The organism is Paraburkholderia gardini (genome assembly GCF_907164575.1).
In the GTDB taxonomy this organism is placed as follows: Bacteria; Pseudomonadota; Gammaproteobacteria; order Burkholderiales; family Burkholderiaceae; genus Paraburkholderia; species Paraburkholderia gardini.
Window position 1 is genome coordinate 172349 of the sequence record NZ_CAJQYY010000002.1, and the last position, 56773, is coordinate 229121.

The following is a 56773-nucleotide window of genomic DNA, read 5'->3' on the forward strand; positions in this document are numbered from 1 at the left end:
GAGTGTCTTCGTCGGCCTGCGTGGCAGGATTCGCCGAAGCAGGGACCGCAACACCACTCTGCTCGTATTCCCGCGCGGCTGGCGCCGCTGATGCGGCATCGGCAGACGCTTCGCCTGCAAGCGGCTCAGACTCAAGGGAGACGCTTCTGGCGGCAGCTTCGGTCGCAGCCGGCACGGACTCCGGCGCATTCGCATTCGCGGAAACGGCCGCGTCAACCTTGTCCGGTGCGTCACGTGTCGCGGCACCCGCAGCCACAACCGCGACGTCACCCGTCGCGGACCCTGCCGCAACCGACGCCGGTCGCGATCCGATATCCGACTGGGCACTCACCGGTTGAAGACTCGCTGGCACCGTTGCGTCCGCAGCCGTTCCCATATCACTCGCCGCGACATCCTGCCGGGCGGCAGTCATGGACGCGACCGTTCGCGAGGTCGCCGCAGCACCGGTTCCAGCCGGTCGCGTAGCAGGCGCGACTCCACCGCCGCCGCCATTCGGCGCCAGTTCGAACGCGAGCATCCGCAGGAGCGTCATCGTGAAACCGGCATATTCGTCAGGCGCGAGACCGAGTTCGCTGCGCCCGACCGTCGCGATCTGATAGAAAAGCTGGACCTGCTCCGGGCTCAGCGTCCCGGCGAACCGGCGGATATCACCCGCTTCCGGCCATTCGTCCAGCACGGACGAAGGCGCGAATTGCGCCCAGCCGACCCGGTGCAGCAGGCTCGCGAGATCCTGCAGCGCCGTCGAAAACGACAGGCTGCGCAGCGCCATTTCGTCGGCGACCGCCAGCACACCCGCGCCGTCGCCAGCGGCGAGCGCGTCAAGCAGGCGAATCAGATAACTCTGGTCGAGCGCGCCGAGCATGCCGCGCACGGCTTCCTCGGTGACCTGATTGGCCGAATAGGCGATCGCCTGATCGGCCAGTGAAAGCGCATCGCGCATCGAGCCGTCGGCCGCGCGCGCGAGCAGGCGCAGCGCCTGCGCCTCCGACGGGATTTTTTCCTCGCCGAGAATCCGTTCGAGATGCGAGACGATGTGCCCGGCGGGCATCTGCTTCAGATTGAACTGCAGGCAGCGCGACAGCACCGTCACGGGAATCTTTTGCGGATCGGTCGTCGCGAGGATGAACTTGACGTGCGAAGGCGGCTCTTCCAGCGTCTTTAACATCGCGTTGAAGGCGTGGTTCGTGAGCATGTGCACCTCGTCGATCATGTAGACCTTGAAGCGCGCGTCGACCGGCGCGTAGACCGCGCGCTCGAGCAGCGCCGCCATTTCGTCGACGCCGCGATTGCTCGCCGCGTCCATCTCGACATAGTCGACGAAACGGCCTTCATCGATCTCGCGGCACGCGCGGCACACGCCGCACGGCGTCGCCGTTACGCCGGTTTCGCAGTTGAGCGCCTTGGCGAAAATACGCGACAGCGTCGTCTTGCCGACGCCCCGGGTTCCGGTAAACAGATAGGCGTGGTGCAGACGCCCGCCGTCGAGCGCGTGCGTGAGCGCGCGCACCACGTGCTCCTGTCCGACGAGCGACGCGAAATCCTTCGGCCGCCACTTGCGTGCGAGAACTTGATAGGTCATCTGGAAATTGTATCAGCAACGATGATGCGCAAAGACGAATCGGAACGACGCGACGACACGCTGCCGCTTCATTGTATTTTGCTAACGAAGCGATAGAGGAAAACAGGGGCGACAGCAGATAGCAACGCGAAGCGCGAAAGCAAAAACGCGGGAGCGGACAGAACCAGCAGGGAGGAAAAACGCGGACAGCAGAAAAAGAGGAAGGTGACGAGCCTGACCCTCGGCACTGGCGGAAAACGGCTGTGGCTGCTTCGTTCCCGACCTGACCAGGTTGACCATCCCTCCATGCGAGGAGGCCCGTCACGAAGCATTCTATCACCGGTCGTCGCATAACGCGACTCCTGAAGGCGACGAAACGCGCGACAGCCGGATCGACGCGCCGCGCAAAGCAGCCCTGCTGCCGCGCTTTCGTTGCTCTTGAGTTTACCGTGCACGTCACCAGATACGCGTCGAAGCAGCACACCTTGTCAACGCAGGGCAGATTTTACGAGCGCCATCGATGCACATATTACGCTGCCGGCATCACTACTATCACCACCGGCAACGCATAGCGATTTAGGCTAAACTGGCGTACGAATGACCCGTAATGTCATGGTCCGCGGCGCGTCCATCGGGTAGTGCCGAAGGGTGTTCCGCCGGGCGATGAGTGCGGCGAGGCGAACAGAAGTTTTCCTGATTTGATGTATCGTGGCGAGCCATCAGGGCGACCGCGATCCGAAAGAGGTATTCATACAATGAGCGAACAAATCAAGCATATCAGCGACGCATCGTTCGAACAGGACGTCGTCAAATCCGACAAACCCGTGCTGCTCGACTTCTGGGCTGAATGGTGCGGACCGTGCAAGATGATCGCGCCGATCCTCGACGAGGTCGCGAAGGACTACGCGGATCGCCTGCAGATCGCCAAGATCAATGTCGACGAGCATCAATCCACGCCGGTCAAGTTTGGCGTGCGCGGCATTCCCACGCTGATCCTCTTCAAGAACGGCGCGGTTGCCGCCCAGAAGGTCGGCGCGCTGTCAAAGTCGCAACTCACCGCGTTCCTCGACGGAAATATTTACGCGGGTCTTGGGCTGCGCCCGGGGCGGGTTGTTGTCCGGTCAAAACAACGCGCCCTGTGAACATGCTTTTCCGCTGCGGTGGCGGAATCCGGCATGTGCTATGCTAGAATCAATTAAACGTCGAAAAGACGTGTAAGTCCCTGAGCGGTTCCGCTCACTTCTCCTCCCAGATTCCATTTCGTCGCACCTTCTCCTCCCCGGCGGGTTCTCCGTATGCATTTATCCGAGCTTAAGACTCAGCACGTGTCCGAATTGATCGAGATGGCCAATGGCCTCGAGATCGAAAGTGCCAATCGCCTGCGCAAGCAGGAACTGATGTTCGCCATTCTTAAAAAGCGCGCCAAGGCAGGCGACACGATCTTCGGCGACGGCACGCTCGAAGTGCTGCCGGACGGTTTCGGCTTCCTCCGCTCGCCGGAAACGTCGTATCTCGCCAGCACGGACGACATCTATATCAGCCCGTCGCAGATCCGCCGCTTCAATCTGCACACCGGCGACACGATCGAAGGCGAAGTCCGCACGCCGAAAGACGGCGAGCGCTACTTCGCGCTGGTGAAGGTCGACAAGGTCAACGGCCAGCCGCCGGAAGCCTCGAAGCACAAGATCATGTTTGAAAACCTGACGCCGCTTCACCCGAACAAGGTGATGCTGCTCGAGCGCGAAATGCGCGGCGAGGAAAACGTCACGGGCCGCATCATCGACATGATCTCGCCGATCGGCAAGGGCCAGCGCGGTCTGCTCGTCGCCTCGCCGAAGTCGGGCAAGACCGTGATGCTGCAGCACATCGCACACGCGATCAAACAGAACCATCCGGATATCGTGCTGTTCGTGCTGCTGATCGACGAACGCCCGGAAGAAGTGACCGAAATGCAGCGTTCGGTGGCGGGCGAAGTGATCGCCTCCACGTTCGATGAACCGGCAGCACGCCACGTGCAGGTCGCCGAAATGGTGATCGAAAAGGCCAAGCGCCTCGTCGAAATGAAGAACGACGTCGTGATTCTGCTCGACTCGATCACGCGTCTCGCGCGGGCGTACAACACGGTGGTGCCGGCCTCGGGCAAGGTGCTGACCGGCGGCGTCGATGCCAACGCGCTGCAACGTCCGAAGCGCTTCTTCGGCGCAGCCCGTAACATCGAGGAAGGTGGTTCGCTCACCATCATCGGCACGGCGCTGATCGAAACCGGCAGCCGCATGGACGACGTGATCTACGAAGAATTCAAGGGCACCGGCAACATGGAAGTGCACCTGGAGCGTCGCCTTGCTGAAAAACGTGTCTACCCTTCGATCAACCTGAACAAGTCGGGCACGCGTCGCGAAGAGCTGCTGATCAAGCCCGAAGTGCTGCAGAAGATCTGGGTGCTGCGCAAGTTCATCCACGACATGGACGAAGTCGAATCGATGGAATTCCTGCTCGACAAGATTCGCCAGACGAAGAGCAATTCCGAGTTCTTCGACATGATGCGCCGCGGCAGTTAAATCCAGCCGTCCCGCAGCAAGCTTCAGAAAAACCGTCCGCCTTCTCGCGGGCGGTTTTTTTTCGCCTGTACGCCGCACCGGATCACAACCTGTACGTGAACGTTCACGTTGAACTATAATGCGACGCAAACTTCGAATTTCCGCGCCGCCATGTCGAGTGAAGAAAGCCCCAATCTGCTGACCGTCCGCGATGCGGCGGAACGCCTGAACGTGACTCCGCGCACGCTCAAATACTACGAAGAGCGCGGGCTTGTCACGCCGACCCGGAGCGAAGGCCGCTATCGTCTCTACGACGAAAACGACCTCGAACGTTTTGCCCGCATCCTGCGTTTTCGAGCCCTGGGTTTCTCCCTGCAAGGCATCACCGAAATGCTCAAGCGCCCGCTCGAACCCGTCGAAGGCGGACGCAATCGCTACTCCACGCAATCCCTGCTGGAAATCCGCGACGCGCTCGCGCAACAGGTCGACGCGCTTGACGCGCGCATCGATTCGGCACGTCGCGAACTGAAGGAAGTGCAAAACCTCAAAGCCGAACTCAGCGACGATCTCGATTACGTGCAACGCCGGCTTGCCGGCGAAAGCGCCGATGCGCTTCTCGAGCAGCGCAACACCGCCCGCCTGAAAAAGAAAGCGCGGACACCGTCGAGTGCTGCAGCGAGGCTCAGCAAGAAAGCCCTTCCCGGAGACGATGCCGCATGAGCGCGGCCTCCTCGCGCGTACCGCTTTTCAGCGTCGCGAAGCTGCGTGGCGATTTCTTCCCGTGGGTGCTGGCACTCGTCACCGGTCTCGACTATTTCGACAACGCGATCTTCTCGTTCTTCGCGAGTTATATCGCAGGCGGGATCAACGCTTCGCCGGATGAACTCGTGTGGTCGTCGAGTGCGTACGCGGTCGCGGCCGTGCTCGGCATCCTGCAGCAGCAATGGTGGGTCGAGCGCTTCGGCTACAGGCGCTACGTGGCCGGCTGCATGCTGCTGTTTTCGGCGGGAGCGGTCGCCGCGGCGTTGTGCGAAACATCGTTCGAACTGGCGTTCGCGCGCGGCTTCCAGGGTTACTTCATCGGCCCGATGATGGGCACCTGCCGCATCCTGATCCAGAGCAGCTTCACGCCGCAGCGGCGTGCCGGCGCGACGCGCGCCTTTCTTGTCCTGATCGTGCTGGGCAGCGCGCTTGCACCACTCGCCGGCGGGCAGCTCGTCGCGCATTTCGACTGGCGCGCGCTCTTCATGTGCAGTGCGCCGGCAGGTATCCTGTTCGCAGGTTTTGCGCTACTTGCGTTGCCGGACTCGGGCAACCTCCTGCCGGAAGAACGCGGCGCGTCGCATTTCTGGCCGTACATCATCTTTGCCTTCGCTCAAGGCGCGCTGCAAGTCGTCATGCAGCAGGTGCGCTACCAGCTCTTTAGCGCGTCGCCGGGTCTGATCATGCTGACGGTAGCGGGAATCGTCGGGCTCGTGTGGTTTGCGTACCAGCAGTGGCATCATCCCTCGCCCCTGATGCGGCTGAATGCACTGCGCGAAAAAACCTTCCAGGTCGGCCTCGTGCTGTACATGTTCTATTACTACGAGTCCACTGGCTTCAGTTACCTGGTGTCGCGTTTTCTCGAACAGGGGCTCGGCTATCCGGTCGAAAATGCGGGACGGCTGGTCGGTGTCACTTCGCTGATTTCATCGACGGCGCTCTTCGTCTACCTGCGCTATGCAAAGCTGCTGCCGCGCAAGAAGTGGATCATCGTGCCGGGCTTCGCCATTGCGGCGCTGGCCGCGGCGTGGATGGCACATATGCCGCCCGACGTCGATCAGCGCGCGCTGATCGGTCCGCTGCTGCTGCGCGGGCTGCTGCTGCTTTTCATCGTTCTGCCGGTGGCCAATCTGACGTTCAGCATCTTCGCGATCGAAGAGTTCACGCACGGCTACCGGCTGAAGAACGTCGTCCGGCAACTGACGATTTCATTTGCCACGGCATCGGTCATCATCGTCGAGCAGCATCGGCGGGCATTGCATCAGTCGCGGCTCGCCGAATTCGCGAATCCGTACAATCCAGTGTTCCAGAGCACGATCGCGACATTGACGAACGGTTTCGCCGCCGCGGGACGTTCAATCAGCGAAGCGCATGCGCTGGCGGTAGCCCAGGTGAGCCGGACGGTGGTGCAGCAGGCAAGTTTCCTTGCGTCGCTGGACGGCTTCTATTTTCTGATCGGCGTGGCCGTCTGCGGCGGAATCTTTGCCGCGTGGCAAAAACAGATCGACTGACCCATGCTCTCGAAACTCACGCACTGGTTCGACTCCCGCCGCCGCGACCGCGCGTTGCGTGCGCACGCGATCCCCGATGCGCTATGGGAATCCACGCTCGCGGGCCTGCCCTTTCTGGCGCATCTCGATGCCGCCGACCTTGTTCGCCTGCGCGAACTGACGAGCCTTTTCATTGCGCGGAAATCGTTTTCGACCGCGCACGAACTCGAACTGACGGACGCAATGACCGTCGCCATCGCGGCGCAGGCGTCGCTGCCGGTGCTGAACCTGAGCCTCGATCTTTATCGAGGCTGGGTCGGCGTGATCGTCTACCCCGGCGAGTTCGTGATCCGCAAAACGGTGGAAGACGAAGACGGCGTGGTCCATGAGATCGAGCAGGACGCAAGCGGCGAGGCGTGGGAAGGCGGCCCGGTCGTGCTGTCGTGGGAAGACGCGCAGATGACCGACGGCACGGATGCCTACAACGTCGTCATTCACGAATTCGCCCACAAGATCGACATGCTGACCGGCGAAGCCGATGGCCACCCGCCGCTCTTTCGCCGCTGGCACGCACCGCTCGACGCGACCGCATGGGCCGACGTGTTCGACGCAGCCTACGACCAGTTCTGCGTAAAGGTTGACGCCGTGCCCGAGCGGCGCTGGGCGCGCTTCGAGCGCGATTCGCTGATCGACCCGTACGCGGCCGATCATCCGTCGGAGTTTTTTGCTGTGTGCAGTGAGGCGCTGTTCGTGCAGCCGCAGGCATTCGAAGCCGGATATCCCGAGCTTTATCGCCTTCTGGCCCGCTTTTATCGTCAGGATCCGGCTCGCGTGGGCGCGTTATTGCCGGAAGCCAGCCCTGCTCCCGCAAAATAGCCCGGGAAATTCGTCAAGCGACTGATTTTCTGGCATAATCGCCGTTTTTCGACCTTAGGCAAGTGGCTCGCCGAAGTCCGCTGCGTCGGTTCGCAACGGCACGCGGGTTGGCTACCGCCAGACTAAAGGAAAGACCATGAAAGAAGGCATTCACCCCGATTACCGCGAAGTCCTGTTCGTCGATATGTCGATCGACTTCAAGTTTGTGACCCGCTCGACCATCCAGACGCGCGAAACGGCCGAATTCGAAGGCAAGACGTACCCGCTCGCCAAGATCGAAGTGTCGTCGGAATCCCACCCGTTCTACACCGGTCAGCAAAAGATCATGGACACGGCCGGCCGCGTCGAGAAGTTCAACAAGAAGTTCGGCGCGCGTGCCACGGGCAAGGCGACTACGTAATACCTGTTCGATCCCGGCGATGTTTCACGAGCCGGTCGATGCAAAAAAGGGCAGCATTCGCTGCCCTTTTTTTGTCTCCGTATTTTACGCAGCAACCGGGCAACGCCCCGTCGCCGGCTGACTTGCCGTCGTGGCCGTTGCCAACTGTTGCAATCTCGCTGTTGCCGCCTGCCATCCACCGTGACGCGCGCCATGCCGCCCGTCTACAATGCCGGATGCTCAGGGCCGGCCACGCCCGGACACACCGTCTACCGTTTGCCAGCCCGTTTATCCGATACCGCCCAACTGCATGAGATCCGTCGTCCGTCTGACTGCCTCCGCCACCAGTGCGCTACCGCGCTGGCTGCTGCTTACCATCTGTATCGTCTACGCGTCGTTCGGGCTCTTCGGCCGCGATCCGTGGAAGAACGAAGATGCCGCCGGCTTCGGCGTCATGTGGACGATGGCGAAAGGCACCGCGCACGACTGGATGCTGCCGAACATCGTCGGCAAATACATCACATCGGATGGTCCGCTGGGTTACTGGCTTGGCGCCGTCGCGATCCGTGTGCTGTCGCCGTGGGTCGATGCAAGCAATGCGTCGCGCGTGTTCACCGGCTTGCTGTTCTGCGCGGCCTGCGCGTTCGTCTGGTACGCCGCGTATCTGCTCGGCCGCCGGCCCGAAGTACAGCCATTCAAGTATGCGTTCGGCGGCGAGCCCGAGCCGCGCGACTACGGCCGCACACTCGCCGACGGCGCACTGCTGATTCTGCTCGCCTGCTTCGGTCTCGCCGAGCGCGGCCACGAAACCACGCCGCAACTCGCGCAGTTCGTCTGCATCGCAATGCTCGTGTACGGGCTCGTACGGATGATCGACAAGCCGGTGCAAGGCTCGCTGCTTTGGGGTCTGGCGCTCGGGCTCGTCGCGTTGACGGCCAATCCCGTGCTGGTGAGCGCGCTGCTGGTCGGCACGCTGGTGATGACGCTTATCGTGCGCGAGGCGCAATTGCGCTGGCTGTTGCTGGCGGGTCTGCCGGTCGCGCTGGTCGTGTCGATCGCGTGGCCGGTGGCCGCCCTGATCACATTTCCCGACGATGCCGTCTGGTTCCTTCACCAGTGGGTGCATGTCAGCATCAACACGTTCGGGGGGCCGCCCGGGTCGGTGCTGCGTTATGCGCTGAAAAACCTGCCGCTCTTCACATGGCCTGCGTGGCCGCTCGCCATCTGGGCATGGTTCAGCTGGTCGGGATTGCGTCGCGCGCCGCACATTGCAATTCCGATGTCGGTCATCGCGCCGCTGCTGATTCTCGTCGTGCTGCAAAGCATGTCGACGAACCGTTTCTACATGCTGCTGCTGCCCGCGCTCGCGGTGCTCGCCACGTTCGCGCTGCCCACGCTCAAGCGCGGCGCGATCAACGCGATCGACTGGTTCGCGGTGCTCAGCTTCACGATTCTCGGCAGTTTTGTGTGGCTCGTGTGGCTGGCCGGCATGACAGGTTTTCCGCATCCGCTCGCGCGCAATCTCGCGCGTCTCGCACCCGGCTTCACGCCGCAGTTCAAGATCCTGTCGTTCGTGTGCGCCGTGGCCGTCACAGTCTGCTGGTTCGCGCTCGTGCAATGGCGTATTGCCCGGCATCCGAAGGTGCTCTGGCGCAGCGTGGTGCTCTCTAGCGCCGGCACGACGCTCATGTGGGTGCTGCTGATGACGCTCTGGCTGCCGGTGGTGAACTACAGCCGGACGTACAAGGACGTCGCGCAGCAGATCGCAAGCCATCTGCCGGATGACTACACGTGCATCTCGCCGGTCCGTCTCGGCGATGCACAGATCGCCACCTTCGCCTATTTCGGCAACATGCATTTTTCGTTCGACGAAGACTGCGACGTGATCCTGCGCCAGGACACGCAGGATTTCGGCGAACCCAGCTCGATGTCGAACTTCGTCTGGAAGCTGGTCTGGGAAGGCCGCCGCGTTGCCGACCGCGACGAACGGTTCCGTCTGTACGTTCGCATCGACCGCCCGAAACCGCCGGTCAAACGTCGCGGCCCGCGTCAGAAACCGGGTTGACCATGTTCGCCGACGTGCGGAAAATCGCCGCGCTCGCGTGGCCTGTACTGATCGGACAACTCGCGATCATCGCATTCGGCGTGATCGATACGGCAATGGTCGGGCGCTATTCCGCGATCGATCTCGCGGCACTCGGGCTCGGCTCGTCGATCTATATCTCAGTGTACATCGGCCTTACCGGCATTCTCACCGCGCTGCAGCCGATCACCGGACAGCTCTACGGCGCGCGGCGCTACAGCGAGATCGGCGAGGAAGTGCGTCAGGCGCTGTGGCTCGCGCTGGTTCTGATGGCGCTAGGCTTTTTGATTCTGTATTTTCCCGGACCGCTGCTGCGTATCGCACATGCGCCCGAAGCGCTGCGTGAGCGTACCGTCGCGTACCTGCAGATTCTCTCATTCGGGTTGCCCGCGAGCCTCGCGTTTCGTGTGTACAGTTCGCTGACCAATGCAGTGGGGCAGCCGCGACTCGTCATGATCCTGCAAGTCGGCGCGCTGCTGCTCAAGATTCCGCTCAACCTGTGGTTCATCTTCGGCGGTGCAGGCGTGCCCGCGCTCGGCGGCCCCGGCTGCGCGCTCGCAAGTACCGCCATCAACTGGACGCTCGCGATCGTCGGCATGACGCTGCTGGTGCGCCTGGACATCTTCCGCCCGTTCGCCACCTTCTCGCGCTTCTGCTGGCCTGTATGGAAGCGTCAGACCGCGCTGCTGAAGCTCGGCATTCCGATGGGACTGTCGTACCTGATCGAGGTCACGTCCTATACGTTCATGGCGCTCTTCATCGCGCGCTTCGGGACCACGACGCTCGCCGGTCACCAGATCGCGGGCAATCTCGGCGCGGTGCTGTACATGACACCGCTGTCCATCGGCATCGCCTCCTCGACGCTCGTCGCGCAGGCACTCGGCGCGCAACGTCCCGCCGACGCCCACACGCTCGCGCGACACGGCATCCTGATGGCGTGCGCGATCGCGTGCTGCTACGGCATGATCGTGCTCGCACTGCGGCCTTTCATCGTCGTGGGCTATACGTCGAATGCACAGGTCGCGGCGGCCGCGATGCCGCTCGTGCTGATCGTGATCGTCTACCACCTCTTCGACGCGCTCCAGATCACCACCGCGTTCGTGCTGCGCGCGTATCGCGTCGCCGTTGTGCCGACCGTGATCTATGCCGTCGCGTTGTGGGGCGTCGGCCTTGGCGGCGGCTATCTGCTCGGCTTCAACGTCAGCGGACGGGTTCCCGAATGGTTCACCGGTGCGCGCGGTTTCTGGGTCGCCAATGCGGCGAGCCTCGCTATCGCCGGCATCGGCCTCATGCTCTACTGGCGCACGGTCAGCGCGCGCCATCTGCGTGCCGGCGCACGTTCCCCGCACGTCGACCCCGCCGTATAGCCGTATTGCGCCTGGCTTCGGAGTGACGCAAAACGCATCAACTCGATAACGCGCGGATCTGCCGTGCCGGTCTTCCTTCCCGCTCGCGCACCTTATCCACGGTGTTAGTTGTCAAAAAATGCCCGTATTGATTTACTTGTCACGAATCGATGGGTATAAATCGGGCACTTTTCATAAAAAGGGCGCGCAATGTATCCTATGCTTGAATGCAGCGCCTGCTGACTGGATGCGTCGTCCGTTCCCGGCTTTTTTTTGCCCTCAATGGAGTGCCTGCCATGCTGAAGAAGCTGTTAATGCTCTGCGTCGCGCTTGTCCTGTCTTTGTCCGCTGGTTTCGCGGCGGCCGTCGAAGTCAATTCGGCCGATCAGGCCGCGCTTGAATCGGTGAAGGGCATTGGCCCGGCCCATGCGAAAGCGATCATCGACGAGCGGACCAAAAACGGCCCGTTCAAGGACGCCGACGATCTCGCGACACGCGTCAAGGGAATCGGCACCAAGTCGGTAGTCAATCTTGAAGCAGCCGGTTTGACGATCAACGGTTCGACGGCGCCGCCGAGTGGTGCGAAAGCCACCGCGCCAGCAGCAGCGAAACCAGTGAGCAAGCCCGCTACACCTGCCGCCACGATGACGATGGCACCCGCCAGCACACCGGCGGCAGCGTCGACGAAGAAGTCGAAAAAGAGCAAGACGGCCGCGGCGGCTTCGGCGCCAGCGACAACCGTAGCGGCATCCGCCAGTGCGCCGGCGAGCGCATCGGACACGAAAGCATCGAAGAAAAAGTCGAAGAAGGCCAAGGCCGCATCGGCAGCATCGGGCGCCTGAGGCTCGACATCTGAGGATCGCGCTGGCGACCTGGTCCGTGCGATCCGCGTAATCCCCGCCGCGCCCCCGCGCGGCGCATTTCACCCGCTGGCGCATGTGTGTCGTGCCGGCATTCCAGAGAGACAGTCATGAGCCTACTCGACAGCATCGGTTCCCTGCTTGGTAAATCGCCTGAAGGCGGCGGCGGACAGCAGGCGTTGATCGCCACCGCACTCGAATTCGTGAACAACCAGCCGGGCGGCCTGAACGGCCTGATCCAGCAATTCAAGGACAAAGGCGCCGGCGACATCATCAGTTCGTGGGTCAGCAACGGCGAGAATCAGGCAATCTCGCCGGACACGCTGCACAGCGTGCTCGGTTCGGACACTGTCACGAATCTCGCATCGAAAGCCGGTGTGGCGCCCGATCAGGTCAGCGGTCTGCTCTCGCAGATCCTGCCGCACGTGGTGAACGCGGCAACGCCCGAAGGCGAAGTGCCGGCCGAAGGCAAGCTCAACGCCACGACGGTTCTCGGCGCACTCGGCGGTATCGCCTCGCTCCTCGGCAAGGGCGACAAAACCGCTTGATATCCGCGCGGTCGTCACGGTCGAAAAAAAGGCAGCGAGAAATCGCTGCCTTTTTCACTGCTTTTACCGCCGCGTCGTGTTCGTGTACCAGAACGGCATACCCGAACAAACATCGTAATCGCGAGCGACGCAACACGCCGCCGCCCGCGCACTACGCTTAATGCACGACACGCTCGAAAACGAGTGCGCCGTTGTCCACTTCGACCGGTATCACATCCTTCGGGCCGAACCTGCCAGCCAGAATCAGCTTCGCGACCGGATTTTCGATCTCCTGCTGGATCGCGCGCTTGAGCGGACGGGCGCCAAAGAGCGGATCGTAACCAACCTTGCCGATGTGCTCCAGCGCGCCATCCGACACGACGAGCTGCATGTCGAGCTTCGCGAGCCGTTCCTGCAGACGCTGCAACTGGATCCGCGCAATCGACTGGATGTTCGTGCGATCGAGTGCGTGGAACACGACGACATCGTCGATCCGGTTCAGGAACTCGGGCCGGAAGTGCAGCTTCACCTCTTCCCAGACCGCATCCTTCACCGCATCCTGCGGCTCGCCGACCATCGACTGGATCACCTGCGACCCAAGGTTCGACGTCATCACGATCACCGTATTCTTGAAGTCGACGGTGCGTCCCTGGCCATCGGTCATGCGACCGTCGTCCAGTACCTGCAGCAGCACGTTGAACACGTCCGGATGCGCCTTCTCGACTTCGTCGAGCAGGATCACGCTGTACGGCTTGCGGCGCACGGCCTCGGTCAGATAGCCGCCTTCTTCGTATCCGACATAGCCCGGCGGCGCACCGATCAGCCGCGCGACGCTGTGCTTCTCCATGAATTCGCTCATGTCGATACGGATCAGATGATCTTCCGAATCGAACAGGAACGAAGCGAGCGCCTTGCACAGTTCCGTCTTGCCGACACCCGTCGGCCCGAGGAACAGGAACGAACCATACGGCCGGTTCGGATCGGCGAGACCCGCACGCGAGCGGCGGATCGCATCGGCCACCGAGCCGATCGCCTCATCCTGACCGACGACGCGCTCATGCAGCTTCTCTTCGATCTGCAGCAGTTTTTCGCGCTCGCCCTGCATCATCCGCGACACCGGAATGCCGGTTGAACGCGACACGACTTCCGCGATTTCCTCCGCGCCGACCTGGGTGCGCAACAGACGCCGACGCGTGGGATTGTTCTGTTCCTGCGCCTCGGCCTGCGTGACCTGCTTCAACTGGGCCTCGAGCTGCGGCAACGTGCCGTACTGCAGTTCGGCGACTTTCTCGAGCTTGCCCTGACGTTGCAGACGCACGATTTCCGCACGCGTTTTCTCGATCTCTTCCTTGAATTGCGCGCTGCCCTGCACCGCCGCTTTTTCAGCCGTCCAGATCTCTTCGAGGTCCGAATATTCGCGGTCGAGCCGCTCGATTTCTTCCTCGATCAATTGCAGGCGCTTCTGCGACGCTTCGTCCTTTTCCTTCTTGACGGCTTCGCGCTCGATCTTCAACTGGATCAACCGACGGTCGAGCCGGTCCATCTCTTCCGGCTTCGAATCGATTTCCATCTTGATCTTCGACGCAGCTTCGTCGATCAGGTCGATGGCCTTGTCCGGCAGAAAACGATCCGTGATATAGCGATGCGACAGTTCCGCGGCCGCGACGATCGCCGGGTCGGTGATGTCGACGCCGTGGTGCAGCTCGTACTTTTCCTGCAGGCCGCGCAGGATCGCGATGGTCGCCTCGACCGACGGCTCGTCCACCAGCACCTTCTGGAACCGGCGTTCGAGCGCCGCGTCCTTTTCGATGTACTTGCGGTATTCGTCGAGCGTGGTCGCGCCGACGCAATGCAGCTCACCGCGCGAGAGCGCCGGCTTCAGCATGTTGCCCGCGTCCATCGCGCCTTCGGCCTTGCCCGCGCCGACCATCGTATGGATTTCGTCGATGAAAACGATGGTTTGACCTTCGTCTTTCGCGATGTCGTTGAGCACGGCTTTCAGGCGCTCTTCGAACTCGCCGCGATACTTCGCGCCCGCGAGCAGCGCCGCCATGTCGAGCGACAGCACGCGCTTGCCCTTCAGCGTTTCCGGCACTTCGCCGTTGACGATGCGCTGCGCGAGGCCCTCGACGATCGCCGTCTTGCCCACGCCCGGCTCGCCGATGAGCACCGGATTGTTCTTCGTACGACGTTGCAGGATCTGGATCGAGCGACGAATTTCGTCGTCACGGCCGATCACCGGATCGAGCTTGCCGGCGCGGGCACGCTCGGTCAGATCGACCGTGTATTTCTTCAGCGCTTCGCGCTGGCTCTCGGCGTCCTGGTTGTGCACCTGCGAGCCGCCACGCACCGCGACGATCGCCGTTTCCAGCGACTTGCGCGACAGGCCGTGCTGGCGCGCGAGCCGACCTGCCTCGCCCTTGTCGTCGGCGATGGCGAGCAGGAACATCTCGCTCGCGATGAACGTGTCGTTGAGCTTTTGCGCTTCCTTGTCGGCCTGGTTGAGGAGGCCAGTGAGTTCGCGGCCGATCTGCACGTTGCCGTCGGTGCCCTGCACCTGCGGCAGGCGCGTGATCGCGTCGTTCAGCGCGGTTTGCAGCGGCTGCACGTGCACGCCTGCACGCGAGAGCAACGAGCGGGCCGAACCATCCTGCTGCGCGACGAGCGCGGCAAGCACGTGGACCGGTTCTATGTATTGATTGTCGTGACCGACAGCCAGGCTTTGCGCATCCGCCAATGCTTCCTGGAATTTGGTGGTGAGTTTGTCGATTCTCATCAAGAGACCTCCAATTTCGAATATCACCAAAATGAGGCGTTTTGTGCGGGTTTCAAGCGCCTGATCGCATTCGACTGGCGTTTTTTTGCAAATTCGCCAACAAACTGCCGACACCCGTTTCAGCGTCGGGCGGACGATGCAGAACGAACCCACGCGACCGGAACAATCTGCCCGATCCGGAGCAACGCGGCAAGTGGTTCGGCCGGTTGGGCGCAAGCTCGTGGATCGTGTGCCAACCACGTCGGTGCAAGGGTTGCCGATCCTGTATGCTCGCAATAAGATGTAGTCTGGATGCAACTATTTCGCCTGCCTGCCCGCGCTGCTTCGCGTTGTGCGATGAGCCTGGCTTGCGATCCGGTGCCGCCGGGTTGTCCCTTGTTGTCGTCTGGTTGCGGCTTCAGGCGACAGTGCGATGAAGCTGCCCTGTTTTGCTTTACAGCGTGCCCGCGCCCTGCGCGCTGACTTTTTCACCGTGGTTACCCAATGAATCCGACTTTTCCGCCCCGGCCGGCCGTCGCGCGCCAGCCCGAACCGACCGAAGAAAATATCCACGCGCTCGTCTACGCGTTCTACGACCGTGTCCAGGCCGACCCGATGCTGGGCCCCATCTTCGAGCAGAAGCTCGCGGGACGCTGGGACGAACATTTACCGAAGATGTGCACGTTCTGGTCGAGCATCGTGCTTGGCCAGAAGGGATATCGCGGTAACGTGCAGCAGGCGCACCAGCCACTGCCGGGGATCGAGCCGCAGCATTTCAGCCGCTGGCTATACCTGTTCCTGGATACCGTGGAATCGCGCTACGAGCCCGCGGCTGCCGTGCGTTTCATGGAGCCCGCACTGCGTATCGCGCAGAGCCTGCAACTGTCGAAATTTGGCTGGGATTACACGATTCCCGAGGAACAGAAGGCGTTGCTGGAGCGACTTGCGCCGCGCCGGCACAGGGACGATGACGCACCCGATACGACGCCCCCACGCGGCGAGTCATTTCCGGCGAAGATCATCGGCCGTTCGGCGGAGGATTGAGTGCAAGATCGGGCCGCCTGGTGCGTTCGGCACCATCGGGCCTGCGCTCGAAGGGCTGCGGACGCGTCTCCGCGATTCGGGCTGGCGCACGCGACCGGCTACTTCGCGTTACCCGAATCCAGACCCCACCGCGCCAATGCGGCGTCGTCCGTGACGCGCGCATCGACCCAGCGCTCGCCTTGCCCGGTTTTTTCCTTCTTCCAGAACGGCGCCTGCGTCTTCAGGTAGTCCATCACGAACTCGCACGAAGCGAACGCTTCGCCGCGATGTGCGGCGGTGGTCGCGACCAGCACGATCTGGTCGAGCGGATAGAGCTTGCCGACCCGATGCACGATCAGGACCTCGATACCCGGCCAGCGTTCGCGCGCCGTCGCGACAATCGCTTCCAGCGCCTTTTCCGTCATGCCCGGATAGTGTTCGAGCTCCATCGTCTCGACGGCGCTCCCGTCGTTCAGATCGCGAACGGTGCCGACGAAACACGCCACCGCGCCGACCTTCGGGTTCAGGGCGCGCAACGCGGCGACCTCGGTTGTCAGGTCAAAATCTTCGGTCTGGACGCGAACGGTCATCGGGAACTCCTCAGCCGCCCGTGACCGGCGGAAAAAACGCGACTTCACAGCCTTCGGTGACGCGTGTGCCGGCGTCGGTCATGACGTGATTACAGGCCATCCGCAACGCGCGGCCTTCGGCGAGCGCCTCGGCCCATGCACCGCCCCGCACGCGCAACCAGGCGCGCACGTCGCCGAGCGTCGCGATACCGTCGGGAACGACCACGGATTCGTCCGCGATCCCGACCGCCTCACGCACACTCGCAAAATATTTCAGCTGGATCTTCATGTTCGGTCCCGGGCGCGGCTGGCGACAGCGTCAGCCCAGCAATTCGGAAAAGGGAATGAACCGCACGGTCTCGCCTGTCGTAATGGCGTGATTCGGCGGATTGTCGATCAGCCCGTCGCCCCACACTGTCGACGTCAGCACTGCGGAACTCTGGTTCGGAAACAGGTCGAGGCCGCCCGCCGGGTTGATGCGCGCGCGCAGGAATTCATTGCGACGGTCCGCCTTCGACTGCGAAAAATCGGCGCGCAGCGACAACGCGCGCGGCGACACGGTGCGCACGCCGGCAAGCCTCAGGATGAATGGTCTGACGAACAGCAAAAACGTGACGAAGGTCGAAACAGGATTACCCGGCAGGCCGATGAAATACGTTTCGTTCGACACCGATGCGACGGTATCGACACCGGTGCTGCCAGCGCGCCGCACCGCGCCGAACGCGAGCGGCTTGCCGGGCTTCATCGCGATCTGCCACATCGACAGATGCCCTTCTGCCTCGACCGCGGGCTTCACGTGGTCTTCCTCGCCAACGGATACGCCGCCGCAGGTCAGGATCAGATCGTGCGCCTGCGACGCCTCGCGCAGCGTGGCACGGGTCGCGTCGAGCCTGTCGGGCACGATGCCGTAGTCCGTCACGTCGCAGCCGAGGTTTTCCAGCAGACCGCGCAACGTAAAGCGATTCGAGTTGTAGATCGCGCCTGGCTTGAGCGGCTCGCCAGGCATCGTCAGTTCGTCGCCCGTGAAGAAGACCGCGACTTTCACGCGCCGCGTCACCGTCAGCGACGCGCTCCCGACCGACGCGGCCAGACCGAGCGCCTGCGGCGTCAGGCGCGTGCCGGCGGGCAGGATCACCGAGCCGCTGCGAATATCCGCGCCCTGCTGCGTAATCCACTCGCCGGCTTTCGGCGTATGCAGGATCGAGACCTCACTGCCGTCGGCTTCGGCCTGCTCCTGCATGACGATGGCATCCGCGCCCGGCGGCACCGTGGCACCCGTGAAAATGCGCGCCGCCGTGCCAGCCGCGAGCGGCTGCGGAGCGTGACCGGCCGGGATGCGCTGCGACACCGGCAGCCGGCGGTCGCCCTGCAACAGATCGGCCACGCGCACCGCGTAGCCATCCATCGAACTGGTGTTCATGGGCGGCACGTCGAGCGACGAAACGACATCGACGGCGAGCACGCGGTTCAATGCGCGAGGCGTGAGCAACGTTTCGGCACCCTCGACCGCGCGAGCCGCGCCGAGCAGCGTGACGAGCGCTTCGGCAGTCGAAAGCATCGGCGCACGGGGCGCTGGATAAGTGGGCGTGGACATCGATTGGGCGAATGCGCGGGACCGAAAAGGACATTGTAGCGGGCGACGGCCTTCGACGGGTGCGCGCGCCGGCATGCTGGTCATCCGGCCAGGGCCACGGACGGCAGAACGGCCATGACGGGCCTCACATCGCGAGGCCTGTCATGGCCGTTCCTGGTCTTCAAGCCGCACTAACGTGCGCTTGCCGGATTAGTCGACCGTATGCGCCGCGACGAAGTCCTTCACCCGCGTAGCGTCCGCCGGCAGCACCTCGAATCGCTGCGGCAGCGCTTCAATACCCGAAAACGCGGCAGGCCGCTCCGGTTCGCGCTGCAGCGCTTCGCGGATCGTTTCGCCGAACTTGACCGGTTGCGCCGTCTCCAGCACGATCATCGGGATACCCGGTTGCAGATGCTCGCGCGCGACCTTCAGACCGTCGGCGGTATGCGTGTCGATCATCGTGTCGTAACGCTCGAACACGTCACGAATCGCATCGACGCGGTCAGCGTGGCTGCTGCGTCCCGACACGAAACCGAACTCCGCGACGCGCGCGAAATCGCCGCTCGCGGCCAGATCGAAACCGCCCTTTTCCTCGACGTCGTGGAACAGTTGCAGCACGCGCTTCGGGTCGCGGCCCAGCAGGTCGAACACGAAACGTTCGAAGTTCGAAGCCTTCGAGATATCCATACTCGGGCTGCTCGTGTGATACGTTTCGGCGGCCTTGCGCACGCGATAGATGCCGGTGCGAAAGAATTCGTCGAGCACGTCGTTCTCGTTCGTCGCGACCACGAGCTTTTCGATCGGCAGACCCATCATCCGCGCGATGTGGCCGGCGCAGACATTGCCGAAATTGCCCGACGGCACCGTGAATGAAACGCGCTCGTCGTTCGATTTCGTCGCGGCGAAATAGCCCTTGAAGTAGTACACGACCTGCGCCACGACACGCGCCCAGTTGATCGAATTGACCGTGCCGATCCGGTGCCGCGCCTTGAACGCGTGATCGTTCGAGACAGCTTTCACGATGTCCTGGCAGTCGTCGAACACGCCAGCCACCGCCAGGTTGAAGATGTTCGGATCCTGCAGGCTGTACATCTGCGCCGTCTGGAACGCGCTCATCTTTTTATGCGGCGACAGCATGAAAACGCGCACGCCCTTCTTGCCGCGCATCGCGTATTCGGCCGCGCTGCCGGTATCGCCCGAGGTCGCGCCGAGAATGTTCAGCGTCTCGCCGTGCTTTGCCAGCGCGTATTCGAACAGGTTGCCGATCAGCTGCATCGCCATGTCCTTGAACGCGAGCGTCGGACCGTTCGACAGTTCCAGCAGCGACAGTGGCGCGCCGCTTTCGATGCCCAGCGTTTTCAGCGGCGTGATCTGCGCGGCGCTTTCGTCATCGCGCACGTTGCAGTAGGTTTCGGCGGTGTACGTGCGGCGCGTGAGCGCGCGCAGGTCTTCGGCAGGAATGTCGTCGCTGAATTTCGACAGGATCTCGAACGCGAGATCCGCATACGGCAGCGTGCGCCAGCGGGACAGTTCGTCGGCCGAAACGCGCGGATATTCCGCGGGCAGGTACAGGCCGCCGTCCTTCGCAAGACCGCCGAGCAGGATGTCGGAGAAAGTGTGGCGCTCGCTGGCACCGGCGCCGCGTGTGGAGATGTAGTTCATGTGTCTGCCTAGTTCAGCGCTTCCATGCGCAGCTTCGTCACCTGCGATACGACGGTCTTCAGCGCTTCGATCGTTTTGATCGCCGCGTTCACGTTCTTTTCGACCGTTTCGTGCGTGATCAGGATGATGTCGGTTTCGCCCTTGCCGTTTGCGTCCACGTGCTCGGATTCCTTCTGCAGCAGTGCGTCGATCGAGATTCCCCGGTCGGCCAGAATGCGCGTGATGTCGGCCAGCACGCCGGTCACGTCGGCGACCCGCAGACGCAGGTAGTAGCCGCTCGTCACCTCGTCGATCGGCAGGATCGGCGTGCTGGACAGGCTGTCCGGCTGGAACGCGAGATGCGGCACGCGATGCTCCGGGTCGGCCGTATGCAGGCGCGTCACGTCGACAAGATCGGCGATCACGGCGGAAGCCGTCGGCTCCGCGCCCGCGCCCTTGCCGTAGTACAGCGTCGAGCCCACTGCGTCGCCATGCACGACGACCGCGTTCATCGCGCCTTCCACGTTTGCGAGCAGACGTTTTTCAGGAATCAGCGTGGGATGCACGCGCAACTCGATGCCTTTTTCCGCGCGGCGCGCGATGCCAAGCAGCTTGATGCGATAGCCGAGCTCTTCGGCGTATCTGATGTCGATCGCGGCGAGCTTGCTGATGCCTTCGACGTACGCGCGGTCGAACTGCACCGGCACGCCGAACGCGATCGCGCTCATGATCGTGGCCTTGTGCGCGGCGTCGACACCTTCGATGTCGAATGTCGGATCCGCTTCCGCATAACCGAGTTCCTGTGCGGCTTTGAGCGCCGTCGCGAAATCGAGGCCACGGTCGCGCATTTCCGACAGGATGTAGTTCGTCGTACCGTTAATGATGCCGGCGATGTACTGGATGCGGTTCGCCGTCAGCCCTTCGCGCAGCGCCTTGATGATCGGAATGCCGCCGGCCACGGCCGCTTCGAACGACACCATCACGCCGTTCGCGCGCGCCGCCTCGAAAATCTCCGTGCCGTGCACCGCGAGCAGCGCCTTGTTGGCGGTGACCACGTGCTTGCGGTTGCGAATGGCGCGCAGCACGAGTTCGCGTGCGATCGCCGTGCCGCCGATCATTTCCGCGACGATGTCGATTGACGGATCGTCGACCACCGAGCCGAAGTCGTCCGTGACCTCCACGGAGCCGGCGGCATCGCCGAGCGCGGCAGTCGCCTTCGCCGGGTTGCGCACGGCAATGCGTGTGACTTCAATACCGCGACCCGCGCGACGTTTGATTTCTTCCTGATTGCGGCGCAGTACGGTGAAGGTGCCGCTGCCTACCGTGCCGAAGCCCAGCAGTCCAACTTTGATCGGTTCCATGCAGCGTGTGTTTTCGAGTAAGAGATTTAGGGAACAGTATTGCGGGCGGCGCTGGCGCTGAACACCTGGCCTTATGCCGTATGCCGTTTGCGGTAGCCGTCGAGAAAACGGGCGATACGGGTGATCGAATCCGCCAGATCGTCGACGTTCGGCAGGAACACGACGCGGAAATGGTCCGGCGCGTTCCAGTTGAAACCGGTGCCCTGCACGAGTAGCACACGCTCCGCGAGCAGCAGGTCGAGAATGAACTGCTGGTCGTTCTGGATCGGGTACATCTTCGGGTCGAGGCGCGGGAACATGTACAACGCTGCCTGCGGCTTCACACAGGTTACGCCAGGAATCGACGTCAGCATGTCGTACGCGAGTTCGCGTTGCTTGTAGAGGCGGCCGCCAGGGACGATCAGGTCGTTGATACTCTGATAGCCGCCAAGCGCCGTCTGGATCGCGTATTGGCCCGGCACGTTCGGACACAGCCGCATCGAGGCGAGAATGCCGAGCCCTTCGATATAGTCTTTCGAGCGGAGGCGGTTCTCGCCCGTCAGGCCCGAAATGAACATCCAGCCGGCCCGGTAACCACACGAACGGTAGCTCTTCGACAGACTGTTGAACGTGACCGTCAGCACGTCTTCCGACAACGCGCCAATCGCGGTATGCGTCTTGCCGTCGTAGACGATCTTGTCGTAGACCTCGTCGGCGAAAATCACGAGGCCGTGTTCGCGTGCGATCTGGATCAGTTCCAGCAGCAGTTCATCCGAATACAGCGCACCGGTCGGATTGTTCGGGTTGATCACGACGAGCGCGCGCGTGTTCGGCGTGATTTTCGCACGGATGTCGTCCGGGTCGGGCATCCAGGCGTTCGATTCGTCGCAGATGTAGTGCACCGGCGTGCCACCCGAGAGACTCACACCGGCCGTCCACAGCGGGTAATCCGGCGCGGGCAGCAGCACTTCGTCGCCGTCGTTAAGCAGGCCCTGAAGCGCCATCACGATCAGCTCGGACGCGCCGTTGCCGATGAAGATATCGTCGAGCTCAACGCCCTGCACGTTCTTCTGCTGCGCGTAGTGCATGATCGCCTTGCGCGCGGCGAAGACGCCCTTCGAGTCGGAATAGCCCGACGAAGCGGGCAGGTTCCGGATCATGTCCTGGATGATTTCGTCCGGCGCGTCGAAACCGAACGGCGCGAGGTTGCCGATATTCAGCTTGATGATGCGATGGCCTTCGTCTTCGAGACGCTTCGCGTGTTCGAGAACGGGCCCGCGAATGTCGTAGCAGACATTCAACAGCTTGTTGGATTTCAGAATCGGTTTCACGGGGGCACAAGGTCCTGTAAATCAGCCGGCCGCTTCGCCTGGCCGGTCAGCCAGCGGAATCAGCCATCTAGTCAGCTACATGAGTCTGGGCTACCCGGGTCCAGCTACACAGGTCAGCCAGAAGAACAGGCCACATCGGTCGGCCAGACAGGTCGGTCTGGATGTTTCAGCCGGATCAGCTCGATCAGCCGGGGTGAGCCGGACTGCGAAAGCCTGAAGACGGGAAGCCGGACCCGGTGGGCCGGTCATGCGCGGGGTGTGCGGACCTGTCTGATCGCGTCCGGCCGCCGTCTGGCGGAGCACTCCGGCGCTGCTTGTGGCGACGCGCGAAGCAAGGGGCGCCGCCGGGCGGCTAAAAAGTTATAATTTAGCGGATTTTAGCCGGGTTCCGCAATGCACCAACCGCGTTGGCGGCCCTTTTCGGCTATTTCGTGTCAAATTACGTGAAACCTTTACAATGCGCGCCGGCCCGACCGGCACACGCGGCCCGCCCCCGGCGGGCGTCGCGGGCGCACCGGGATCACGTAACATCTGACCCTCGCTCCACGACGACCCCGGATCACGAATTTGAAACTACATCAGGATTCCAGCGGCGCCCTCAACACGGTTACCGGTTACGGGCCCGGCTACGTCGAAATCAACCTCGTGCGCCATCAGGGCAGCATTCTCGTGCTGCCGGAGGCGCCTGTCATTGCCTGGCCGGTCTCCTCGTTCGAAGCCCTGGGCGCGGAGCATTTCGAACTTCTGGTCGCGCCTGCGCCGGAAGTTGTCATTTTCGGCAGCGGCGAGCGTCTGCGCTTTCCGCATCCACGACTGACGGCCGCCCTCGCGAAGCACCGCATCGGCGTCGAAACGATGGATTTCAAGGCCGCCTGCCGGACCTACAACATCCTGATGGCCGAGGGCCGCAAGGTCGCGGCCGCATTGCTGATCGAAGGTTAGCCGGCACGGCGCACCGATGGCCGCGTCACGCCGGTGACGTACACTGCGCGGCATTCGTCGCACAGGCAGGCGTGGCGGGCTGCTGGAGCGTGCCCATCAGGTCCCGTATGTCCGTGTGAGCGCGGCGCGCGTTCGGCGCCGCCCGTTCCACTTCACAACGCCGCATGCGCGGCAAAGACAAACAGGTTGATTCCACATGAACGATACGCCGTCACGGCTACCGCTCAACCGCACCGCGATCCTGCTGCTGATCCTCGCGCTTGCGCTTATCTGGTTCGTGCCGCTCGGCTGGCGCCACCTGCTGCCAAGCGACGAAGGCCGCTATGCGGAAATGGCACGCGAAATGTTCGTGACCGGCGACTGGATCACGCCGCGCTACAACGGCTACAAATACTTCGAAAAGCCGCCGCTGCAAACCTGGCTCAACGCGCTCACGTTCGCGTGGTTCGGCATCGGTGAATGGCAGGCGCGCCTCTACACGGCGCTGACGGGCTTTGCAGGTGTGCTGCTCATCGGTTTTACCGGCACGCGCGTTTTCAACGCCGCGACGGGCGTCTTCGCCGCGATCGTGCTCGCGAGCGCGCCGTACTGGAACCTGATGGGCCACTTCAACACGCTCGACATGGGCCTGTCGTTCTGGATGGAAGTCACGCTGTGTTCGCTGCTCCTCGCACAGCGCCCCAACGTGCCCGCGAACCACGTGCGGCTCTGGATGTGGCTGTGCTGGGGGTCGATGGCGCTCGCCGTGCTGTCGAAGGGGCTCATCGGCGTGATCCTGCCGGGCGCGGCGCTCGTGCTCTATACGCTCATCGTGCGCGACTGGGCAATCTGGAAGCGGCTGTATCTGGTGAGCGGCCTGATCGTGTTCTTCGCGATCGCGACGCCATGGTTCGTGCTCGTGCAGCAGCGCAATCCGGAGTTTCTGAATTTCTTCTTCATCGTGCAGCAGTTCCAGCGCTACCTGACGCCCGAGCAGAACCGCCCCGGTCCGCTCTACTATTTCGTGGCCGTGATGCTGGTCGGCTTCCTGCCCTGGCTGTCGGTCAGCGTGCAGAGCATCCGGCACGCACTGCGCGTGCCGCGCCAACCGAACGGCTTTTCACCGCCGATGATGCTGATCATCTGGTCGGCGTTCATTTTCCTGTTCTTCAGCGCTTCGCATTCGAAGCTGATCTCTTACACGCTGCCCGTCGCGCCCGCGCTCGCGCTGCTGCTCGGCATGTATCTGCCGCTTCTCAAACGCGATGAGTTCCGTCGGCATCTGGCTGGCTACGCGGTGTTTTTCGTCGTCGCGGCGTTTGGCGCGATCTTCCTGAGTCGCGCCGGCGACGCCCGCAACCCGAACGAGCTGTACCGTGCGTTCCAGGTCTGGGTGTACGCCGCGCTCGGCGTGGCCTTCGCGCTGACGATCGTCGCGCTCTGGCTCAACCGCCGCAGCCGCGGCGGTATTGTCGGCGCGACGGTCGCGTTCGCCGCCGGCTGGGTGCTGCTCGGCACGATCGCCGGCACCGGGCACGACGTGTTCGGCCGACTGAGCTCGGGCGCCCCGCTCGCGCCGGCCGTGCGCGCCGCCATCGCGAAGCTGCCGCCCGACACCCCGTTCTATTCGGTTGGTGTGCTCGACCACACGATGCCGTTCTACATCGGTCATACGATGATCATGGTCGAAAATCCGGACGAACTGCGTTTCGGCGTCACCGTCGAACCGCAAAAGTGGGTGCCGACCATCGCCGAATGGATCCAGCGCTGGAATGCGGAGCCGTATGCGCTGGCCCTGATGACGACCCAGCGTTTCAGCGATCTGTCCGCCCAGCACGTGCCGATGCAGGTCGTCGCACGCGATTCGCGGCGCGTGATCGTGGAAAAACCGGGCGTGGAAAAACCGCAACAATGACCTCATATATCAAACACGGGACCGTTTCTCGCTGATGAACCCTATTTCCCTTTTCTGTATTCTCGCGGGCGTTTCGCTGAACGCGGGCGCCCAGTTGCTGCTGAAGGCGGGTACGAATGCCGTTGGACACTTTGAATTCACCCGTGCGAACATCATTCCTGTCGCATGGCGGCTCGCGACGCAACCGCCCATCATCGGCGGTCTCGCCTGCTATGTGATCAGCGTGGCGGTGTGGATCGTGGGGCTGTCGCGGGTGGACGTATCGATTGCCTATCCGATGCTTTCGCTCGGATACGTCGTCAACGCGTTCGCCGCCTGGTATCTGTTCGGCGAAATCATGTCGGTCCAGAAGCTGGTCGGCATCGGCATCATTCTCGTCGGCGTTGTCGTGCTGGCGCGAAGCTAGTCGCAATGGCGCGGCGCGCGTAGCACAGCGGGCTGGGCCGCACATAACCAGCCGAAGCGCGAAATTGCACACTTTTTATAGAGCACTGCATTCATGACTGAGTCAACCGTCCCGTTTTTACCGTTCGTCCGCCCGGAAATCGATGAAGAAACGATTCAGGGCGTAGCCGACGTGCTGCGTTCCGGCTGGATCACGACCGGCCCTCAGAACCAGCAGTTCGAAGCGGCGCTGTCGGCATTCTGCGGCGGCCGTCCGGTGCGAACGTTCAATTCCGGCACGGCGACGCTCGAAATCGGCCTGCGTATCGCGGGCGTGAAGGAAGGCGACGAGGTCATCACGACGCCCGCGTCGTGGGTCTCGACAAGCAACGTGATCCTCGAAACGGGCGCGACGCCGGTGTTCGTCGATATCGATCCGAAAACGCGCAATATCGACCTCGATCTGCTCGAAAAGGCGATCACGCCGCGCACGAAGGCGATCATTCCGGTGTATCTGTCCGGCCTGCCCGTCGACATGGACCGTCTGTACGAAATTGCCCGCGCGCGCAGGCTGCGCGTGATCGAAGACGCGGCACAGGCGTTCGGCTCGACCTGGAAAGGCGAGCGCATCGGCAAGATCGGCGATATCGTGTCGTTCAGCTTCCACGCGAACAAGAACCTGACGTCGATCGAAGGCGGCGCGCTCGTGCTCAACAACGAAGACGAAGCGATTCTCGCGCAGAAGTACCGCCTGCAAGGCATCACGCGGACCGGCTTCGACGGCATGGACTGCGACGTGCTGGGCGGCAAATACAACCTGACCGACGTCGCGGCGCGCGTCGGTCTCGGCCAGTTGCCGCATCTCGAACGCTTTATCGCGCAGCGCAAAAAGCTCGCGCGCGCGTATTTCGCGGGCTTCGAGGGCGGCGCCGCGGTGAAACTCGGCATGGGTCTGCCGCTTGCGGATTTCGAAAACAGCAACTGGCACATGTTCCAGATCACGCTGCCGCTGGAACGACTCTCGCTCGATCGCGCCGGTTTCATGGCGCAACTGAAGGAACGCGGGATCGGCTCGGGCGTGCATTACCCTGCGATTCACCTGTTTTCGCTGTATCGCGCGCGCGGCTTCAGGGAAGGCATGTTCCCGCACGCGGAGCGCTTCGGCGCGACCACGGTCACGCTGCCGCTCTTCACGCTGATGAACGAAGACGACGTGGCGCGCGTGTGCCGCGCGGTCAATGAAATTTGCGAACAATACGGAAAATAAGCGGAAATGAGCCAAACGGAACATCACTCCGTCGTGCCGGAAGTCTCGATCGTCATTCCGGTGTACAACGAGGAACAGGGTCTCGCGGCCCTCTTCGATCGCCTGTATCCAGCGCTCGACGCGCTGGGCACGACCTATGAAGTGGTCTTCATCAACGACGGCAGCCGCGACAAGTCCGCCGCCATCCTCGCCGGACAGTTTCGCGCCCGGCCGGACGTGACGCGCGTGATCCTGCTGAACGGCAACTTCGGCCAGCATATGGCGATTCTCGCGGGCTTCGAGCAGTCGCGCGGCGAGATCGTGCTCACGCTCGACGCGGACCTGCAGAACCCGCCCGAGGAAATCGCGAAACTCGTCGCGAAGATGCGTGAAGGTTACGACTACGTCGGCTCGATCCGCACGCAACGTCAGGACAGCTTCTTCCGGCGCAAGGCGTCGCGCGCGATGAACCGTCTGCGCGAGCGCATCACGCGCATCAAGATGACCGACCAGGGCTGCATGCTGCGCGCGTACAGCCGCCAGGTGATCGACACGATCAACCGCTGCGGCGAAATCAATACGTTCATCCCGGCGCTCGCGTACACGTTCGCGCAGAACCCGGTTGAAATCGAGGTCGCGCACGAAGAGCGTTTCGCGGGCGAATCGAAGTATTCGCTGTACAGCCTGATCCGGCTGAACTTCGATCTCGTGACCGGGTTTTCAGTGGTGCCGCTGCAATGGCTGTCGTTCATCGGCGTGATTCTTTCGTTCGGGTCCGCGGCGCTCTTCGTGCTGCTGCTGATTCGCCGCTTCGTCATCGGGGCGGAAGTGCAGGGTGTGTTCACGCTGTTCGCCATCACGTTCTTCCTGCTTGGCGTGATCATTTTCGCGCTCGGGCTGCTCGGCGAATACATCGGGCGCATCTATCAGCAGGTGCGGGCGCGGCCGCGCTATCTGGTGCAGACCATCCTCCAGCAGCGCGACGGCGCGACCGTCACGCAGACGCCGCGCCAAACCATCGTTCAGGGTGTGCAGAACCTGCAGAACGCGCCCCTGATCGACCTGGACTCGCAGTCATGAAGCCACGCGCGGTCGTATTCGCGTATCACAACGTCGGCGTGCGCTGCCTGCAGGTGCTGCTTGCGCGAGGCGTCGACGTCGCGCTGGTCGTCACGCACGAAGACAGCCCGACCGAGAACATCTGGTTCGGCAGTGTCGCCTCTGTCGCGGCCGAACACGGCATTGCGGCCGTGACGCCGGCCGATCCGCGCAGCGCCGAGCTGCGCGCGGCGGTGAGCGCCGCGCGGCCGGATTTCATCTTCTCGTTCTACTACCGGCATATGCTGCCGGTCGACCTGCTGGCGATCGCCGCGCGCGGCGCGTACAACATGCACGGCTCACTGCTGCCGAAATACCGCGGCCGCGTGCCGACCAACTGGGCGGTGCTGAACGGCGAAACGGAAACCGGCGCGACGCTGCATGAGATGGCCGCGAAGCCCGACGCCGGCGCGATCCTCGCGCAGACGCCCGTGCCGATCCTGCCCGACGACACCGCGGCGCAGGTCTTCGACAAGACTACCGTCGCGGCCGAACAGACGCTCTGGCGCGTATTGCCCGCGCTGCTCGCCGGCGAGGCGCCGCATCTGCCGAACGACCTGACGCAAGGCAGCTACTTCGGCGGCCGCAAGCCCGAGGACGGCCGTATCGACTGGAGCAGGCCCGCACAGCAGGTGTACAACCTGATCCGCGCGGTCGCGCCGCCCTATCCCGGCGCGTTCACCGATATCGGCAGCGAACGGTTCGTCGTCGCGCGCGCGCGACTGGCCCGTCCGGGTGCGATCCAGTCAGATTTGCCCCCGGGTCTACACGTAAGCGATAATGCCGTTTTTGCGATATGCGGCGACGGCCGCGCGATCGCCATCCACGAATTGCGGCACCAGCGCGACGGGCAGGAAACTGTCGTCACCCCCGCCGGGTTCGCCCAGCTCATTCACTCTTCCCGCCATCCTTCATGAAAAAAGTCCTGATTCTGGGTGTGAACGGCTTCATCGGCCATCACCTGTCCAAGCGCATTCTCGAAACCACCGACTGGGAAGTGTTCGGGATGGACATGCAGACCGAGCGCCTCGGCGACCTCGTCAACCATGAGCGGATGCACTTCTTCGAAGGCGACATCACGATCAACAAGGAGTGGGTCGAGTATCACGTGAAGAAGTGCGACGTGATCCTGCCGCTCGTCGCGATCGCCACGCCGGCCACGTATGTGAAGCAGCCGCTGCGCGTGTTCGAACTCGACTTCGAGGCCAACCTGCCAATCGTGCGTTCGGCCGTCAAGTACGGCAAGCATCTGGTGTTTCCGTCGACGTCGGAAGTCTATGGCATGTGTTCGGACGAGCAGTTCGATCCGGATGAATCCGCCCTCACCTACGGCCCGATCAACAAGCCACGCTGGATCTACGCGTGCTCGAAGCAGCTGATGGACCGCGTGATCTGGGGTTACGGCATGGAAGGCCTGAATTTCACGCTGTTCCGTCCGTTCAACTGGATCGGCCCGGGCCTCGATTCGATCTACACGCCGAAGGAAGGCAGCTCGCGCGTGGTCACGCAGTTCCTCGGCCACATCGTGCGCGGCGAGAACATCAGCCTCGTCGACGGTGGCGCGCAAAAGCGTGCATTCACCGATATCGACGACGGCATCGGCGCGCTGATGAAGATCATCGAAAACAAGGGCGGCATTGCGTCGGGCAAGATCTACAACATCGGCAACCCGGTGAACAACTTCTCGGTGCGCGAACTGGCGCACAAGATGCTTGCGCTCGCCGCCGAATTCCCGGAATACGCGGATATGGCGAAGAAGGTGCAACTGGTCGAGACGTCGTCGGGCGCCTACTACGGCGCGGGTTATCAGGACGTGCAGAACCGCGTGCCCAGGATCGACAACACGATGCAGGAGCTCGGCTGGAAGCCGGTTTCCACATTCGACGAAGCGCTGCGCAAGATTTTCGAAGCGTATCGCGGGCATGTGGGCGAAGCGCGCGCGCTGGTCGAACAGCATTAAATAAAGGGTCGACCTTGCCTCGTATCGTTCTGAAGATCGACGTCGACACGTTGCGTGGCACCCGTGAAGGCGTGCCGAATCTCGCGCGCATTTTCGACCGCTTCAAGGCGCGCGCGACGTTTCTTTTCAGCCTGGGGCCCGACCATACCGGCTGGGCGATGCGCCGGGTGCTACGACCGGGGTTCCTGAAGAAGGTGTCACGCACCTCGGTGGTCGAGCATTACGGCGTGAAGCAGCTGATGTACGGCGTGCTGCTGCCCGGCCCGGACGTCGGCGCCCGCGCGGCGTCCGAAATGCGCGCGATTCACGAAGCCGGCTTCGAGTGCGGCATCCATACATGGGATCACGTGTACTGGCAGGACAACGTCCGCGCGCGTTCGCGTGAATGGACCACCGGCGAGATGCAGAAGAGCCACGCGCGGTTCATCGAAGTATTCGGTTCACCGCCCGCCACGCACGGCGCGGCGGGCTGGCAGATGAACGGCCATGCATTCGAGCAGATCGACGCGTGGGGCATGCAGTATGCGTCCGACGGCCGTGGTCATTCGCCGTACTTCCCGGTCGTGGGCGGGCGGCAGCTATCGCACGTGCAGATGCCCACCACACTGCCGACACTCGACGAAGTGCTGGGTGTCGACGGCGTGGATACCAGTAACGTGGCGGCCTGGTATCTGAAACTCACCGGGAATAATCCGCGCGATCACGTGTTCACCCTGCACGCGGAACTCGAGGGGCAGAAACTCGCGCCCGTCTTCGAACAGCTGCTCGACGGCTGGCGCGCGCAGGGCTACACGTTTGCGACCATGGGCGACTACCACGCCACGCTGGACCGCGGCACGCTGCCATCGTACCCTGTCGCGTGGGGTGAAATTCCTGGCCGCTCCGGCGAACTGATCGTCCAGCCCGACTGATCCGCGCCGCGTTCTGCCGGCCAGGCCGCGTACCGCGCCGGTTTGCCGATCCGCTTATTTCCCCGCTCGATGCTCAAGATCCGGCACCGCCGTTTCACCGCGGCGCGCCGGCCAATAACAAACGGAGAACCTCGTGCCCATCGCAGTCGACCAACCCGTCCCCGACTTCACCGCTGCCGCGACCGGCGGCGAATTCACGCTGTCCAGTCTTCGGGGCAAGAAGGTGGTGCTGTATTTTTACCCGAAGGACAACACGCCGGGCTGCACGACCGAAGGCCTGCAGTTCCGCGACCTGTATCCGAAGTTCAGAAAGGCTGGCGCGGAGATTGTCGGCGTATCGCGCGACAGCGTCCGCTCGCATGACAACTTCAAGTCGAAGCTCGAATTGCCGTTTCCGCTGGTATCGGATCCCGAAGAAACGCTGTGCCTGCTCTTCGGCGTCATGAAACTGAAGAAAATGTATGGCAAAGAAGTACGGGGCATCGAACGCTCGACGTTCCTGATCGACGGCGACGGCGTGCTGCGTCACGAATGGCGCGGCGTCAAGGTGCCAGGGCATGTCGACGAGATTCTGGAAACTGTACAAGGCCTTTGAGCCGCGTTATATTGGGCTGTAATGAGTGACTGTCCATCCCATTCTTTCCGCCGCTGCGCCGCCGCCAATGGCACCCTTGACGGCAACTTTGACGCCGGGTTCGATACCGCCGCCGTCGAAGAAGTGAGGCGCCACGCGACGACCGAAGTCGAGCCGCTTGCTCCGTTTGCCGGGGCGGCGGCTTTTTTATTTGCGCGAAGCCGCTCTTTCGTTCAGCAACGCGTTTTCCTCAAGGAGCTCATCGAAACTCAGGCGAACCGGCATTTCTAGACCAAAGCGCGTCTCCGGACGCAAACTGCGTGCGCAATTCGGGCACGACAGGATGCGACAGGCGACGCACGATATGTGACCCGCTTTTTTCGAGGGAAACCATGCCTTTGCCTACCGCACCCAGCAAGCTCGGCAATCTCCTGCCGCCTGACGAATACAAGGCGAAAGCCACCCCGGCGGCCAAATCCGCCCGCAAACAGGCGCACGAAGGCGAGCCGGCGCAGACAGCCGCGCCAGTAGCCGACATCGGCCGCGCCAATGTCGCGACGCCGATGTCGCATGCGGCCAACGCCGCCACGACGCTGCGCCCCGTTCCGGCAACGCCCGCCGCCGAAGCGCCCGCGCGCGGACGCCGGCAGAAACAGACCGCCGCGTTGCTGCAACCGGTGCCGGCCGCACGCGCCGAGCCGGAGCAGCCCGCCGCACAGCCTGTCGTTGCCCGTGCGGGCAAACAGGCGGACGTAGCCACGCCCGCTGCAGCCGCACCGGGCACCCGTGGCACGGCGAAAAACCGTAGCCGCAAAACGAATGATATCGATATCCACAAGCTCTTCGTGCTGGACACGAATGTGCTGATGCACGATCCGAGCTGCCTGTTCCGGTTCGAGGAACACGACGTCTATCTGCCGATGATGACGCTGGAAGAACTCGACAACCACAAGAAAGGGATGTCGGAAGTCGCACGTAACGCGCGCCAGGTCAGCCGGACGCTCGACGCGCTCGTCGCCAACGCGGGGCAGATGTCGGAAGGCATTTCGCTGTCGCGCCTCGGCAGCCGCGAGGCCGCCGGACGCCTGTATTTCCAGACGAAGCTCACGCACATCGAGCCGGTTGAAGGCCTTCCGCAAGGCAAGGCGGACAACCAGATTCTCGGTGTCGTGCGTGCGTTGCAGCGCGATCGCGAGGACCGGCAGGTCGTGCTGGTGTCGAAAGACATCAACATGCGGATCAAGGCGCACGCGCTCGGACTGCCCGCTGAAGACTACTTCAACGACCAGGTACTCGAAGACAGCGACCTGCTCTATTCCGGCATTCGTGCGCTGCCGCAGGACTTCTGGACGAAGCACGCGAAGGGCATGGAAAGCTGGCAGGACACGAAGACCGGCACGACGTATTACCGCGTCACCGGTCCGCTGTGCGCGTCGATGCTCGTCAACGAGTTCGTCTACCTCGAACCGCAGAACGGCGAGCCGGCGTTCCACGCACTCGTTCGCGAACTGAACGGCAAGACCGCGCTGCTGCAGACGCTGCGTGACTACGGCCACCACAAGAACAATGTGTGGGGCATCACGGCACGCAACCGCGAACAGAACTTCGCGCTCAATCTGCTGATGAATCCGGAAATCGATTTCGTCACGCTGCTGGGTCAGGCGGGTACCGGCAAGACGCTCGTCGCGCTGGCGGCGGGCCTCGCACAGGTGCTGGACGACAAGCGCTACAACGAAATCATCGTGACGCGCGCGACGGTGCCAGTCGGCGAAGACATCGGCTTCCTGCCCGGCACGGAAGAGGAAAAGATGCAGCCGTGGATGGGTGCATTCGACGACAACCTCGAAGTGCTCCAGAAAACCGACGATGCTGCCGGTGAATGGGGGCGCGCCGCCACCCAGGAATTGATCCGCTCGCGCCTGAAAGTGAAAAGCATGAACTTCATGCGCGGCCGGACGTTCGTCGACAAGTATCTGATCATCGATGAAGCGCAGAACCTGACGCCAAAGCAGATGAAGACGCTTGTCACGCGGGCGGGTCCGGGCACGAAGATCATCTGTCTCGGCAATATCGCGCAGATCGATACGCCGTACCTGACGGAAGGCAGCTCGGGCCTGACGTACGTAGTCGACCGCTTCAAGGGCTGGGCGCACAGCGGACACGTGACGCTGGCTCGCGGTGAACGCTCGCGACTGGCCGATTACGCATCCGAAATCCTGTAGTTTTTGTCAGTCTTTCTGATCGGAAAGCCGCGCCGGATGAATCCGGCGCGGCTTTTTTCATGACCTCGCGGTTCATTCCCGTTTCGCGACAGCAACATTTAGCGCATGAACTTCAAGTAAATTATCAGGTTTTGTTGCCCGGCCCATGCCAGACGGGCTACCATCGGCACATCTTCGCCTTAAGCGGACGTTTACGCCCGTCCGCGTTGCCATGCGCCGAACCGGGTTTTCGCTGCTGATCGTGCTTCTGCTCGCCGCCTGCTCGGGCGCGCCGCAGAAGACGACGCGTGGCCCGGCCGCTTCGACCACATCGAACGCTGGCGCATACCGGACCACTCCGCCCGGCTTCCCCAATTTTGTCGATCACACTGTCGGACGCGAGGAAATCTCGATTCAGGCGATGAGCCTTGTCGGCGTGCCCTATCGCTGGGGCGGCAACACGCCGGACAGCGGCTTCGACTGCAGCGGGCTGGTGCGCTACGTGGTATCGCGCGCGGCATCTGTCAATCTGCCCCGCACGACGGCGGACATGAGCAGTCGCGGCGAATCCATCGAACCGGATGAAATCGCCACTGGCGATCTGATTTTCTTCAACACGACCGGACGGCCGCACTCGCACGTCGGCATTTATGTCGGCAAGCTTCGCTTCGTGAACGCGCCATCGACCGGTGGCACCGTGCGGATCGACTATCTGACGAACCCATACTGGGCAAAGCGATTCGACGGCATCCGGCGGGTTGCGCCGCCAGCCAGCAAACCCGCGCCGTTCGATACGCCGACTTATCAGGCATCCGCCACGCCTGAGTCCGGCAGCCCGTCCCCGGCGCAAATGACTTCACGGCCGCCAGCGCAATCCGCTTACGCCGGGGCGAGTGGCGCTTCCGTCGCGCCTTTGACGCGAACCGTCGCCAGCACACCGCGTTCGATACCGCCAGTCGCCACCGCTGCAATCGTCACTACGGCAACGCCGCCGGCCGCGATCGCGGCTGTTCCCGCTGCGCCAGGCTCAGCATCCGCCGACCCGTTCGAGCCGCCTCCGCCCGGCATGACCGCCGCCCAGATACAGGCACGCGCAGCGGGTGCGACTTCACCGGGTGTCGTCTCCGGTGCCGCGCGAACCCAACCGGATGCGGACGCTTATGCGTCTCCCCAGATCGACGTTTCCGCATCTTCGCGCCCGCCGTTGCCTTCGACCGCCACCAACCCGGCGCCAGACGCGATCGACGCCGCCGCCGACGCCTTCGAACCGCCGCCATCAGCGACTGTCGCTGCACAGCAGGCGCAACAAGCCCAGCAGATACAAACACCGCCGCAACCCAAAGACGATGGCGGCGTACGGATCATGCGCGCCTCCACCGCCTCTCGCCCCCTTCCCGCGCCCACGCAAACCGGCGACGATCCGATTGCCCGTTTTGCTAACGGCAGTTTCTGACTTTCCGCCGACTCAGTCCATATGCCGTTCGGCCGACTCGCCGCCGGTCCGGGGCTCTGCTATCGTTGCCCATATTCTCCTGATAGCGGGTGACAAGCGATGGATCTCGGTCTGAAAAACAAGGTGGTGCTGATCACCGGCGGCAGCAAAGGCATCGGGCTTGCGTGCGCACGCGCGTTCGCAACGGAAGGTGCGAAAGTTGCAATCGTGTCGCGCGATCCCGCCAATCTCGCCCGTGCCCGTGAGCAACTGGCGAAAGAGGGTCTGCATGTGCATTTAACGCGCGCGGATCTGCACGAGCCCCACAGCGCAGCGGACGTCGTCGAGGAAGCCAGCCAGGCAATGGGCCCGATCGATATCCTGATCAACAGCGCCGGGGCGGCGAAACGCTACGATCCGGAGACACTCGATGCCGCAGCATTCAAGGCAACGATGGACGCCAAATATTTTCCGTACATCTATCCGCAGCAGGAAGTGCTGCGCAGAATGGTCGAGCGCATCAAGGCGGGCGGCGGATCGGAGCCCGGCACCATCGTGAATGTCATCGGCATGGGCGGGAAGATCGCCAGCGACATCCATATCGCGGGCGGCGCCGCAAACGCGGCGTTGATGCTGGCCACGGTAGGGCTTGCGCACTATTACGCGCGCTACGGCATCCGGATCAACGCGATCAATCCGGGCGCCACGCTCACGGAACGTGTTGAAGAAGCATTGAAGCTGGAAGCCAGCCAGCAAGGCATTGGCACGGACGAGGCGCTCACGCGCGGACAGGCGAAGGTGCCGCTTGGGCGTTTCGCAAAGCCGGAGGAAATCGCCGACGTCGCGTTGTTCCTCGCGAGCCGGCGTGCAAGCTACGTCACCGGGGCGATCATCCCAATGGATGGCGGTAGCGCGCCGCTCATCTGATGCGAGCCGGTGCGCGAGGCTTCAATGATTCATAGCAGGCGGTGTCCAACCCACCATCCGGCCGCGGCGAGCACCGCGGAAGCCGGAATCGTGAGAATCCAGGCCCAGACGATATTGCCCGCAACGCCCCAGCGCACGGCACTCAGCTTTCGCGTCGCGCCCACGCCGACAATCGCGCCAGTAATCGTATGCGTGGTCGATACCGGGATGCCGAGCGAGGAAGCGATGAAGAGCGTGATCGCGCCACCCGATTCGGCGCAAAAACCGCCAACCGGTTTGAGCTTCGTGATCTTCTGCCCCATCGTGCGAACGATACGCCAGCCGCCGAACAGCGTGCCGAGGCCCATCGACAGATAACAGCCGCCGATCACCCAGATCGGCGGGGCATCGGCGGTTGCCGAAGCGTAGCCCGTCGCGATCAACAGCATCCAGATGATGCCGATGGTTTTCTGCGCGTCGTTGCCGCCATGGCCGAGGCTGTACAAACCTGCGGACACCAGCTGGAGACGCCGGAAGCGCCGGTCGACCTTGCTGGGTGGCGTACGGAAGTAGAGCCACGATACCGCCAGCATGAAGAACGATCCGAGCACGAAACCGAGCAGCGGCGAGATGAAAATGAACGCGACCGTTTTCAGAAGACCGTCGAGGTTGAGCGAGCCCCAGCCCGACTTCGCGAGTGCCGCGCCAACAAGACCGCCGATCAGTGCATGCGACGAACTCGAAGGAATGCCGTAGTACCACGTGACGATATTCCAGCCGATCGCGCCAACCAGCGCACCGAATATGACGTAATGGTCGACGATTTCCGGATCGATCGTGCCCTTGCCGACCGTCTGGGCGACCTTGAGGTGAAAGATGAAATACGCGATGACGTTAAAGGCCGCCGCGAATGCCACCGCCTGTTGCGGTTTCAGGACACCGGTCGACACGACGGTTGCAATCGAATTCGCGGCGTCGTGGAAGCCGTTCATGAAATCGAAAACGAGCGCAACGGCAACGAGGGCTGCGACAACCCAGATAGCAAGTTGAATCGATTGCATCTCAGGCGTTTTCCAGCACGATGCCTTCGATGATGTTTGCCACATCCTCGCATTTGTCGGTGATCGTCTCGAGCAGTTCGTAAATTGCCTTGAGCTTGATCAGGGTCTTCACATTGTCTTCTTCGCGGAAGAGTTTCGATATCGCGGCACGCAGCACGCGGTCCGCTTCCGATTCGAGACGGTCGATGTCTTCACACGCTTTCAGGATCTGGCTCGCCTGCTTCATGTCCGACAGCAGGCCAACCGCGAACTGCACACGCTCGCTCGTGGCCGTGCAGATATGCGCCAGCTGGCTCGCTTCCGAGGTAACGGCCTGCACGTCGTACAGCGAAATGGCGGTCGCGACGTCCTCCATCAGGTCGAGGATGTCGTCCATCGTCGTGATCAGTTTGTGGATCTCGTCGCGGTCGAGCGGCGTAATGAAGGTCTTGTGCAGCAGGTCGATCGTTTCGTGTGTCAGTTTGTCGGCGGCTTTTTCGGCGGCCTGCACGTTCTGCTTGTGGATCTCGGCATCCGACAGGTTATCGATCAGCAGCTCGAGTTCGTGGCTCGCCGATACGATACAGGCGGCGTGCGCGTTGAAATATTCAAAGAACTTGCCCTCGGTGGGCATGAATCGACCGAACATTGGGATCCCGGAAATTGGTCACGATTATGACTGACATAAAACCGCAATATTGTACCGTCGCGGCCGGGAGGCCGCACTTGTGAGGGCGTGGTTACAACAGATCGGGCCGCTACGGCTTTACTCGCCGTAGAAATTCTGAGCACCCGCAAAATTGTCGAACTTCGTGAATTGACCGTGGAACGTGAGCCGAACGGGTCCGATCGGACCATTCCGCTGTTTACCAATGATGATCTCGGCGGTGCCCTTGTCCTGGCTGTCCGGGTTATAGACTTCGTCACGATAAATGAACAGGATCACGTCGGCATCCTGCTCGATAGCACCGGATTCCCGCAGGTCGGACATGATCGGGCGCTTGTTGGGTCGCTGCTCCAGGCCGCGATTCAACTGCGAGAGCGCGATGACCGGCACGTCGAGTTCCTTCGCGAGACTCTTGAGCGAACGGGAAATTTCTGAAATTTCGGTCGCCCGGTTTTCACCCGACGACGATGAACCGCTCATCAATTGAAGGTAATCGATGATGATCAGGCCCAGCTTGCCGCATTGACGCGACAGACGCCGCGCCCGCGAGCGCAGTTCCATCGGGTTCAAACCGCCGGTTTCGTCGATGAAAATCTGCGCCTCGCTCATTTTCTGCACGGCGTGCGTGAGCTTCGGCCAGTCTTCGTCGGTCAGGCGCCCGGTTCGCATCCGGTGCTGGTCGAGCCGGCCAACCGACCCGAGCATACGCATCGTCAGCTGTGTACCCGGCATTTCCATCGAGAACACGGCCACCGGCAGACCATACTCGACCGCGACATATTCGCCGATGTTCATCGAAAACGCGGTCTTACCCATCGAAGGCCGCCCCGCGACGATGATCAGCTCGCCGCCGTGCATGCCCGATGTCATCCGGTCGAGGTCGACGAAGCCTGTCGGCGTCCCCGTGACGTCGCTCGGATTCGCGCTGTGGTACAGCGTGTCGATCCGCTCGACGACCTGCGTCAGGAGCGGCCCGATTTCCAGGAAGCCCTGTGTGCCGCGCGCGCCGTCTTCGGCGATCGAAAACACTTTCGATTCGGCCTCGTCCAGCAACTGGCGCACTTCCTTGCCTTGCGGATTGAATGCATCGGCCGAAATTTCGTCGGCGACCGAAACGAGGCGGCGCAACACCGCCCGATCCCGCACGATTTCCGCATACCGGCGAATATTCGCCGCACTCGGCGTGTTCTGCGCGAGCGCGTTGAGATAGGCCAGCCCCCCGACGTCATCCGCCTTGCCCGACGTGCCGAGTGCCTCGAAGACCGTGATCACGTCGGCCGGACGCGTTGCCGCGATCAGCTTGCCGATATGTTCGAAGATGATCCGGTGGTCGTAGCGGTAAAAATCGCTCTGCGACAGGAAATCCGCAATGCGGTCCCATGCCGCGTTGTCGAGCAGCAGGCCGCCGAGTACCGACTGTTCGGCCTCGATCGAGTGCGGCGGGACTTTCAGCGATTCAAGTTGGGGATCTTTCGACGGTGCGTTCATGGAGACGGATTATCGTGCAAATGGCGGCGTCGGGGAACCACAAAGACAGCCTCCGACGCCCGGTGCCGTAAACGCAAAGGCGGGAGCCGGTTTCCCGGCTCCCGCCTTTGTGCCAGAAACAGCCTGGCGTACTACCTCGTTACCAGACGCCGCCTTAAGCGTGTTCGCCCAGCACCGACACCGTCACATCGACGAGCACGTCGGTGTGCAGCGAGATCTGCACCGGATGATCGCCGACCAGCTTGAGCGGACCTTCCGGCAGACGGACCTGCGCCTTTTCAACTGCGAAGCCTTGCTTGACCAGCGCGTCTGCGATGTCGGCGTTCGTCACCGAGCCGAACAGACGGCCGTCGACGCCAGCCTTCTGGCCGATCTGGACCGTCGAGCCGGCCAGCTTTTCGCCTTGGGCCTGAGCGGCTGCCAGCTTTTCAGCGGCGACCTTTTCGAGTTCCGCACGGCGGACTTCGAATTCAGCGATCGCTTCCTTCGTGGCACGGCGGGCGCGCTTGTTCGGGATCAGGAAGTTACGTGCGTAACCGTCCTTGACCTTGACGATATCGCCCAGGTTACCCAGGTTGACGACTTTTTCGAGAAGAATGATCTGCATTCGGATGCTCCTTGTTGCGTCGTCGGGTTAGGCCTTGTGCTGGTCGGTATACGGCACGAGCGCGAGGAAACGCGCGCGCTTGATTGCCGTGTCCAGCTGGCGTTGATAGTGCGACTTCGTACCCGTGAGACGCGCCGGCGTGATCTTGCCGTTCTCGCCGATGAAGTCCTTCAGCGTTTCGATGTCTTTGTAATCGATCTGGTCGACACCAGCTGCCGTGAAACGGCAGAACTTCTTGCGCTTGAAGAGCGGATTTTGTTGCTGACGACGCTTGTCGAATTTCTTACCAGTCGGGCGGGGCATGTTCAGTCCTTTCCAATGTCCTGCAATTCTGTGATGTGAAACACCAGGGTTCGTGCGTTGCGGCTCTTTTTGGCCAGAAAACCGGTGAAGAGCGTTTCGACGCCCATTCCACACTTTTCAAGCCTGCCACTCGTCTCGCCGGCGGCCACCGCCGGCATGGTCAGTTCGACTTGCCGCGTAATGCCGGCTTCGACGACTTCCGTGCGGTGAAGCAACGTACAGCTTGCAATCGGAACGCCGGCGGGGGTGTACCGCACCGGTTCGCGTTCGACGACGCTGCCTGTCAGTTGCAGCCTGTTCACGAGAGCGACGCTTTAATCCTGATGGCTTAAATAACGATTGTCTTAAGCCTGCGCTTCGGACGGTTGCGTGGCAGCCGCCTTCTTGGCTTCTTCGCGCTGCACTTCCTTCATCATCGGCGACGGGCCGGTTTCAGCCTTTTTCTGCTTGACGATGAGGTGACGCAGAACCGCGTCGTTGAACTTGAATGCGTGTTCCAGCTCGTCGAGCGTGGTTTGATCGCATTCGATGTTCATGCAGACGTAGTGTGCCTTCGCGAGTTTCTCGATCATGTAGGCCAGCTGGCGACGGCCCCAGTCTTCGATACGATGGATCTGGCCACCGTGCGACGTGATCGTGGTCTTGTAGCGCTCGATCATGGCGGGCACCTGCTCGCTCTGATCGGGATGCACGATAAATACGATTTCGTAATGACGCATATTCACTCCTTGTGGCTGACTTATGGATAGAAGCCACCCGGGCGTCGGAACCGGTGTGGCAAGTGAGAAGCCGGAGAATGTAGCACGAATGGGGGCGGCACACAAGACATTGCATCGGTTTGCGCGCCGTTTCGGTCGTGTTTTCAACGGGTTATCGTGTGACGTGACGATCAGCTCCCCGTTTTTGCTGGATAAAGCAGGCGTGGGCATGCCGGCACGTCAACCGGCCGGACGCGCGATTCGCGGCGAACCGTCCCGAAAAACGTCATTCCGATGGCTGCGGGCGGGCTTTGAGCGCGGTTTCCAGCGCGCTCAGCGCATCAGGCGCGGCATCGGTGATTGCCCACCAGACCATGCCGTCCTCACGCCAGTGGACGAGCGAATAACCGTCGCGCACCAGCGTCGCGCCAGCGGTTGAGGCCGCCCACGCGCCAGAATCGCCGCCCGCCCGGTCCGTGTCGGGAAACACGTACACGTCGATCACATGCTTGCGGTAACGATAGGTCAGCACCGCCACCCGCCTGTGGCCAAGGTAATCCAGCCGGCCGCCGGCCAGCGGAAAACCGCTCGCCGTGAGATCCACCACCGGTGGCGCATAGTCGAGCCTGCCGTTGAACCACGGCTTCACAGTGTGCTGATCCGTCGAAATGACGTCGATGTCGCGTCCCGACAGCTGCGCCCGGACGTGACTCGACACCAGTTCATCGACGAACGGGCTGACGTTGGCGGGACGGCGCAACGTCAGCGTGACGCCGGCGACGGCCGCACACAGCGCGATGACCAGCACGGTCAGCCAGCCCGATCCGGCCGTCCTGCCGTTTGCCGCGCCGAACCCCATACCCACTGGCAGACGCAAACCGTCGAACCATGAAAACCGCCAGGCACGTCGGCGCGCACCCGCAGGCGGCGAAGCAGGTTCGATCGCCGGCAATCCGGTGACGATACGCGCCCTGAGCACATCCGGCGCGCGATGGTAGCTGGCCTGACGGATCGTGCCCGCCAGTGCGCGCAGAATCTCCGTCTCGCGCTGGCAGGCCGCGCAACGGGCGACGTGCTGCTGCACGCGGCGTTCCTCGACCGGCGAAAGTTCGCGATCGACGCTGGCATCGATGAGCGGACGCACTTCGTTACAGTCCATCTGGCGTCTCCTGGTTCGCGCCGGCGGCCGCGGCGCCCGGATCGCCTGGCGTCCAGCCGGACGGCGGCGTATCGAGCGCATCCGCGCGTGCCGTCCGTGCACCTGGCGCGCGGTTGCGCGTGTCGTCGGTGTGGGTGCCCCCTGTCTTGCTGCCGCGCGCTTCCTGCGCGGCCAGCGCCACCGCCAGCCGGCGCCGGCCGCGTGCAAGCCTCGACATGACCGTCCCGACCGGCAGATCGGCGACGATCGCGATCTCGCGATAACTCAGTTCCTCCAGTTCCCGCAGGATCAATACCTCGCGATACTCCACCGGCAGCTGCTCCAGCGCGACATGCACGCGCCGCGCGTCTTCCTCGCGGATCATCAGCGCCTGCGGATCGATGCTTGCCGGGCTCCAGCCGTCGAACACGGCCTCTTCGTGCGAATCGTCGAATTCGGCCACCTCACGCGAGCTCGCCCTTCTACGCCATTCCGTGTACCAGGTGCGCCGCACGATCGCGAGCAGCCATGGCCGCGCATTGTCGCCACGGAACGTATCGAAGAAACGGAATGCGCGCATAAACGCTTCCTGGACGATGTCATCGGCATCGCTGGCATTGCCCGACAACCAGCGCGCGAGGTTGAAAGCGGCATCGAGATGCGGCAGCGCCAGTTCCCGAAAACGACGGCTGCGTTCGGCTTCGTCGTTTCTTCCGCTGCTGGTGGTATCGGTCTGGCGCACGCGGGCCCTCCTGGCTTCACGGCTGCAATACGGGTCGCGCACCGACTTTATTCCCGCCTTCGCGACATTCCGGCAAAAATATCCGCCGACAGCCTCGCGGCGCGCCATCGGCGCAGCCGCGGCGCACTTTAACTACGCCACGCCGCTCCAGTAGTCGTCGCGCGCGTAAACGTCCTTCAGATAATCGATAAAGTAGCGCACCTTCGCCGGCACGTAGCGTTGCTGCGGATACACCGCGAGGATGTCGTAGTCGGGCAGCGCGAATTCGTCGAGCACGGTTTCCAGTTCGCCGCGCGCGAGCTGCTGCTGCACTTCCCACGTCGAGCGCCAGCCAAGGCCGAGTCCTTCCGACACCCAGCGATGCAGCAGTTCGCCGTCGTTGCAGTCGAGCGTGCCACCGACGCGCACCGTCGCGAGCTTGCCGTTACGCCGGAAATACCAGCCGCGGTTCTGGCCGCCCTGCAGATTAAACGCAAGGCAGTTGTGCTGCGGCAGGTCTTCGAGCGTTTTCGGCCGACCATGTTGGCGGAAATACGCGGGCGTGCCGCACACGACGCGCCGGTTCGTCGCCAGTTTCACCGCGACGAAATTCGGATCGACGGCGCCGCCGATGCGGATCGACAGGTCGTACCCCTCGCGCACGAGATCGACCACGCGATCGGTCAGATTGAACGACACCTGCAGCTCCGGCTTGCCGGCGAGAAATGCCGGCGCGAGCGGCGCCACGTGCTTGCGCCCGAAAGCGGCCGGCGCCGAGACGATCAGGTGGCCGCTCACCGCGCGCCGCCCCGCCGCCAGTTCGTTTTCGGCCTGGTCCCACTCGGTCAGGAGTCCCCGGCATCGCTCGAGAAACGCCGTGCCTTCCTCGCTGACGACGAGCCGCCGCGTCGAGCGGTACATCAGCTTCACGCCGAGCCGCTTTTCGAGCGCGTCGATGCGCCGCCCGAGGATCACGGGCGATACGCCCTCCTCCAGCGCCGCGGCCGCGAGGCTTCCCGCGTCGGCGACGCGCACGAAGGTTTCGATCTGCTTGAAGCGGTCCATTTTCTGTCTCCTGTCGCTGTTTCGACAACTTCCCACACCGCGCTCGCGGACAAACCCCGCAGAAACGGCATTCCATACTTTTTGTTTCGGAATAAGCGACCTGAACCGATCTTATCAAAACTTCGGGTGAAGCCTAAAGTGCATCTCAACAGCCTGCAACGGCTCGCCCGACGCAGTTCAGACAGCATTCAAAGACATTCAGGAGACATTCATGGCCAAGATGAGAGCCGTCGACGCAGCCGTACTCGTGCTCGAACGAGAAGGTATCGATACCGCGTTCGGTGTACCGGGCGCCGCGATCAACCCGTTCTACTCGGCGATGCGCAAGGCCGGCAATATCAGCCACGTGCTCGCGCGGCACGTCGAAGGCGCGTCGCACATGGCCGAGGGCTATACGCGGGCGTCGCCGGGCAACATCGGCGTCTGCATCGGCACGTCGGGCCCCGCCGGCACCGACATGATCACCGGTCTCTATTCCGCGCAGGCCGACTCGATTCCGATTCTCGCGATTACCGGTCAGGCGCCGCGCGCGCGTCTCTACAAGGAAGACTTCCAGGCCGTCGATATCGAGTCGATCGCGAAGCCGGTCACGAAATGGGCGGTGACGGTGCGCGAGCCGGCGCTCGTGCCGCGCGTGTTCCAGCAGGCGTTCCATCTGATGCGCTCGGGCCGTCCGGGTCCGGTGCTGGTCGATCTGCCGATCGACGTGCAGCTCGCCGAAATCGAATTCGACATCGACACGTACGAACCGCTGCCGGTCTACAAGCCCGCCGCCACGCGCAAGCAGATCGAAGCCGCGCTGACGTTGCTCAACGATTCGGACAAGCCATTGATCGTCTCCGGCGGCGGCGTGCTGAACGCAGCCGCTGAAGATCTGCTCGTGACGTTCGCGGAAACGGTCGGCGTGCCGGTGATTCCGACGCTGATGTCATGGGGCGCGATTCCCGACGATCATCCGCTGATGGCCGGCATGGTCGGCTTGCAAACCTCGCATCGCTACGGCAACGCGACGATGCTCGCCTCCGACTTCGTGCTCGGTATCGGCAACCGCTGGGCGAACCGTCATACGGGCAGCGTCGAGGTCTACACGAAGGGCCGCAAGTTCGTGCACGTCGACATCGAACCGACGCAGATCGGCCGCGTGTTCGGCCCCGATCTCGGCATCGTGTCGGATGCGAAAAAGGCGCTCGAACTTTTCGTCGAGGTGGCGAAGGAATGGAAGGCCGCCGGCAAGCTGAAGGACCGTGGCGCATGGGTCGCGGATTGCCAGGAACGCAAGCGCACGATGCATCGCAAGACGCACTTCGACAACGTGCCGATCAAGCCGCAGCGCGTGTACGAAGAGATGAACCAGGTGTTCGGCCGCGACACGTGCTATGTGAGCACGATCGGTCTGTCGCAGATCGCCGGCGCGCAGTTCCTGCACGTGTACAAGGCGCGCAACTGGATCAACTGCGGCCAGGCCGGCCCGCTGGGCTGGACGATTCCGGCTGCGCTCGGTGTGCGCGCAGCCGACCCGCAACGTCCGATCGTCGCGCTCTCGGGCGACTACGACTTCCAGTTCATGATCGAAGAGCTGGCCGTCGGTGCGCAGTTCAACCTGCCGTACGTGCATGTGGTCGTGAACAACTCGTACCTCGGACTGATCCGTCAGGCGCAGCGCGCGTTCGACATGGACTTCTGCGTGCAACTCGCGTTCGACAACATCAACGCGCCGGAAGTGAACGGCTATGGCGTCGATCACGTCGCGGTGGCCGAGGGTCTCGGCTGCAAGGCGATCCGCGTGTTCAAGCCGGAAGAACTCAAGCCCGCGCTGCAACGTGCGCAGTCGATGCTCTCCGAGTTCAACGTGCCGGTGATTGTCGAAGTGATTCTGGAGCGCGTGACGAACATTTCGATGGGCACGGAGATCGACGCGGTGAACGAGTTCGAAGAACTCGCCGCAAGGCACGAAGATGCGCCGACAGCGATCAGCACACTCGACTGAGCTTCTTCTTTTCAACTGACCGACCAGCCGGAAACCATTCGAATCATGCCAAAATTTGCCGCCAATCTGACCATGCTGTTCAACGAAGTCCCGTTCCTCGACCGCTTCGCAGCGGCGGCGGACGCGGGCTTCAACGCCGTCGAATTCCTGTTCCCCTATCCGTTCAAGACAACCGAACTGGCCGAACGTCTTCAGCAGAACCGTCTGAAGCTCGTGCTGCACAACCTGCCCGCGGGCAACTGGGAAGCAGGAGAGCGCGGTATCGCGTGTCTGCCGGACCGGGTCGGCGAATTCCAGGAAGGCGTCGGGCGCGCGATCGAATACGCGAAGGCGCTGAAGGTGCCGCAACTGAACTGCCTCGTCGGCATTCCGGTGGCCGGCATCGACGCGGACAAGGCGCGCTCGACGATCGTCGACAACCTGCGTTTTGCCGCTGATGCGCTGAAGAAAGAAGGCATCCGGCTGCTGGTCGAGCCATGCAACTCGTACGATATTCCCGGCTTCGCGCTGAACCGTTCGTCGGAAGGTCTCGACGTGATTCGCGCTGTCGGTTCGGACAACCTGTTCCTGCAATACGACATCTATCACATGCAGCGCATGGAAGGCGAACTCGCGGCGACGATCAAAAAGAACCTGCCGCAGATCGCACACATCCAGCTCGCCGACAACCCCGGCCGCAACGAACCGGGCACCGGCGAAATCAACTACCCGTTCCTGTTCGAACTGCTCGACTCGCTGGGCTACGCAGGCTACATCGGCTGCGAATACAAGCCGCGCACGACGACCGCCGCCGGGCTCGACTGGGTCCAGCGCATCGCCGGCCAGGCACGCGGCGCGGCGCACGTCGCGGCCTAGAGGTCAGCGCACGGTTTCAAACGATCAACCCGGTATCACGGAGATACATCAATGGCAAAAATCGGTTTCATCGGTCTCGGCATCATGGGCGCGCATATGGCGCGCAATCTCATCAAGGGCGGTCACACGCTGATCGTCAACGGCGCGTATCCGGTGCCTGACGATCTGCGCACGCAGACCACGGTCGTCGAGAGTTCGACCGCCGTCGCGAAAGCCGCCGACATCGTCATCTCGATGGTGCCTGACACGCCCGACGTGGCCAACGTGCTGTTCGCCGACGATGGCGTCGCGAACGGTCTCACGAAAGGCAAACTCGTCATCGACATGAGCTCGATTTCGCCGCTCGAAACCCAGGCGTTCGCGAAGAAGATCAACGCACTCGGTTGCGATTACCTCGACGCGCCGGTATCGGGCGGTGAGGTCGGCGCACGTGAAGCGACGCTGACGATCATGGTGGGCGGTTCGCAGAAATCGTTCGACATCGCGAAGCCGCTGTTCGACCTGATGGGCAAGAACGTCTCGCTTATCGGCGACAACGGTGCGGGCCAGACGTGCAAGGTCGCGAACCAGATCATCGTCGCGCTGAACATCGAGGCGGTTGCCGAAGCACTGCTGTTTGCCGCGCGTTCGGGCGCCGATCCGGAACGCGTGCGCAAGGCCCTGATGGGTGGCTTCGCCTCGTCGCGCATTCTCGAAGTGCACGGCGAGCGCATGACGAAGCGTACGTTCGATCCGGGCTTTCGCATCGAGCTGCATCAAAAGGACCTGAACCTCGCACTCGATGGCGCGCGCAAGCTCGGTATCGCGCTGCCCCACACCGCGAGCGCGCAGCAACTGTTCAGCGTGTGCGTGGCAAACGGCGGCAAGGCATGGGATCACTCGGCGATGGTGCGCGCGCTGGAAATCATGGCGAACTTCGAAGTGGCGCAGGCCCCCGGCAAGGAAGCGAAAGCGGCCTGATTCACGACGTTTTCTCCAAAGGCCCGTTAGCGTGCGTGTGCGTCAGGTTCGCGGCGCTGGCGGGTCGAGATATATCGTAGTGGCACAACATGGCCGCCGCCACTCGCGCGGCGGCCAGATCAGTGGGGCGCTTTGTCCGCTGCGCGGCACGCGTGACGGGTGAGGCAAATCGAGCCGCTCTGGGCTGAGAGCGGCCAGTGGGGTCCGCAGCGGCGCCCGGCGATGCCGGGGAAGCCTTGGTCGGTCAGACGTCGTCGTCGGGTGTCCGGCTGTCGGATTTCATGTTTTTCCACGCGCGCTCCCGGCCCTCATGGCCGGACCGTCCGCCTTCATCTTTTTTGACAAACCTCCCGTCATTCTTTCTTACCATTGACCGGTTCTATCTGGTTGTCTTGCGATCAGATTCCCAGGGGGCTGCATGCGCCCTCTTCATCACGTCAGGAGAACGATCGATGGGTATGCTCAGTTTCATCAAGGACGCCGGCGAAAAACTGTTCGGCACGGCAGCGGCACCGGCTCAAGCCGCTCAGGCAGATCCAGCGGCGGCACCCGTGGATATCGCCACGCTGAACAGGATTGCCGGCGACGCCATCGCGAACTACATCAAGGTTCAGGGCCTGAAGGCCACCAGCCTGCAGGTCACGTACGACGGCGCGAGCCATACCGTCACCGTTTCGGGCGAAGCGCCTGACCAGGCGACGAAAGAAAAAATCCTCGTCGCGGCCGGCAACGTGCACAACGTCGAAAAGGTGGACGATCAGCTCACGGTCACCCGTCCGGCGCCGGAAGCCCGGTTCCACACGGTCGTCTCCGGCGACAACCTGTGGAAGATCGCGGAAAAATATTACGGCAGCGGCGCGAAAAACGACGTGATCTTTCAGGCGAATACACCGATGCTGAAGAGTCCGGACAGGATCTATCCGGGTCAGGTGCTGGTGATTCCCGCTGTGTAAGGTTGCTTCGATACGTTACGTCGAACATGACGTAAACAAAAAACGCGGCGGTCCAGGTCGAACCTGCACCGCCGCGTTTCATCGATACGTCATATGGCGTGCGTGATGATTCCTGCCGTGGACGTCGTTGGCGATCGCGCCGGCGAGCGTCACGAATTGCATGCCGGGCGTGACCGGTAGCATCCAGTCGCGTGGATTACCTCACAGACGGCCAAACCTCGCGACGTGCCCGCCGCTCAATAGGTATCGAAAGCGCGCTGCAGCACGACCGGGCCGGTTGCGCCGGCGGCGAGCGCCAGCATCAGCAGCACGCGCGACTTGTACGGATTCAGCCCGTTCGCGGCGACAAAACCGAGCGTGTCGTCGGGTGCGGCGCCGTTGCGCATCACGTGACCGGCGCCGACCCGCGACGCGCGCACGACGGCCACGCCCTGCGACACGGCATCCGCGAGTGCCAGCTGGATCGACGCATGGATCGAGCCGTTCCCGGTGCCCGCGACCACGATGCCGCGCACACCCGCCGCGACAAACGCATCGACGGCCACGCGCGACGCGCCCGCGTAACTCGTGACGATCTCGACGTCGGGCCATTGCGCGCCGATCACGAATTCGGTGGCGATCGTATGCACACGCACGACGCCGCGCTGAAACTCGACCTGCCCGTCCTGCACCCAACCCAGCGCGCCGACTTCGGGCGACTGGAAGGCGTCGACGGCGAACGTGCTGGTTTTCACGACGTCGCGCGCGCTGTGGATCCGGTTATTGACCGCGACGAGCACGCCCTGCCCGTGCGCCGAGGCGCTGGCAGCCACGACGACCGCGTTCAGCAGGTTCAGCGGTCCATCGGCGGAGAGTGCCGTGGAGGGCCGCATGGCGGCGGTCAGTACGACCGGTTTCGTGCTCTTCACGGTGAGATGCAGCAGATACGCGGTCTCTTCGAGTGTATCGGTGCCGTGCGTGATGACGACGCCGTCGATGTCGTCCGCGGCGAGCAGCGTGTTCACCCGTTGCGCGAGCGTGGTCCACAGCGCGAGCGCCATGTCCTTGCTGTCGATGCTGGCAACCTGTTCGGCTTGCACCTGCGCCAAGCCCGCCAGCGCCGGCACCGCCGCGAGCAGCCGGTCGACGCCGACCACGCCCGCCTGATAACCGGCGGTATTCGTGGCATCGGCGGCGGAACCCGCGATCGTGCCGCCCGTCGCGAGCACGGCAATGCGCGGCAGACCGCTTGACGGCGCCGCGCCGGAGGAAGAAGTGGAAGTATTCATGGCGGCGATTGTAAGCGATGCGCGGCGCGGTTCCACACGGCGTATGCCCGACCGCACGGACGCATTATTGCGCCATCGCCATCCTCGCCGCGAATGCCCGTCAGGCTGCCTCGCGCAGCTGCGCCGCGATTTCCGTTTCGTTCAGTTGCGGCGCGAACATTTCGATCAGCCGGTACGCGTACGCCCGCAGGAACGCGCCCTTGCGCAGACCGACGCGCGTCGTGCTCGCCTCGAACAGATGCTGCGTATCGAGCGCGACAAGCTCCGTGTCGCGCTTCGCGTCGTAGGCCATCGCCGCGACGATGCCGATGCCCATGCCGAGTTCGACGTACGTCTTGATCACGTCGGCGTCGATCGCGGTCAGCACGACGTCGGGCATCGCGCCTGCTTTCGCGAACGCCTGGTCGATGTGCGAGCGGCCCGTGAAATCCTGATCGTAGGTGACGATCGGGAATTCGGCGATTTCGTCGAGCGTCAGGTTCGGCCGGCCGACGAGCGGATGGTCCTTCGGCACCACCACGACGTGATGCCACGAGTAGCACGGGAACGTGACGATGTCCGGATAGCGGTCGAGCGCTTCAGTCGAAATGCCGATGTCCGCTTCGCCGTTGATGATCATCTGCGCGATCTGCTGCGGACTGCCCTGACGCAGCGCGAGATGCACCTTCGGAAATACTGCCGTGAACTGGCGGATCACCTTCGGCAGCGCGTAGCGCGCCTGCGTGTGCGTCGTGGCGACGACCAGATGGCCGCTGTCCTGATCGGCGAACTGACGCGCGACGCGGCGCAGGTTCTCCGCGTCGAGCAGCATGCGCTCGATCAGCTGATGCACCGCCTTGCCCGGCTCGGTCAGCCCTGTCAGCCGCTTGCCCCGACGGATGAAAATGTCGACGCCGAGTTCGTCCTCGAGATCCTTGATCTGTTTCGATACGCCCGACTGCGACGTGTAAAGCACGTTCGCCACTTCGGTCAGGTTCATGTTCTGGCGCACCGCTTCGCGCACAAAACGCAGTTGCTGGAAATTCATGTTCTCGTCCCGGGTTGAACCGAAGTCAGGTTGGGTTAATTCATGTGCATGGGGGCATTCGTGATCAGGGTGCGGGAAACACGCGCAGGGCGCGCGGCACGGCCGTCACGCCGTCGCCGATGTTCAGCCGCAGTTCACGCCACGCCTCGCGGTCGAGCTCGGCCTCGAGCACCCGGCCTCCGTGTCCCTCAAGCTCGACGCGCACCGAACCGCCCAGCGTCACGACCCGCCGCACGCCGACCGTGATGCCGTCGCGATGGCTGTCCGCCTCCGGATACAACGCGATGTCATGCGGGCGCACATACGCGAACGCCGGGCCTTCGAAGCCCGCCGCCACGGAAACCGGCAACGCCGCGCCGTCGACCACGAATCCGCCGCCATCCACCTTGCCGTGCAGACGGTTCGCCGCGCCGAGGAATTCGTAGACGAACGATGTCTGCGGATGGTCGTACACGTCCTGCGGGCTGCCGACCTGCTCCACGTGTCCGCGATTCAGCACGACGATGCGGTCGGCTACTTCGAGCGCTTCTTCCTGGTCGTGCGTGACGAAAATCGTCGAGATATGCAGGTCGTCGTGCAGACGCCGCAGCCAGCTGCGCAGCTCCTTGCGCACTTTCGCGTCGAGCGCGCCGAACGGCTCGTCGAGCAGCAGCACTTTCGGTTCGACAGCCAGCGCGCGTGCGAGCGCGATCCGCTGACGCTGTCCACCCGAGAGTTCCGACGGAAAGCGTTGCGCGAGCCAGTCGAGCTGCACGAGCTTCAGCAGTTCATGCACTTTCTCGCGAATCACCGCTTCCGACGGCCGCTCCCTGCGCGGCTTGACCCTGAGACCAAACGCGACGTTTTCGAACACCGTCATATGACGGAACAGCGCGTAATGCTGGAACACGAAGCCGACCTGACGCTCACGCGCGCCGACCGCGGCGACATCCTGGCCTTGCAGCACGACCTGGCCGGCGTCGGCATATTCGAGCCCGGCAATCACCCGCAGCAGCGTGGTCTTGCCACACCCCGAAGGCCCGAGCAGCGCGACGAGTTCGCCCGGCGGAAAATCGAGTGATACGTTATCGAGCGCGGTGAAATCGCCAAAACGCTTCTGCAGGTTACGAACGGTGATGCCCATGTGCTGCTCTCCTTACTGAACCGGACGGCCGGCCGCATGCGACGGCACCGGCGCCGGCGACAGGGTGACGGGGCCGGCGTACGCGGGTACGGCCCGCGCATCGGCCTGTTCCGCCGACAGATGACGTTCCGCGAGCAGCTTCAGGGCCAGCGTGACGAGCGCCAGCAGCGCGAGCACGGAGGCCACGGCGAACGCCGCGGAAAAGTTGTATTCGTTGTAGAGAATCTCGACGTGCAGCGGCATCGTGTCGGTCTGCCCGCGAATATGGCCCGACACCACCGATACCGCGCCGAACTCGCCCATCGCGCGCGCGTTACAGAGAATCACGCCGTACAGCAGTCCCCAGCGCACATTCGGCAGCGTGACGCGGCGGAAAATCTGCCAGCCCGATGCGCCGAGCACATGGGCGGCTTCTTCTTCGTCGTTGCCCTGCGCCTGCATCAGCGGAATCAGCTCGCGCGCGACGAACGGGAACGTAACGAAGATCGTCGCGAGCACGATGCCCGGCACGGCGAAGATGATCTGCACGTTGTGATCCTGGAGCCACGGCCCGAACCAGCCCTGCGCGCCGAACATCAGCACGTAGACCAGACCCGAGATCACCGGCGACACGGAGAACGGCAAGTCGATCAGCGTCGTGAGGAGCGCCTTGCCGCGGAATTCGAACTTCGCGATACACCACGATGCGGCAAGCCCGAACACGAGATTGAGCGGCACGGCGATTGCCGCGGTGATCACGGTGAGCTTGATGGCCGACAGCGCATCCGGATCGGCAAGCGCTTCGAAATAGAAGCCGACACCCTTGCTGAACGCCTGATAGAACACCGCCGCGAGCGGCACGACGAGAAAGAGCGCGAGAAACAGCAGCGCAACGCCGATCAGCAGCCAGCGCACGGCGCGTCTTTCCGTCACCGGATCGGGGCGACGGCGCACTGCTTCGGCCTTGAGCGGGTTAGCCGGGACTGTCGTCACGGAATCGCGGCTCATTGCGCACCTCCGGAAACGACAGCGCCTGCCGGACTGTTCGCGTGCGACCCCGGCGGCAACGACGGCCCTGACGCCCCGCGGCTCGTACGCCGTTGCAGATACCACTGCAGCGTGTTGATCAGCAGCAGCATCAGGAACGACACGACCAGCATGACAACCGCCAGCGCCGTCGCGCCCGCATAGTCGTACTGTTCGAGCTTGGTGATGATGAGAAGCGAGGTGATTTCAGATTTCATCGGCACGTTGCCCGCGATGAAAATCACCGAGCCGTACTCGCCGAGCGCACGGGCGAAGGCCAGCGCGAAACCTGTCAGCAGCGCGGGAAAAACGGCGGGCAGCACGACCCGGCGAAACGTCAGCCAGCGCGACGCACCGAGGCAGGCAGCGGCTTCTTCCTGTTCGCGCTCGAACTCCTCCAGCACCGGCTGCACAGTACGCACGACAAACGGCAAACCGATGAACGTCAGCGCGACCAGCACGCCCGCCGGCGTGAACGCGACCTTGATGCCGAGCGGCACGAGAAACTGTCCGAGCCAGCCGTTGCCCGCATACACGGCGGCAAGCGAAATACCGGCCACGGAGGTCGGCAGCGCGAACGGCAGATCGACGACCGCATCGACGAGACGTCTGAACGGAAACGTATAGCGCACCAGCACCCACGCCACCAGAAAGCCGAATACGGCATTGATCAGCGCGCCGCCCAGCGCGGCGAAGAATGTCAGCCGGTACGACGCGAGCACGCGCGGCGACGTCACGGCGCGCACGAACTGCGGCCAGTCGAGCGTCGCGGTTTTCAGGAAGGTCGCCGCAAGCGGAATCAACACCACGAGGCTCAGATACGCCACCGTGATACCGAGTGTCAGGCCGAAGCCGGGTAACGCGCTCGGCTTGCGGAAGGTCAACGTCGTCATGCTGGATGCTCGTTCGGGGTTAAAACCGCTTTCAATTCACGCTCGAAACAGGTGAAGGCGGGTTTAGCCGGATTGAAACTCAGGGGCCCATCCAGTCAGAAAGGCGCACCCGACGGGCACGCCTTTCTGGCCTTACTGCTGATCCTCATGCTCATACATCGCGAGGGAACGGCTTCACTGCGGCTGATAGATCGAATCGAAGACGCCGCCGTCCGCGAAGTGAGTCTTCTGGGCGTTGGCCCAGCCGCCAAAGCTGTCGTCGACGGTGTAGAGCTTCAGCTTCGGAAACTTCGCCGTCAGCGCGGCCGGCACCTTGTCCGAACGCGGCCGGTAAAAATTCTTCGCGGCGATCTCCTGGCCTTCCTCGCTATACAGGAAGTTCAGATACGCCTCGGCCAGCTTGCGTGTGCCATGTCTATCGACGACCTTGTCGACCACCGCGACCGGCGGTTCAGCCAGGATACTCACCGAAGGCACGACGATCTCGAACTTGTCCGCGCCGAATTCCTTGATCGACAGGAACGCCTCGTTTTCCCACGCAATCAGCACGTCGCCGATATCGCGCTGCACGAAGCTCGTCGTCGCGCCGCGTGCGCCGGAATCGAGCACGCCTGCATTCTTGTAGAGCTTGCTGACGAACTCCTTCGCCTTCTGGGCGTTGCCGCCCGGCTGATGTTCGGCATAGGCCCACGCGGCCAGATAGTTCCAGCGCGCGCCGCCCGATGTCTTCGGGTTCGGCGTCACGATCGACACGCCGGGCTTCACAAGATCGTCCCAATCCTTGATGTGCTTCGGGTTGCCCTTGCGCACGAGAAACACGATCGTCGAGGTGTACGGCGACGCATTGTCCGGCAGACGCTTCTGCCAGTTCCTGTCGATAAGCCCTTTGGCGGCCAGCGCGTCGATGTCGTAAGCCAGCGCGAGCGTCACCACGTCGGCCTGCAACCCGTCGAGCACCGAGCGCGCCTGGGCGCCCGAGCCGCCGTGCGACTGCTTGAACGTGACCTGCTCGCCGGTCTTCGCCTTCCATTCCTTGCCGAACGCCTGGTTGATGTCCTGATACAACTCGCGTGTTGGGTCGTATGAGACGTTCAACAACGTCGTCGCATCCGCTGCGTGCGCCTGAGCGGCGAAACCGGCCGCTGCCGCGACGCCCAGCGCGAGCGCCGTAACGATTTGTCGTGTCCTGTCTGCCAGCCCCGTGCTGCTGTTCATTGACGAATTCTCCGGTCTGTTCTTTCGTTATTGCGGCGTGTGTGCGTTGCTTTGCATCGATTGAGAGGCAGTCTATCGAACGGCCTTCATCATTAAAAATAATTGTTCTTCATTTTTTAATACTTAAAAGTGGTAACGACCGCCTGGCGCGGTGTTGCGGCACGAATCCGGGTGCAATAGCGTCAAAAAACGCCGTTCCAGCGGCGCCGGTCCGGGCGAACTTAAAGTAAAGCTTGAAATGTGCGGATTACTGTATAAAAATACAGTCACCTGTTCATCCATACAGTGGCGCCATGACCAAACTCACCGCACGACAGCAGCAGGTTTTCGATCTGATCCGCCGGGCGATCGAACGCACCGGCTTCCCGCCCACCCGCGCGGAGATTGCAGCCGAACTCGGTTTCAGCTCGGCGAACTCGGCGGAAGAACATTTGCGCGCGCTGGCGCGCAAAGGCGTGATCGAGCTTGCAGCGGGCGCCTCGCGTGGCATCCGTCTGCTGTTGGGTTCGGATGACAGCCCTTATCAGTTCACGCTGCCCCACTCGAGCATCATGCAACTGTCGCTGCCGCTGATCGGCCGGGTTGCAGCAGGTAGCCCGATCCTCGCGCAGGAACATATCTCGCAGCATTACGCATGTGACCCGGCGCTCTTTTCGAGCAAGCCAGACTACCTGCTGAAGGTCCGCGGGCTGTCGATGCGCGACGCGGGCATCTTCGACGGCGACCTGCTCGCCGTCCAGAAGAAGAGCGAAGCGAAAGACGGGCAGATCATCGTGGCCCGGATCGGCGACGACGTGACGGTAAAGCGCCTGAAGCGCCGGCCGGACGGTATCGAACTGATCGCCGAGAATCCCGATTACGACAACATCTTTGTTCAGGCCGGCAGCGGGGAATTCGCGCTCGAAGGCATTGCAGTCGGGCTGATCCGCCCGACTGAATTCTGAACTTCGCCTGGAGAGTTACATGGAACGTCTTGCCCGCCTGCTCCCTTTCCGTCAGTTCGGACGTCTGCGTCATCTGCGCAACCTGGTGCCGTGCGGGGCGCTCGACGTTCTCCATGCGCCGTCGCTGTTCGAGCGTGACGCAACGACAGAAACGCCCACGCTGCCTTCCGCAATGCCGGCGTTTGCGCGTGTCTCGCTGAATTCCGGGCTGAATGCGGAGCCGGGGCGCCGCGCCCCGGTGCGCGTGTATCACGGGCCGTCACGACTCATCATGGTGGGAACGGTCGACGCCGTATGCAGCATGATCGATCGCTGCATCGCCGAAGAAAGCGCGGCGATGCAAGGCGCGCTGTTCGAATAACTGAAGGCGCGCGAGAGCGGTTTCCCGCGGCTGTGTCGCTGTGTGGCGCGTCACAAGGGATCGTTTCCGCTTTGTTGCGGTCAACGTTAAATAACATTTAACGTTGACCGCAACTTATGAGTGTTCTGATACCCACACGAAACCGACGGCCCTTCCACGCGTTCGTGATCACGATCGTTGTTGTCGCTGTTATCGCTGCGCTTGGGTATGGTTATGCGTCGCCTTACGTCGCGCTCGATCGCCTGAAACGTGCCGCC

Annotated in this window: 53 protein-coding genes, 1 other RNA gene and 2 pseudogenes (2 of these 56 cut by a window edge); 31 read left to right on the plus strand and 25 right to left on the minus strand. The window is 62.8% G+C overall.

Features of this window, described 5'->3' with window-relative positions; all coding sequences use genetic code 11:
• Together LPA34_RS02255 and ffs are read right to left on the minus strand one after the other, a co-directional pair.
• Window positions 1-1579, minus strand: partial view of a DNA polymerase III subunit gamma/tau gene (locus LPA34_RS02255; protein WP_228974437.1) — the 5' portion only. Its footprint begins 992 nt before the window's first position; 1579 of the gene's 2571 nt are visible here — the first part of the coding sequence; the start codon lies at window positions 1577-1579; its stop codon lies beyond the left edge, outside the window.
• A 203-nt stretch (window positions 1580-1782) separates the two neighbouring features.
• An RNA gene (ffs, locus tag LPA34_RS02260) (signal recognition particle sRNA small type) lies at window positions 1783-1881 on the minus strand.
• A gap of 432 nt (window positions 1882-2313) precedes the next feature.
• Between ffs and trxA the strand changes: the two are divergent.
• The 10 genes and pseudogenes from trxA to LPA34_RS02310 form a co-directional block, all read left to right on the plus strand.
• A pseudogene (trxA, locus tag LPA34_RS02265) lies at window positions 2314-2637 on the plus strand (thioredoxin TrxA); the annotation flags it as partial.
• Window positions 2638-2853: 216 nt separating this feature from the next.
• Entirely contained in the window at window positions 2854-4116 is a 1263-nt protein-coding gene (gene rho / locus LPA34_RS02270) for a transcription termination factor Rho (RefSeq protein WP_090533209.1), read from the plus strand.
• A 150-nt stretch (window positions 4117-4266) separates the two neighbouring features.
• A complete protein-coding gene (locus tag LPA34_RS02275) occupies window positions 4267-4815 on the plus strand; it encodes a MerR family transcriptional regulator (protein ID WP_228974439.1) in 549 nt (182 codons plus the stop codon).
• Window positions 4812-6368: an MFS transporter gene (locus tag LPA34_RS02280; RefSeq protein ID WP_228974443.1), complete on the plus strand. Its 1557-nt coding sequence runs from the start codon at window positions 4812-4814 to the stop codon at window positions 6366-6368. The genes LPA34_RS02275 and LPA34_RS02280 overlap by 4 nt, the downstream gene beginning before the upstream one ends.
• Window positions 6369-6371: 3 nt before the next feature.
• Window positions 6372-7223, plus strand: coding sequence for a M90 family metallopeptidase (locus tag LPA34_RS02285; RefSeq protein ID WP_228974445.1), 852 nt, complete (start codon window positions 6372-6374; stop codon window positions 7221-7223).
• Window positions 7224-7359: 136 nt separating this feature from the next.
• Window positions 7360-7623, plus strand: a complete 264-nt coding sequence (locus LPA34_RS02290; RefSeq protein ID WP_090533217.1) for a type B 50S ribosomal protein L31 — start codon at window positions 7360-7362, stop codon at window positions 7621-7623.
• 289 nt (window positions 7624-7912) lie between these two features.
• Window positions 7913-9667, plus strand: coding sequence for an ArnT family glycosyltransferase (locus LPA34_RS02295; RefSeq protein ID WP_228974446.1), 1755 nt, complete (start codon window positions 7913-7915; stop codon window positions 9665-9667).
• 2 nt (window positions 9668-9669) lie between these two features.
• The gene (locus LPA34_RS02300; protein ID WP_228974448.1) at window positions 9670-11052 is read left to right on the plus strand and encodes an MATE family efflux transporter; all 1383 of its coding nucleotides are present in this window, start codon (window positions 9670-9672) and stop codon (window positions 11050-11052) included.
• A gap of 275 nt (window positions 11053-11327) precedes the next feature.
• Window positions 11328-11873, plus strand: a complete 546-nt coding sequence (locus tag LPA34_RS02305; protein WP_228974450.1) for a ComEA family DNA-binding protein — start codon at window positions 11328-11330, stop codon at window positions 11871-11873.
• A 98-nt stretch (window positions 11874-11971) separates the two neighbouring features.
• On the plus strand, window positions 11972-12439 hold the full coding sequence (locus LPA34_RS02310; protein WP_407672485.1) for a YidB family protein: 468 nt from the start codon (window positions 11972-11974) through the stop codon (window positions 12437-12439).
• Between the two features lie 157 nt (window positions 12440-12596).
• Here LPA34_RS02310 and clpB read toward each other — a convergent pair whose 3' ends face one another.
• Entirely contained in the window at window positions 12597-15194 is a 2598-nt protein-coding gene (gene clpB / locus LPA34_RS02315) for an ATP-dependent chaperone ClpB (protein ID WP_228974456.1), read from the minus strand.
• A 483-nt stretch (window positions 15195-15677) separates the two neighbouring features.
• Here clpB and LPA34_RS02320 point away from each other — a divergent pair, with 483 nt between their 5' ends.
• A complete protein-coding gene (locus tag LPA34_RS02320; RefSeq protein WP_228974457.1) occupies window positions 15678-16217 on the plus strand; it encodes a group III truncated hemoglobin in 540 nt (179 codons plus the stop codon).
• A 98-nt stretch (window positions 16218-16315) separates the two neighbouring features.
• On the opposite strand, the gene moaE is transcribed toward LPA34_RS02320, so the two are convergent.
• The 6 genes from moaE to LPA34_RS02350 form a co-directional block, all read right to left on the minus strand.
• Entirely contained in the window at window positions 16316-16786 is a 471-nt protein-coding gene (moaE, locus tag LPA34_RS02325; protein WP_228974459.1) for a molybdopterin synthase catalytic subunit MoaE, read from the minus strand.
• Window positions 16787-16796: 10 nt separating this feature from the next.
• Complete coding sequence (gene moaD / locus LPA34_RS02330) at window positions 16797-17054, minus strand: molybdopterin converting factor subunit 1 (RefSeq protein ID WP_228974462.1); 258 nt, start codon at window positions 17052-17054, stop codon at window positions 16797-16799.
• Between the two features lie 30 nt (window positions 17055-17084).
• Window positions 17085-18323 (minus strand): molybdopterin molybdotransferase MoeA, encoded by a 1239-nt coding sequence (locus LPA34_RS02335; RefSeq protein WP_407672486.1) that lies wholly within the window; start codon window positions 18321-18323, stop codon window positions 17085-17087.
• 225 nt (window positions 18324-18548) lie between these two features.
• Window positions 18549-20000 (minus strand): threonine synthase, encoded by a 1452-nt coding sequence (gene thrC / locus LPA34_RS02340; protein WP_228974465.1) that lies wholly within the window; start codon window positions 19998-20000, stop codon window positions 18549-18551.
• A gap of 8 nt (window positions 20001-20008) precedes the next feature.
• Window positions 20009-21340, minus strand: a complete 1332-nt coding sequence (locus LPA34_RS02345) for a homoserine dehydrogenase (RefSeq protein WP_228974467.1) — start codon at window positions 21338-21340, stop codon at window positions 20009-20011.
• A 71-nt stretch (window positions 21341-21411) separates the two neighbouring features.
• On the minus strand, window positions 21412-22650 hold the full coding sequence (locus tag LPA34_RS02350; RefSeq protein ID WP_228974470.1) for a pyridoxal phosphate-dependent aminotransferase: 1239 nt from the start codon (window positions 22648-22650) through the stop codon (window positions 21412-21414).
• A 567-nt stretch (window positions 22651-23217) separates the two neighbouring features.
• Between LPA34_RS02350 and LPA34_RS02355 the strand changes: the two genes are divergently transcribed.
• The 13 genes from LPA34_RS02355 (at window position 23218) to LPA34_RS02415 (ending at window position 36219) form a co-directional block, all read left to right on the plus strand.
• Window positions 23218-23592, plus strand: coding sequence for an Mth938-like domain-containing protein (locus LPA34_RS02355; protein ID WP_228974472.1), 375 nt, complete (start codon window positions 23218-23220; stop codon window positions 23590-23592).
• Between the two features lie 196 nt (window positions 23593-23788).
• Window positions 23789-25486: a glycosyltransferase family 39 protein gene (locus tag LPA34_RS02360; protein ID WP_228974474.1), complete on the plus strand. Its 1698-nt coding sequence runs from the start codon at window positions 23789-23791 to the stop codon at window positions 25484-25486.
• Window positions 25487-25520: 34 nt separating this feature from the next.
• The gene (locus tag LPA34_RS02365) at window positions 25521-25892 is read left to right on the plus strand and encodes an SMR family transporter (RefSeq protein ID WP_228974476.1); all 372 of its coding nucleotides are present in this window, start codon (window positions 25521-25523) and stop codon (window positions 25890-25892) included.
• 93 nt (window positions 25893-25985) lie between these two features.
• Complete coding sequence (locus LPA34_RS02370; RefSeq protein ID WP_228974479.1) at window positions 25986-27137, plus strand: DegT/DnrJ/EryC1/StrS family aminotransferase; 1152 nt, start codon at window positions 25986-25988, stop codon at window positions 27135-27137.
• Between the two features lie 6 nt (window positions 27138-27143).
• Window positions 27144-28196: a glycosyltransferase gene (locus LPA34_RS02375; RefSeq protein WP_228974481.1), complete on the plus strand. Its 1053-nt coding sequence runs from the start codon at window positions 27144-27146 to the stop codon at window positions 28194-28196.
• Window positions 28193-29131 (plus strand): formyltransferase, encoded by a 939-nt coding sequence (locus LPA34_RS02380; RefSeq protein WP_228974487.1) that lies wholly within the window; start codon window positions 28193-28195, stop codon window positions 29129-29131. Before LPA34_RS02375 ends, LPA34_RS02380 begins: the two co-directional genes overlap by 4 nt.
• Complete coding sequence (locus LPA34_RS02385; protein WP_228974489.1) at window positions 29128-30174, plus strand: bifunctional UDP-4-keto-pentose/UDP-xylose synthase; 1047 nt, start codon at window positions 29128-29130, stop codon at window positions 30172-30174. The genes LPA34_RS02380 and LPA34_RS02385 overlap by 4 nt, the downstream gene beginning before the upstream one ends.
• A gap of 14 nt (window positions 30175-30188) precedes the next feature.
• Complete coding sequence (locus tag LPA34_RS02390) at window positions 30189-31085, plus strand: polysaccharide deacetylase family protein (RefSeq protein WP_228974492.1); 897 nt, start codon at window positions 30189-30191, stop codon at window positions 31083-31085.
• A 133-nt stretch (window positions 31086-31218) separates the two neighbouring features.
• Window positions 31219-31680 (plus strand): peroxiredoxin, encoded by a 462-nt coding sequence (locus LPA34_RS02395; RefSeq protein WP_228974495.1) that lies wholly within the window; start codon window positions 31219-31221, stop codon window positions 31678-31680.
• Between the two features lie 21 nt (window positions 31681-31701).
• Window positions 31702-31950 (plus strand): hypothetical protein, encoded by a 249-nt coding sequence (locus LPA34_RS02400; protein WP_228974497.1) that lies wholly within the window; start codon window positions 31702-31704, stop codon window positions 31948-31950.
• Window positions 31951-32051: 101 nt separating this feature from the next.
• Window positions 32052-33881 (plus strand): PhoH family protein, encoded by a 1830-nt coding sequence (locus tag LPA34_RS02405; protein WP_228974499.1) that lies wholly within the window; start codon window positions 32052-32054, stop codon window positions 33879-33881.
• A 211-nt stretch (window positions 33882-34092) separates the two neighbouring features.
• Complete coding sequence (locus LPA34_RS02410; protein WP_228974501.1) at window positions 34093-35313, plus strand: NlpC/P60 family protein; 1221 nt, start codon at window positions 34093-34095, stop codon at window positions 35311-35313.
• A gap of 99 nt (window positions 35314-35412) precedes the next feature.
• A complete protein-coding gene (locus tag LPA34_RS02415) occupies window positions 35413-36219 on the plus strand; it encodes an SDR family NAD(P)-dependent oxidoreductase (protein WP_228974503.1) in 807 nt (268 codons plus the stop codon).
• 29 nt (window positions 36220-36248) lie between these two features.
• Here the strand turns inward: LPA34_RS02415 and LPA34_RS02420 are convergent, their stop codons facing one another.
• The 10 genes from LPA34_RS02420 to LPA34_RS02465 form a co-directional block, all read right to left on the minus strand.
• On the minus strand, window positions 36249-37259 hold the full coding sequence (locus LPA34_RS02420; protein ID WP_228974505.1) for an inorganic phosphate transporter: 1011 nt from the start codon (window positions 37257-37259) through the stop codon (window positions 36249-36251).
• A 1-nt stretch (window position 37260) separates the two neighbouring features.
• The gene (locus LPA34_RS02425) at window positions 37261-37887 is read right to left on the minus strand and encodes a DUF47 domain-containing protein (protein ID WP_228974506.1); all 627 of its coding nucleotides are present in this window, start codon (window positions 37885-37887) and stop codon (window positions 37261-37263) included.
• 117 nt (window positions 37888-38004) lie between these two features.
• Window positions 38005-39393 (minus strand): replicative DNA helicase, encoded by a 1389-nt coding sequence (locus tag LPA34_RS02430; protein WP_228974508.1) that lies wholly within the window; start codon window positions 39391-39393, stop codon window positions 38005-38007.
• A 154-nt stretch (window positions 39394-39547) separates the two neighbouring features.
• Window positions 39548-40000 carry a 50S ribosomal protein L9 gene (rplI, locus tag LPA34_RS02435; RefSeq protein ID WP_228974512.1) on the minus strand — a complete coding sequence of 151 codons (453 nt, stop codon included), beginning with the start codon at window positions 39998-40000 and terminating at the stop codon, window positions 39548-39550.
• Between the two features lie 27 nt (window positions 40001-40027).
• A complete protein-coding gene (gene rpsR, locus LPA34_RS02440; RefSeq protein ID WP_074264854.1) occupies window positions 40028-40303 on the minus strand; it encodes a 30S ribosomal protein S18 in 276 nt (91 codons plus the stop codon).
• Between the two features lie 2 nt (window positions 40304-40305).
• Entirely contained in the window at window positions 40306-40605 is a 300-nt protein-coding gene (priB, locus tag LPA34_RS02445) for a primosomal replication protein N (protein WP_228974515.1), read from the minus strand.
• Between the two features lie 42 nt (window positions 40606-40647).
• On the minus strand, window positions 40648-41022 hold the full coding sequence (gene rpsF / locus LPA34_RS02450; protein WP_090533281.1) for a 30S ribosomal protein S6: 375 nt from the start codon (window positions 41020-41022) through the stop codon (window positions 40648-40650).
• Window positions 41023-41287: 265 nt separating this feature from the next.
• Window positions 41288-42160, minus strand: a complete 873-nt coding sequence (locus tag LPA34_RS02455) for an anti-sigma factor family protein (RefSeq protein WP_228974517.1) — start codon at window positions 42158-42160, stop codon at window positions 41288-41290.
• Entirely contained in the window at window positions 42150-42881 is a 732-nt protein-coding gene (locus tag LPA34_RS02460) for an RNA polymerase sigma factor (protein ID WP_228974519.1), read from the minus strand. The genes LPA34_RS02455 and LPA34_RS02460 overlap by 11 nt, the downstream gene beginning before the upstream one ends.
• A gap of 132 nt (window positions 42882-43013) precedes the next feature.
• Complete coding sequence (locus LPA34_RS02465) at window positions 43014-43925, minus strand: substrate binding domain-containing protein (protein WP_228974521.1); 912 nt, start codon at window positions 43923-43925, stop codon at window positions 43014-43016.
• A 211-nt stretch (window positions 43926-44136) separates the two neighbouring features.
• On the opposite strand from LPA34_RS02465, the gene gcl reads away from it, so the two are divergent.
• The 4 genes and pseudogenes from gcl (at window position 44137) to lysM (ending at window position 48680) form a co-directional block, all read left to right on the plus strand.
• Window positions 44137-45912, plus strand: coding sequence for a glyoxylate carboligase (gene gcl / locus LPA34_RS02470; RefSeq protein WP_228974523.1), 1776 nt, complete (start codon window positions 44137-44139; stop codon window positions 45910-45912).
• A 45-nt stretch (window positions 45913-45957) separates the two neighbouring features.
• On the plus strand, window positions 45958-46767 hold the full coding sequence (gene hyi, locus LPA34_RS02475) for a hydroxypyruvate isomerase (RefSeq protein WP_228974525.1): 810 nt from the start codon (window positions 45958-45960) through the stop codon (window positions 46765-46767).
• A gap of 33 nt (window positions 46768-46800) precedes the next feature.
• Window positions 46801-47727: pseudogene (locus LPA34_RS02480) on the plus strand (2-hydroxy-3-oxopropionate reductase); the annotation flags it as partial.
• 452 nt (window positions 47728-48179) lie between these two features.
• Window positions 48180-48680 carry a peptidoglycan-binding protein LysM gene (lysM, locus tag LPA34_RS02485; protein ID WP_228974529.1) on the plus strand — a complete coding sequence of 167 codons (501 nt, stop codon included), beginning with the start codon at window positions 48180-48182 and terminating at the stop codon, window positions 48678-48680.
• Window positions 48681-48916: 236 nt separating this feature from the next.
• Here the strand turns inward: lysM and LPA34_RS02490 are convergent, their stop codons facing one another.
• The 6 genes from LPA34_RS02490 to LPA34_RS02515 all read right to left on the minus strand — a co-directional run bounded on the left by LPA34_RS02490 (window position 48917) and on the right by LPA34_RS02515 (window position 55211).
• Window positions 48917-49948: an asparaginase gene (locus LPA34_RS02490; protein ID WP_228974530.1), complete on the minus strand. Its 1032-nt coding sequence runs from the start codon at window positions 49946-49948 to the stop codon at window positions 48917-48919.
• Window positions 49949-50048: 100 nt separating this feature from the next.
• Complete coding sequence (locus tag LPA34_RS02495; protein WP_228974532.1) at window positions 50049-50975, minus strand: CysB family HTH-type transcriptional regulator; 927 nt, start codon at window positions 50973-50975, stop codon at window positions 50049-50051.
• A 64-nt stretch (window positions 50976-51039) separates the two neighbouring features.
• The gene (locus tag LPA34_RS02500; protein ID WP_228974534.1) at window positions 51040-52098 is read right to left on the minus strand and encodes a sulfate/molybdate ABC transporter ATP-binding protein; all 1059 of its coding nucleotides are present in this window, start codon (window positions 52096-52098) and stop codon (window positions 51040-51042) included.
• Window positions 52099-52110: 12 nt separating this feature from the next.
• On the minus strand, window positions 52111-53085 hold the full coding sequence (gene cysW / locus LPA34_RS02505) for a sulfate ABC transporter permease subunit CysW (protein WP_228974536.1): 975 nt from the start codon (window positions 53083-53085) through the stop codon (window positions 52111-52113).
• A complete protein-coding gene (gene cysT, locus LPA34_RS02510) occupies window positions 53082-53996 on the minus strand; it encodes a sulfate ABC transporter permease subunit CysT (protein WP_228974537.1) in 915 nt (304 codons plus the stop codon). The genes cysW and cysT overlap by 4 nt, the downstream gene beginning before the upstream one ends.
• A gap of 174 nt (window positions 53997-54170) precedes the next feature.
• On the minus strand, window positions 54171-55211 hold the full coding sequence (locus LPA34_RS02515) for a sulfate ABC transporter substrate-binding protein (RefSeq protein ID WP_228974539.1): 1041 nt from the start codon (window positions 55209-55211) through the stop codon (window positions 54171-54173).
• A gap of 293 nt (window positions 55212-55504) precedes the next feature.
• Between LPA34_RS02515 and lexA the strand changes: the two genes are divergently transcribed.
• From lexA to LPA34_RS02530, 3 genes are all read left to right on the plus strand, one after another.
• On the plus strand, window positions 55505-56155 hold the full coding sequence (lexA, locus tag LPA34_RS02520; protein WP_228974541.1) for a transcriptional repressor LexA: 651 nt from the start codon (window positions 55505-55507) through the stop codon (window positions 56153-56155).
• Window positions 56156-56174: 19 nt separating this feature from the next.
• Window positions 56175-56516, plus strand: coding sequence for a hypothetical protein (locus LPA34_RS02525; protein ID WP_228974543.1), 342 nt, complete (start codon window positions 56175-56177; stop codon window positions 56514-56516).
• Between the two features lie 116 nt (window positions 56517-56632).
• Window positions 56633-56773, plus strand: the beginning of a protein-coding gene (locus LPA34_RS02530; RefSeq protein ID WP_228974545.1) for a DUF2939 domain-containing protein. It continues 516 nt past the right edge of the window; the window shows 141 of its 657 coding nt (coding positions 1-141); it begins with the start codon at window positions 56633-56635; the stop codon falls past the right edge of the window.

Excerpts from the sequence above, each read along its gene's own strand:
- rho (WP_090533209.1), top strand. The coding sequence starts at position 2,854 with ATGCATTTATCCGAGCTTAAGACTCAGCACGTGTCCGAATTGATCGAG.
- LPA34_RS02275 (WP_228974439.1), top strand. The coding sequence starts at position 4,267 with ATGTCGAGTGAAGAAAGCCCCAATCTGCTGACCGTCCGCGATGCGGCG.
- LPA34_RS02280 (WP_228974443.1), top strand. The coding sequence starts at position 4,812 with ATGAGCGCGGCCTCCTCGCGCGTACCGCTTTTCAGCGTCGCGAAGCTG.
- LPA34_RS02285 (WP_228974445.1), top strand. The coding sequence starts at position 6,372 with ATGCTCTCGAAACTCACGCACTGGTTCGACTCCCGCCGCCGCGACCGC.
- LPA34_RS02290 (WP_090533217.1), top strand. The coding sequence starts at position 7,360 with ATGAAAGAAGGCATTCACCCCGATTACCGCGAAGTCCTGTTCGTCGAT.
- LPA34_RS02295 (WP_228974446.1), top strand. The coding sequence starts at position 7,913 with ATGAGATCCGTCGTCCGTCTGACTGCCTCCGCCACCAGTGCGCTACCG.
- LPA34_RS02300 (WP_228974448.1), top strand. The coding sequence starts at position 9,670 with ATGTTCGCCGACGTGCGGAAAATCGCCGCGCTCGCGTGGCCTGTACTG.
- LPA34_RS02305 (WP_228974450.1), top strand. The coding sequence starts at position 11,328 with ATGCTGAAGAAGCTGTTAATGCTCTGCGTCGCGCTTGTCCTGTCTTTG.
- clpB (WP_228974456.1), bottom strand. The coding sequence starts at position 15,194 with ATGAGAATCGACAAACTCACCACCAAATTCCAGGAAGCATTGGCGGAT.
- LPA34_RS02320 (WP_228974457.1), top strand. The coding sequence starts at position 15,678 with ATGAATCCGACTTTTCCGCCCCGGCCGGCCGTCGCGCGCCAGCCCGAA.
- moaE (WP_228974459.1), bottom strand. The coding sequence starts at position 16,786 with ATGACCGTTCGCGTCCAGACCGAAGATTTTGACCTGACAACCGAGGTC.
- moaD (WP_228974462.1), bottom strand. The coding sequence starts at position 17,054 with ATGAAGATCCAGCTGAAATATTTTGCGAGTGTGCGTGAGGCGGTCGGG.
- LPA34_RS02335 (WP_407672486.1), bottom strand. The coding sequence starts at position 18,323 with ATGCTTTCGACTGCCGAAGCGCTCGTCACGCTGCTCGGCGCGGCTCGC.
- thrC (WP_228974465.1), bottom strand. The coding sequence starts at position 20,000 with ATGAACTACATCTCCACACGCGGCGCCGGTGCCAGCGAGCGCCACACT.
- LPA34_RS02345 (WP_228974467.1), bottom strand. The coding sequence starts at position 21,340 with ATGGAACCGATCAAAGTTGGACTGCTGGGCTTCGGCACGGTAGGCAGC.
- LPA34_RS02360 (WP_228974474.1), top strand. The coding sequence starts at position 23,789 with ATGAACGATACGCCGTCACGGCTACCGCTCAACCGCACCGCGATCCTG.
- LPA34_RS02365 (WP_228974476.1), top strand. The coding sequence starts at position 25,521 with ATGAACCCTATTTCCCTTTTCTGTATTCTCGCGGGCGTTTCGCTGAAC.
- LPA34_RS02370 (WP_228974479.1), top strand. The coding sequence starts at position 25,986 with ATGACTGAGTCAACCGTCCCGTTTTTACCGTTCGTCCGCCCGGAAATC.
- LPA34_RS02375 (WP_228974481.1), top strand. The coding sequence starts at position 27,144 with ATGAGCCAAACGGAACATCACTCCGTCGTGCCGGAAGTCTCGATCGTC.
- LPA34_RS02380 (WP_228974487.1), top strand. The coding sequence starts at position 28,193 with ATGAAGCCACGCGCGGTCGTATTCGCGTATCACAACGTCGGCGTGCGC.
- LPA34_RS02385 (WP_228974489.1), top strand. The coding sequence starts at position 29,128 with ATGAAAAAAGTCCTGATTCTGGGTGTGAACGGCTTCATCGGCCATCAC.
- LPA34_RS02400 (WP_228974497.1), top strand. The coding sequence starts at position 31,702 with ATGAGTGACTGTCCATCCCATTCTTTCCGCCGCTGCGCCGCCGCCAAT.
- LPA34_RS02405 (WP_228974499.1), top strand. The coding sequence starts at position 32,052 with ATGCCTTTGCCTACCGCACCCAGCAAGCTCGGCAATCTCCTGCCGCCT.
- LPA34_RS02410 (WP_228974501.1), top strand. The coding sequence starts at position 34,093 with ATGCGCCGAACCGGGTTTTCGCTGCTGATCGTGCTTCTGCTCGCCGCC.
- LPA34_RS02415 (WP_228974503.1), top strand. The coding sequence starts at position 35,413 with ATGGATCTCGGTCTGAAAAACAAGGTGGTGCTGATCACCGGCGGCAGC.
- LPA34_RS02420 (WP_228974505.1), bottom strand. The coding sequence starts at position 37,259 with ATGCAATCGATTCAACTTGCTATCTGGGTTGTCGCAGCCCTCGTTGCC.
- LPA34_RS02425 (WP_228974506.1), bottom strand. The coding sequence starts at position 37,887 with ATGTTCGGTCGATTCATGCCCACCGAGGGCAAGTTCTTTGAATATTTC.
- LPA34_RS02430 (WP_228974508.1), bottom strand. The coding sequence starts at position 39,393 with ATGAACGCACCGTCGAAAGATCCCCAACTTGAATCGCTGAAAGTCCCG.
- rplI (WP_228974512.1), bottom strand. The coding sequence starts at position 40,000 with ATGCAGATCATTCTTCTCGAAAAAGTCGTCAACCTGGGTAACCTGGGC.
- rpsR (WP_074264854.1), bottom strand. The coding sequence starts at position 40,303 with ATGCCCCGCCCGACTGGTAAGAAATTCGACAAGCGTCGTCAGCAACAA.
- rpsF (WP_090533281.1), bottom strand. The coding sequence starts at position 41,022 with ATGCGTCATTACGAAATCGTATTTATCGTGCATCCCGATCAGAGCGAG.
- LPA34_RS02455 (WP_228974517.1), bottom strand. The coding sequence starts at position 42,160 with ATGGACTGTAACGAAGTGCGTCCGCTCATCGATGCCAGCGTCGATCGC.
- LPA34_RS02465 (WP_228974521.1), bottom strand. The coding sequence starts at position 43,925 with ATGGACCGCTTCAAGCAGATCGAAACCTTCGTGCGCGTCGCCGACGCG.
- gcl (WP_228974523.1), top strand. The coding sequence starts at position 44,137 with ATGGCCAAGATGAGAGCCGTCGACGCAGCCGTACTCGTGCTCGAACGA.
- hyi (WP_228974525.1), top strand. The coding sequence starts at position 45,958 with ATGCCAAAATTTGCCGCCAATCTGACCATGCTGTTCAACGAAGTCCCG.
- lysM (WP_228974529.1), top strand. The coding sequence starts at position 48,180 with ATGGGTATGCTCAGTTTCATCAAGGACGCCGGCGAAAAACTGTTCGGC.
- LPA34_RS02490 (WP_228974530.1), bottom strand. The coding sequence starts at position 49,948 with ATGAATACTTCCACTTCTTCCTCCGGCGCGGCGCCGTCAAGCGGTCTG.
- LPA34_RS02495 (WP_228974532.1), bottom strand. The coding sequence starts at position 50,975 with ATGAATTTCCAGCAACTGCGTTTTGTGCGCGAAGCGGTGCGCCAGAAC.
- LPA34_RS02500 (WP_228974534.1), bottom strand. The coding sequence starts at position 52,098 with ATGGGCATCACCGTTCGTAACCTGCAGAAGCGTTTTGGCGATTTCACC.
- cysW (WP_228974536.1), bottom strand. The coding sequence starts at position 53,085 with ATGAGCCGCGATTCCGTGACGACAGTCCCGGCTAACCCGCTCAAGGCC.
- cysT (WP_228974537.1), bottom strand. The coding sequence starts at position 53,996 with ATGACGACGTTGACCTTCCGCAAGCCGAGCGCGTTACCCGGCTTCGGC.
- LPA34_RS02515 (WP_228974539.1), bottom strand. The coding sequence starts at position 55,211 with ATGAACAGCAGCACGGGGCTGGCAGACAGGACACGACAAATCGTTACG.
- lexA (WP_228974541.1), top strand. The coding sequence starts at position 55,505 with ATGACCAAACTCACCGCACGACAGCAGCAGGTTTTCGATCTGATCCGC.
- LPA34_RS02525 (WP_228974543.1), top strand. The coding sequence starts at position 56,175 with ATGGAACGTCTTGCCCGCCTGCTCCCTTTCCGTCAGTTCGGACGTCTG.